44 protein-coding genes and 1 tRNA gene (2 of these 45 running past the window's edge) are annotated in these 57,156 nt (G+C 70.5%); 21 read left to right on the top strand and 24 right to left on the bottom strand.

The features are described 5' to 3' along the window. The 3 genes from rplI to EV684_RS04445 all read left to right on the top strand — a co-directional run. Positions 1-359, top strand: the 3' portion of a protein-coding gene (gene rplI, locus EV684_RS04455) for a 50S ribosomal protein L9 (protein ID WP_132645005.1). Its footprint begins 94 nt before the window's first position; the window shows 359 of its 453 coding nt (coding positions 95-453); its start codon lies beyond the left edge, outside the window; it ends in the stop codon at positions 357-359. 134 nt (positions 360-493) lie between these two features. After that, a complete protein-coding gene (gene dnaB / locus EV684_RS04450) occupies positions 494-1,897 on the top strand; it encodes a replicative DNA helicase (RefSeq protein ID WP_132645004.1) in 1,404 nt (467 codons plus the stop codon). 37 nt (positions 1,898-1,934) lie between these two features. After that, on the top strand, positions 1,935-3,068 hold the full coding sequence (locus EV684_RS04445; RefSeq protein WP_132645003.1) for a PA0069 family radical SAM protein: 1,134 nt from the start codon (positions 1,935-1,937) through the stop codon (positions 3,066-3,068). A 10-nt stretch (positions 3,069-3,078) separates the two neighbouring features. Here the strand turns inward: EV684_RS04445 and EV684_RS04440 are convergent, their stop codons facing one another. The 15 genes from EV684_RS04440 to argA all read right to left on the bottom strand — a co-directional run bounded on the left by EV684_RS04440 (position 3,079) and on the right by argA (position 22,578). Next, on the bottom strand, positions 3,079-4,758 hold the full coding sequence (locus EV684_RS04440; protein ID WP_132645002.1) for a response regulator: 1,680 nt from the start codon (positions 4,756-4,758) through the stop codon (positions 3,079-3,081). 147 nt (positions 4,759-4,905) lie between these two features. Then, on the bottom strand, positions 4,906-6,045 hold the full coding sequence (gene dnaJ, locus EV684_RS04435) for a molecular chaperone DnaJ (RefSeq protein ID WP_132645001.1): 1,140 nt from the start codon (positions 6,043-6,045) through the stop codon (positions 4,906-4,908). Between the two features lie 122 nt (positions 6,046-6,167). Continuing rightward, complete coding sequence (dnaK, locus tag EV684_RS04430; protein ID WP_132645000.1) at positions 6,168-8,108, bottom strand: molecular chaperone DnaK; 1,941 nt, start codon at positions 8,106-8,108, stop codon at positions 6,168-6,170. Positions 8,109-8,193: 85 nt separating this feature from the next. Beyond that, the gene (gene grpE / locus EV684_RS04425) at positions 8,194-8,733 is read right to left on the bottom strand and encodes a nucleotide exchange factor GrpE (protein ID WP_132644999.1); all 540 of its coding nucleotides are present in this window, start codon (positions 8,731-8,733) and stop codon (positions 8,194-8,196) included. Positions 8,734-8,782: 49 nt separating this feature from the next. Further along, positions 8,783-9,196: an RNA-binding S4 domain-containing protein gene (locus EV684_RS04420; RefSeq protein ID WP_132644998.1), complete on the bottom strand. Its 414-nt coding sequence runs from the start codon at positions 9,194-9,196 to the stop codon at positions 8,783-8,785. 55 nt (positions 9,197-9,251) lie between these two features. Next, positions 9,252-10,343 (bottom strand): ferrochelatase, encoded by a 1,092-nt coding sequence (hemH, locus tag EV684_RS04415; RefSeq protein ID WP_132644997.1) that lies wholly within the window; start codon positions 10,341-10,343, stop codon positions 9,252-9,254. After that, positions 10,340-10,714: a response regulator gene (locus EV684_RS04410; RefSeq protein WP_132644996.1), complete on the bottom strand. Its 375-nt coding sequence runs from the start codon at positions 10,712-10,714 to the stop codon at positions 10,340-10,342. The genes hemH and EV684_RS04410 overlap by 4 nt, the downstream gene beginning before the upstream one ends. A gap of 17 nt (positions 10,715-10,731) precedes the next feature. After that, a complete protein-coding gene (locus EV684_RS04405) occupies positions 10,732-11,688 on the bottom strand; it encodes an adenylate/guanylate cyclase domain-containing protein (protein WP_132644995.1) in 957 nt (318 codons plus the stop codon). Between the two features lie 254 nt (positions 11,689-11,942). Then, the gene (gene rpoD, locus EV684_RS04400) at positions 11,943-14,129 is read right to left on the bottom strand and encodes an RNA polymerase sigma factor RpoD (RefSeq protein WP_132644994.1); all 2,187 of its coding nucleotides are present in this window, start codon (positions 14,127-14,129) and stop codon (positions 11,943-11,945) included. Between the two features lie 304 nt (positions 14,130-14,433). Continuing rightward, entirely contained in the window at positions 14,434-16,197 is a 1,764-nt protein-coding gene (gene dnaG / locus EV684_RS04395) for a DNA primase (protein WP_132644993.1), read from the bottom strand. Next, positions 16,194-19,196, bottom strand: a complete 3,003-nt coding sequence (locus EV684_RS04390) for a GGDEF domain-containing phosphodiesterase (RefSeq protein WP_242478599.1) — start codon at positions 19,194-19,196, stop codon at positions 16,194-16,196. Before EV684_RS04390 ends, dnaG begins: the two co-directional genes overlap by 4 nt. A gap of 138 nt (positions 19,197-19,334) precedes the next feature. After that, on the bottom strand, positions 19,335-19,643 hold the full coding sequence (locus tag EV684_RS04385; protein WP_132644991.1) for an H-NS histone family protein: 309 nt from the start codon (positions 19,641-19,643) through the stop codon (positions 19,335-19,337). Between the two features lie 87 nt (positions 19,644-19,730). After that, positions 19,731-20,774 (bottom strand): extracellular solute-binding protein, encoded by a 1,044-nt coding sequence (locus tag EV684_RS04380; protein WP_132644990.1) that lies wholly within the window; start codon positions 20,772-20,774, stop codon positions 19,731-19,733. 174 nt (positions 20,775-20,948) lie between these two features. Then, on the bottom strand, positions 20,949-21,221 hold the full coding sequence (locus tag EV684_RS04375; protein WP_132644989.1) for an oxidative damage protection protein: 273 nt from the start codon (positions 21,219-21,221) through the stop codon (positions 20,949-20,951). Between the two features lie 16 nt (positions 21,222-21,237). Further along, the gene (argA, locus tag EV684_RS04370; RefSeq protein ID WP_132644988.1) at positions 21,238-22,578 is read right to left on the bottom strand and encodes an amino-acid N-acetyltransferase; all 1,341 of its coding nucleotides are present in this window, start codon (positions 22,576-22,578) and stop codon (positions 21,238-21,240) included. A 54-nt stretch (positions 22,579-22,632) separates the two neighbouring features. Between argA and EV684_RS04365 the strand changes: the two genes are divergently transcribed. After that, complete coding sequence (locus EV684_RS04365) at positions 22,633-23,025, top strand: VOC family protein (RefSeq protein WP_132644987.1); 393 nt, start codon at positions 22,633-22,635, stop codon at positions 23,023-23,025. 30 nt (positions 23,026-23,055) lie between these two features. Beyond that, entirely contained in the window at positions 23,056-27,072 is a 4,017-nt protein-coding gene (gene hrpA / locus EV684_RS04360) for an ATP-dependent RNA helicase HrpA (RefSeq protein ID WP_132644986.1), read from the top strand. A gap of 19 nt (positions 27,073-27,091) precedes the next feature. Here the strand turns inward: hrpA and EV684_RS04355 are convergent, their stop codons facing one another. From EV684_RS04355 to mfd, 3 genes are all read right to left on the bottom strand, one after another. Further along, positions 27,092-28,450: a TrpB-like pyridoxal phosphate-dependent enzyme gene (locus tag EV684_RS04355; RefSeq protein ID WP_132644985.1), complete on the bottom strand. Its 1,359-nt coding sequence runs from the start codon at positions 28,448-28,450 to the stop codon at positions 27,092-27,094. 95 nt (positions 28,451-28,545) lie between these two features. Next, positions 28,546-29,259, bottom strand: a complete 714-nt coding sequence (serB, locus tag EV684_RS04350) for a phosphoserine phosphatase SerB (RefSeq protein ID WP_132644984.1) — start codon at positions 29,257-29,259, stop codon at positions 28,546-28,548. Positions 29,260-29,274: 15 nt separating this feature from the next. Continuing rightward, the gene (gene mfd / locus EV684_RS04345) at positions 29,275-32,712 is read right to left on the bottom strand and encodes a transcription-repair coupling factor (RefSeq protein ID WP_132644983.1); all 3,438 of its coding nucleotides are present in this window, start codon (positions 32,710-32,712) and stop codon (positions 29,275-29,277) included. 26 nt (positions 32,713-32,738) lie between these two features. On the opposite strand from mfd, the gene ispD reads away from it, so the two are divergent. After that, positions 32,739-33,428, top strand: coding sequence for a 2-C-methyl-D-erythritol 4-phosphate cytidylyltransferase (gene ispD, locus EV684_RS04340; RefSeq protein WP_132644982.1), 690 nt, complete (start codon positions 32,739-32,741; stop codon positions 33,426-33,428). Then, positions 33,425-33,916, top strand: coding sequence for a 2-C-methyl-D-erythritol 2,4-cyclodiphosphate synthase (ispF, locus tag EV684_RS04335; RefSeq protein ID WP_132644981.1), 492 nt, complete (start codon positions 33,425-33,427; stop codon positions 33,914-33,916). Before ispD ends, ispF begins: the two co-directional genes overlap by 4 nt. Positions 33,917-33,928: 12 nt before the next feature. Here the strand turns inward: ispF and EV684_RS04330 are convergent, their stop codons facing one another. Together EV684_RS04330 and ompR are read right to left on the bottom strand one after the other, a co-directional pair. Beyond that, positions 33,929-35,257, bottom strand: a complete 1,329-nt coding sequence (locus tag EV684_RS04330) for a sensor histidine kinase (RefSeq protein WP_132644980.1) — start codon at positions 35,255-35,257, stop codon at positions 33,929-33,931. 101 nt (positions 35,258-35,358) lie between these two features. Beyond that, positions 35,359-36,093, bottom strand: a complete 735-nt coding sequence (ompR, locus tag EV684_RS04325) for an osmolarity response regulator transcription factor OmpR (protein ID WP_132644979.1) — start codon at positions 36,091-36,093, stop codon at positions 35,359-35,361. Positions 36,094-36,268: 175 nt separating this feature from the next. On the opposite strand from ompR, the gene EV684_RS04320 reads away from it, so the two are divergent. Further along, a complete protein-coding gene (locus EV684_RS04320; RefSeq protein WP_132644978.1) occupies positions 36,269-36,970 on the top strand; it encodes an SIMPL domain-containing protein in 702 nt (233 codons plus the stop codon). A 24-nt stretch (positions 36,971-36,994) separates the two neighbouring features. Here the strand turns inward: EV684_RS04320 and EV684_RS04315 are convergent, their stop codons facing one another. After that, the gene (locus EV684_RS04315) at positions 36,995-37,768 is read right to left on the bottom strand and encodes a 3-hydroxybutyrate dehydrogenase (RefSeq protein ID WP_132644977.1); all 774 of its coding nucleotides are present in this window, start codon (positions 37,766-37,768) and stop codon (positions 36,995-36,997) included. Between the two features lie 78 nt (positions 37,769-37,846). Here EV684_RS04315 and EV684_RS04310 point away from each other — a divergent pair, with 78 nt between their 5' ends. The 3 genes from EV684_RS04310 to EV684_RS04300 all read left to right on the top strand — a co-directional run bounded on the left by EV684_RS04310 (position 37,847) and on the right by EV684_RS04300 (position 41,105). Then, positions 37,847-38,707 (top strand): alpha/beta fold hydrolase, encoded by an 861-nt coding sequence (locus tag EV684_RS04310; RefSeq protein ID WP_132644976.1) that lies wholly within the window; start codon positions 37,847-37,849, stop codon positions 38,705-38,707. Next, a complete protein-coding gene (locus EV684_RS04305) occupies positions 38,707-40,941 on the top strand; it encodes a RelA/SpoT family protein (protein ID WP_132644975.1) in 2,235 nt (744 codons plus the stop codon). Before EV684_RS04310 ends, EV684_RS04305 begins: the two co-directional genes overlap by 1 nt. A gap of 87 nt (positions 40,942-41,028) precedes the next feature. Continuing rightward, positions 41,029-41,105: transfer RNA gene (locus EV684_RS04300), tRNA-Val, on the top strand. 136 nt (positions 41,106-41,241) lie between these two features. Here EV684_RS04300 and EV684_RS04295 read toward each other — a convergent pair. Continuing rightward, positions 41,242-44,013, bottom strand: coding sequence for a TonB-dependent receptor (locus tag EV684_RS04295; protein WP_132644974.1), 2,772 nt, complete (start codon positions 44,011-44,013; stop codon positions 41,242-41,244). Between the two features lie 192 nt (positions 44,014-44,205). Here EV684_RS04295 and dgcN point away from each other — a divergent pair, with 192 nt between their 5' ends. From dgcN to EV684_RS04265, 6 genes are all read left to right on the top strand, one after another. Next, a complete protein-coding gene (gene dgcN / locus EV684_RS04290; protein ID WP_132644973.1) occupies positions 44,206-45,228 on the top strand; it encodes an N-acetyltransferase DgcN in 1,023 nt (340 codons plus the stop codon). Beyond that, a complete protein-coding gene (dgcA, locus tag EV684_RS04285) occupies positions 45,221-46,207 on the top strand; it encodes an N-acetyl-D-Glu racemase DgcA (protein ID WP_132644972.1) in 987 nt (328 codons plus the stop codon). Before dgcN ends, dgcA begins: the two co-directional genes overlap by 8 nt. Positions 46,208-46,361: 154 nt before the next feature. Beyond that, positions 46,362-46,907, top strand: a complete 546-nt coding sequence (locus tag EV684_RS04280; RefSeq protein ID WP_132644971.1) for a VOC family protein — start codon at positions 46,362-46,364, stop codon at positions 46,905-46,907. Next, positions 46,904-48,226, top strand: a complete 1,323-nt coding sequence (gene fahA / locus EV684_RS04275; protein WP_132644970.1) for a fumarylacetoacetase — start codon at positions 46,904-46,906, stop codon at positions 48,224-48,226. The genes EV684_RS04280 and fahA overlap by 4 nt, the downstream gene beginning before the upstream one ends. Positions 48,227-48,314: 88 nt before the next feature. Continuing rightward, the gene (locus EV684_RS04270) at positions 48,315-49,358 is read left to right on the top strand and encodes a transglycosylase SLT domain-containing protein (protein WP_132644969.1); all 1,044 of its coding nucleotides are present in this window, start codon (positions 48,315-48,317) and stop codon (positions 49,356-49,358) included. Between the two features lie 132 nt (positions 49,359-49,490). Beyond that, positions 49,491-50,996 (top strand): alkaline phosphatase, encoded by a 1,506-nt coding sequence (locus tag EV684_RS04265; RefSeq protein WP_132644968.1) that lies wholly within the window; start codon positions 49,491-49,493, stop codon positions 50,994-50,996. A gap of 60 nt (positions 50,997-51,056) precedes the next feature. On the opposite strand, the gene EV684_RS04260 is transcribed toward EV684_RS04265, so the two are convergent. Together EV684_RS04260 and EV684_RS04255 are read right to left on the bottom strand one after the other, a co-directional pair. Then, complete coding sequence (locus tag EV684_RS04260) at positions 51,057-51,440, bottom strand: VOC family protein (RefSeq protein ID WP_132644967.1); 384 nt, start codon at positions 51,438-51,440, stop codon at positions 51,057-51,059. Positions 51,441-51,460: 20 nt separating this feature from the next. Beyond that, positions 51,461-52,231, bottom strand: a complete 771-nt coding sequence (locus tag EV684_RS04255; protein ID WP_132644966.1) for a DeoR/GlpR family DNA-binding transcription regulator — start codon at positions 52,229-52,231, stop codon at positions 51,461-51,463. Positions 52,232-52,343: 112 nt separating this feature from the next. On the opposite strand from EV684_RS04255, the gene EV684_RS04250 reads away from it, so the two are divergent. The 4 genes from EV684_RS04250 to hxsC all read left to right on the top strand — a co-directional run. Next, complete coding sequence (locus EV684_RS04250; RefSeq protein WP_132644965.1) at positions 52,344-53,180, top strand: PaaX family transcriptional regulator C-terminal domain-containing protein; 837 nt, start codon at positions 52,344-52,346, stop codon at positions 53,178-53,180. Then, entirely contained in the window at positions 53,177-54,829 is a 1,653-nt protein-coding gene (locus tag EV684_RS04245; protein WP_132644964.1) for an isovaleryl-CoA dehydrogenase, read from the top strand. Before EV684_RS04250 ends, EV684_RS04245 begins: the two co-directional genes overlap by 4 nt. Positions 54,830-55,001: 172 nt before the next feature. Next, positions 55,002-56,465 carry a His-Xaa-Ser system radical SAM maturase HxsB gene (hxsB, locus tag EV684_RS04240; RefSeq protein WP_132644963.1) on the top strand — a complete coding sequence of 488 codons (1,464 nt, stop codon included), beginning with the start codon at positions 55,002-55,004 and terminating at the stop codon, positions 56,463-56,465. After that, positions 56,453-57,156, top strand: partial view of a His-Xaa-Ser system radical SAM maturase HxsC gene (gene hxsC / locus EV684_RS04235; protein WP_132644962.1) — the 5' portion only. Its footprint extends 253 nt past the window's final position; 704 of the gene's 957 nt are visible here — the first part of the coding sequence; it begins with the start codon at positions 56,453-56,455; its stop codon lies off the right edge, out of view. The genes hxsB and hxsC overlap by 13 nt, the downstream gene beginning before the upstream one ends.

Raw genomic sequence — 57,156 nt, 5'->3', positions numbered from 1 at the left:
CGACCAAGCTCGCGCGCCGCGCGACCGACGCCGCGATCAAGGAGTTCGCCGAGCGCCGCGCCGAACTCGAGAAGGTCGCCGCCGCCAAGCTCGCCGCCGCCCAGACCCTGGGCGAGCAGCTCGCCGGCTCCACCGTGCGCATCGTGCAGAAGGCCGGCGTCGACGGCCGTCTGTTCGGCTCGGTGACCAACGCCGACATCGCCGACGCGCTGACGCAAGCCGGCAAGGCGGTGCAGAAGTCGCAGGTGCGCCTGCCCAACGGTCCGCTGAAGACCGTCGGCGAGCACCCGGTGGCCGTCGCCCCGCACGGCGACGTCGTCGTCGAGCTCACCGTGCAAGTGGTTGCACAGGCGGACTGAAGCGCCTACGCTTCGTCCACCCTTCTGAAGAAGGCCGGCGTTTCGCCGGCCTTCTTCGTTTTGGGCTTCACCAGTTGTCCCCCGGCCGTCCCCCGGCGGCTCCCAGGCTGTCCACAGACTTGCCCACAGATCCCATGTCCGCGCTGTTCGAATCCCGTAGTTCCGCTCCCGACGACGAGGTCGCCCGGCTGCGCGTGCCGCCTCACTCGAACGAAGCCGAGCAGAGCGTGCTCGGCGGCCTGCTGATCGACAACCTGTCCTGGGACCGCGCCGCCGACCTGCTCACCGACAGCGACTTCTACCGTTACGAACACAAGCTGATCTTCGCCGCCATCGCCGGCCTGGTGAACCAGAGCAAGCCGGCCGACGTGATCACCGTCTTCGAGCAGCTGCAGAGCCTGGGCAAGGCCGAGGACTGCGGCGGCCTGGCCTACCTGAACGCGCTGGCGCAGAGCGTGCCCAGCGCGGCGAACATGCGTCGCTACGCGGAGATCGTGCGCGAGCGCGCGGTGCTGCGAAAGCTGATCGCCGCGGCCGACGAGATCGCGACCAACGCCTTCAACCCGCAGGGCCGGGCGGTGACGGCGATCCTGGACGAGGCCGAAGGCAACATCTTCAAGATCGGCGAAGAAGGTTCGCGCCAGAAACAGGGTTTCCAGGGCATCGACAAGCTGGTCGTCGAACTGATCGACCGCGTGCAGGAGCTGCACGACAACGGCGCCGAGGAAGTGACCGGCGTGCGCACCGGCTTCTACGACATGGACCGCATGACCGCGGGCCTGCAGAAGGGCGATCTGATCATCCTCGCGGCACGCCCGTCGATGGGCAAGACCGCGTTCGCGCTGAACATCGCCGAGAACGTCGCCGTCGCCGAAGGGCTGCCGGTGCTCGTGTATTCCATGGAAATGGGCGCCTCGCAGCTGGCGCTGCGTCTGGTCGGCTCGCTGGGCCGCATCGACCAGCAGAACCTGCGCACCGGCCGCCTGCGCACCGAGGAGTGGGAGCGGCTGACCGAGGCCGTCGACAAGCTCGGTCAGGTGCAGCTGTTCATCGACGAGACGCCGGCGCTGACCGCGCCTGAACTGCGTGCCCGGGCGCGGCGCATGGCGCGCCAGTACGGCCAGCTCGGGCTGATCGTCATCGACTACCTGCAGCTGATGAGCGGCTCGTCGTCCAGCAACGGCGAGAACCGCGCCACCGAGATCGGCGAGATCTCGCGTGGCCTGAAGGCGCTGGCCAAGGAGCTGCAGTGCCCGGTGATCGCGCTGTCGCAGCTCAACCGCTCGGTCGAGACGCGCACCGACAAGCGGCCGATGATGAGCGACCTGCGCGAATCGGGCGCCATCGAGCAGGACGCGGACATCATCATGTTCATCTACCGCGACGAGTACTACAACAAGGACAGCAAGGACCCCGGCGTCGCGGAAGTCATCATCGGCAAGCAGCGTAACGGCCCGGTCGGCACCGTGCGCCTGGCCTTCCTGAAGCCGCTGACCAAGTTCGAGAACCTCGCCCCCGACGCGATGTCGGATTACTAGACCGGGGCGGGTGCGGCATGCTGTATAAAACAACAGCATGTCACCGCCCCGCAACCTCCGTCCGCCCGTCCCGCCGCCGGCCACGCCGGCGAACGCCCCGCTGAAGGGTCGCGGCACGACCTGGGCCATCGCCCACCGCTTCGAGCGCGACGAGCGGGAGGTCTTCGACGACGGCTGGGGTGCGCTGGACGCCGCGGCCGGCGAGCTGCCGAGCCCGCTGCCGACCCAGGTCCTCGAGGAGCACGCTGGCCGCATCCTGTCCGAGAACGACTCGCCCGACATCGGCTTCGAGGTCTCCCTCAACCCCTACCGCGGCTGCGAGCACGGCTGCATCTATTGCTACGCGCGGCCGTCGCACGCCTATCTCGGCTGGTCGCCGGGGCTGGACTTCGAGACCCGGCTGGTGGCCAAGGTCAACGCCGCCGAACGCCTTCGCGCCGCGCTCGGTGCACGCGGCTACCGGCCGCGGCCGATCGCCATCGGTACCGTCACCGACGCCTATCAGCCGATCGAACGCCGCCTGGGCATCACGCGCGCGGTGCTGGAGGTGCTGCACGAGGCGCGGCACCCGTTCTCGCTGATCACCAAGTCGGCGCTGGTCGAGCGCGACCTGGACCTGATCGCGCCGATGGCGGCCGCCGGTCGTGCCTGCGTGGACATCACGCTGACGACGCTGGACGCGGCGTTGGCGCGCCGGCTGGAGCCGCGTGCCGCGGCGCCCGAACGCCGGCTGCGCACGATCCGCGCGCTGTCCAGCGCCGGCGTGCCGGTGGGTGTCAGCGTCTCGCCGCTGATTCCTTTCGTCAATGAGCCCGAGCTCGAGCGTGTGCTCGAGGCGGCGCACCAGGCCGGCGCGGTGCGCGCCTTCGCCATCGTGCTGCGCCTGCCGTCGGAGGTCTCGCCGCTGTTTCGCCACTGGCTGGAGCAGCATTTCCCCGACCGGGCCGCGCGCGTCATGGCCCGTGTGCAGGAGATGCGTGGCGGCCGTGACAACGAACCCCGTTTCGGCAGCCGCATGCGCGGCGAGGGCGTCTGGGCCGAACTGCTGCGCCAGCGCCTGCGCAAGGCCTGCGAGCGCCTGGGCCTGCAGCACCGTCACCAGCGGCTGGACGGGTCGGCGTTCGTGCCGCCGTCGGCCCCGGCCGCCGACGCCCAGCAGCGCCTGTTCTGATGCCGCGCGCTCAGGCCGCGGCTGCGACCGGCGGCTCGGGCTCGGCGCCCAGCGCGCTGGCGACAGCGCCACGCAGCGCCAGGCCACCGGCCTTTCGCCCCGGAGCGTCGCCGATCGGCAGCCTGCCCGACTGCGTGAAGTACCGCAGGCGCAGGTCTTCGATCGTCGCCTTCAGATCGTCGGCGCCTTCGATCTTGTCGTGGTGGCGCTGCAGCACGAGGCGTGCGGTGTCGATCAGCTTGCTGTTGAGCGAGGCGCGGCCGTTGTCCAGCAGCGTGCGCACCGCGGAGCCAGGGTCCCCGGCGACGCTGAAGGCCATGGCCGCCTCCGATACCTCGAGCACCCGGTGGTGGCAGGTGCGGATGCGTTCGACGAACGGCGCATGCGGCCCGGCGGCGCGGGCCAGCAACTCGGTCAGGGCGCGCGCGGTGCAGTGGCGCAGCCCGATCGCGTCCACCCATTCGTCGGCCTGCTCGATCGTGTAGCCGGCGTCGGCCAGGCGCGCCAGCAGCGTGAGCAGGTTGCCGGCGGCTTCCAGGTCGAAGGAGGCTTCGCGGACCTCGAGTGCCAGGTCGGCCAGGGCCTGCAGGGCGTCGTGGTGCTGCAGGCGCAGCGCCAGTTCCAGTACGCGTACCACGGCGCCGAAGCGCAGCAGTCGCTGGCTGTCCGGGGTGCGCGAAATGATGTGCTCCAGGTTCTCGGCGCAGCGCTGCAGGCCTTTGGTGTCGGACTGGCGCCAGCGCAGGAAGGCCAGCAGCACCAGCGTCTGCGGATCGAACATCTTCGAGGTGATGCCGATGCTGACGGCGCGTTCGAGCGAGCGCAGCGCGTCGTCGTAGCGCTCGAGATAGAACGACAGGATGCCGAGCTTCTGCAGCCGGCCGACCGAGTCCGGTGTCAGCGACGCGGCACGCAGCAGCACCGCCGCCGCCTCCTCCAGATTGCCCTGGTCGAGGTGGATGCGGCCCATCACGTCGTACGCATCGACGAAGCTGGGCTGGTCCTCGACCAGGCTCTCCAGCGTCGACAGCGCGTTGTTCGGTTCGTTGCTCTCGACCTGGGCCCGCGCCACGCCGAGCCGGGCCCAGGGCAGGGCCTGGGCCTTGATGACGGCTTCGTACAGGTCCCAGGCCTCGCGGTGGCGGCCGCTGGACAGCAGCAGCTCGGCGCCGATGCGTGCGGCGAACAACCAGAACTCGCCGCGCTCCTCGAAGCGTTTGACGCACAGCTGCGCGGCTTCGTCGAAGCGGCCCTCGTCGACGGCTTCGAAGATCTGCTTGAGCACGCGCTTGCGCCGCCGCGCGTGCAGCAGCCGGTCGCCGAGCGCGGACGCGGTGTGCGGCTTGATCAGGAAGCTGTCCAGCGCCGACTCGGCGGCCTCGGCCACCTTGTTGTAGGTGGCCTCGCCGCTGATCATGATGAACACCGTCGACAGCGGCAGCAGCTGGTGGCGCCTCAGGTCGTCCAGCAGTTGCTGCCCGGCGGCGTCGTTGCCGGCGAAGTTGTTCTCGCACAGCACGATGTCGAAGGGCTTGGCCTCCAGCTGGCTGCGGGCGTCGGCAACCCGGCCGCATTGCGCGACGGTGCCGATGCCGAAGTCGCGCAACTGGGACACGAGGATGCTGCGCGAGGTCGGATTCGAGTCGATGACCAGCGCCCTGCTCAGGTGGATGTCGCGGTCGAGCATCATCGCTGCACCTCACCGGGCGAAAGTGCGCCGCCCACGGAACGCGAGGGCTGCGGGCGACGGGCGAAGGCGAGGGCGACCATTTCTGATCCTTGTCGGTCGTCGCGCCTCCGCGCTTGAGGAAGAAATCCCCGGTTCGCGGGAATACCCTTACTTGAACAGGTCTTTCACCCGATCCGTCCAGCTCTTGGCGTTGGGCGAGTGGCGGTCGCCGCCTTTGCGAAAGGACTCGTCGAGCTCACGCAGCAGCTTGCGCTGATGTTCCGTCAGCTTCACCGGCGTTTCCACCGTGACGTGCGCGTAGAGATCGCCCGGGTAGCTGGAGCGGATGCCCTTGATGCCCTTGCCGCGCAGGCGGAAGGTCTTGCCGTGCTGGGTGCCCTCGGGCAGCTCGATCTCGGCCTTGGATCCCAGCGTCGGCACCTCGATCGTGCCGCCGAGCGCCGCGGTCGTCATGCCGACCGGCACGGTGCAGTGCAGGTCGTCGCCGTCGCGCTCGAAGATCTCGTGCTGCTTGATGCGGATCTCGATGTAGAGATCGCCCGGCGGCCCGCCGTTGGTGCCCGGCTCGCCGTTGCCGGCCGAGCGGATGCGCATGCCTTCGTTGATGCCGGCGGGGATCTTCACCTCCAGCGTCTTCTGGCGCTTGATCTTGCCGGCGCCGCCGCAGCTGGGGCAGGGCTCGGGAATGATCTTGCCGCTGCCGTGGCAGTGCGGGCAGGTCTGCTGGATGCTGAAGAAACCCTGTCGCAGGTGCACCGTGCCCGAACCCGAGCAGGTCGGGCAGGTCTTGGGGCTGGTGCCGGGCTTGGCGCCGCTGCCGTGGCAGGTCTCGCAGCCCTCCCAGCTCGGGATGCGGATCTGCGACTCCTTGCCGGCGGCGGCTTCCTCCAGCGTGATCTCCATCGCGTAGCTGAGGTCGCTGCCGCGGTAGACCTGCTGGCCGCCGCCGCGACGGCTGCCGCCGGCGCCACCGAAGATGTCGCCGAAGATGTCACCGAAGGCCTCGGCGAAGCCGCCGAAGCCCTCGGGGCCGGCGCCGCGGCCGCCCATGTTCGGGTCGACGCCGGCGTGGCCGTACTGGTCGTAGGCGGCGCGCTTTTGCGCATCGGAGAGCATCTCGTAGGCCTCCTTGACCTCCTTGAACTTCTCTTCCGCCTTCTTCGCCTCGTCACCCTGGTTGCGGTCAGGGTGATACTTCATGGCCAGTTTGCGATAGGCCTTCTTGATGTCGTCGTCCGAGGCGTTCTTCGCCACGCCGAGGATTTCGTAGTAGTCGCGCTTTGCCATGGGGTTGCCGTGAACAGCCAGTCGTCAAGCGTAAACGCCGCGCAGGGGTGCCGGGACGGGCCGGCACGCCTGGACGCGGCGGGAAATCACGGCCGGACGCGCTGCGCCCGGCCGCAGGAAGATCACTTCTTGACTTCCTTGAACTCGGCGTCGACGACGTTGTCGTCGGCCGGCCTGGAGGACGAGGGCTGCGGTGCCTCGTCGGCACCGGCGGCAGCGCCGGCCGCGGCCTGCGCCGCCTGGGCGTCGGCGTAGACCTTCTCGCCGAGCTTCTGGCTGGCACTCATCAGGGCCTCGGTCTTGGCCTCGATGGCGGCCTTGTCCTCGCCCTTGAGCGCTTCTTCCAGATCCTTCAGCGCCGCCTCGATCTTTTCCTTCTCGCCGGCGTCGAGCTTGTCGCCGTGCTCGCCCAGCGTCTTGCGCACCGAGTGCAGCATCGCGTCGCCCTGGTTGCGGGCCTGGACGATCTCGAGCTTCTTCTTGTCCTCGGCGGCGTTGGCCTCGGCGTCCTTCACCATCTTCTCGATCTCGGCCTCGGACAGGCCCGAGTTCGCCTTGATGGTGATCTTGTTCTCCTTGCCGGTGCCCTTGTCCTTGGCGCTGACGTGCAGGATGCCGTTGGCGTCGATGTCGAAGGTGACCTCGATCTGCGGCAGGCCGCGCGGCGCCGGCGGGATGCCCTCGAGGTTGAACTCGCCCAGGCTCTTGTTGCCCGAGGCCAGCTCACGCTCGCCCTGGAAGACCTTGATCGTCACCGCCGGCTGGTTGTCGTCGGCGGTCGAGAACACCTGCGAGAACTTGGTCGGGATCGTGGTGTTCTTCTTGATCATCTTGGTCATCACGCCGCCCAGGGTCTCGATGCCCAGCGACAGCGGCGTGACGTCCAGCAGCAGCACGTCCTTGCGCTCGCCGCCCAGGACCTGGCCCTGGATCGCGGCGCCGACGGCCACCGCCTCGTCGGGGTTGACGTCGCGGCGCGGCTCCTTGCCGAAGAACTCCTTGACCTTGTCCTGCACCTTGGGCATGCGGCTCATGCCGCCGACCAGGATCACGTCGTCGATCTCGCCGACCTTGACGCCGGCATCCTTGATGGCGATGCGGCAGGGCTCGATCGTGCGCTCGATCAGCTCGTCGACCAGGGCTTCGAGCTTGGCGCGCGTGAGCTTGATGTTCAGGTGCTTCGGGCCCGACGCGTCGGCCGTGATGTACGGCAGGTTGATGTCGGTCTGCGAGCTGTTGGACAGCTCGATCTTGGCCTTCTCGGCGGCTTCCTTCAGGCGCTGCAGGGCGAGCACGTCCTTGGTCAGGTCGACGCCCTGTTCCTTCTTGAACTCGCCGATGATGTAGTCGATGACGCGCTGGTCGAAGTCCTCGCCGCCGAGGAAGGTGTCGCCGTTGGTCGACAGCACCTCGAACTGCTTCTCGCCGTCGACGTCGGCGATCTCGATGATCGAGATGTCGAAGGTGCCGCCGCCCAGGTCGTAGACGGCGATCTTGCGGTCGCCCTTGCCGGCCTTGTCCAGGCCGAAGGCGAGCGCCGCGGCCGTCGGCTCGTTGATGATGCGCTTGACCTCGAGGCCGGCGATGCGGCCGGCGTCCTTGGTCGCCTGGCGCTGGCTGTCGTTGAAGTAGGCCGGCACCGTGATCACGGCCTCGGTCACTTCCTCGCCGAGGTAGTCCTCGGCGGTCTTCTTCATCTTGCGCAGCACCTCGGCGCTGACCTGCGGCGGCGCGAGCTTCTTGCCGCGCACCTCGACCCAGGCGTCACCGTTGTCGGCCGCCGAGATCGTGTAGGGCATCAGGTCGATGTCCTTCTGAACTTCCTTCTCGGTGAACTTGCGGCCGATCAGGCGCTTCACCGCGTACAGCGTGTTGCGCGGGTTCGTGACCGCCTGGCGCTTGGCCGAGGCGCCGACGAGGATCTCGCCATCGTCCTGGTAGGCGATGATCGACGGCGTCGTGCGCGCGCCTTCACTGTTCTCGATGACCTTGGTCGTGTTGCCTTCCATCACGGCCACGCACGAGTTCGTGGTGCCCAGGTCGATGCCGATGATCTTTCCCATGGTGTTCTCCTGATGTCTGGATCCGGTTGTCTTGGAGTTGTGGCTGCCGGGCGGCGTTTTCAAGCCCGGCGCCCGCGAGCGGTGGTCAGGACTTCGGTGCGGCGACCGTGACGAGCGCCGGGCGCAGCACGCGGTCGGCGATCAGGTAGCCCTTCTGCAGCACGGCGACGACGGTGTTCGCCTCCTGGTCGGCCGGCACCACGCTGATCGCCTGATGCTGGTGCGGGTCGAACTTCGTGCCCGCCGGTGGCGCGATCTGCACGACCTTGTTGCGCTCCAGCGCCTGCGTCAGCTGGCGCAGCGTCGCGTGCGTGCCTTCGAGCAGCTGCTCGGGCGTCGCGTTCTGGATCGCGATCGCGGCCTCGAGGCTGTCCTTCACCGGCAGCATGCTCTCGGCGAAAGCCTCGACGGCGAACTTGCGCGCCTTGGACAGTTCCTCTTCGGCGCGGCGGCGGATGTTCTCGGTCTCGGCCTTGGCACGCAGGTAGGCGTCGGCGACCTCGGCGTGTTTGGCCTCGAGTTCGGCCAGGCGCGCCTCGGCGCTCGGCGCGGCCTCGGCCGCGGCGGCAGCCGCCTCGGCGGCCTCGGGGGACGGGGTGTCGGGGGTATACGGATTCGCGTTCATGGGCGGTTCTGGCAAAACTCGGACGCAGTTGGGGCCTTGCGGCGGGCTTTCAAGAGTTCGTGTCGTCGAGGCTCGCGCTCCAGCGGTTCCAGTCGGCCAGCTTGCGCCGGTCGCGTTTGGTCGGACGGCCCTGTTCGATCGTGGCGGCGGGTTCGGGCTGCAGGCGGCGGGCCTCGGCGGCGCGTTCGCGCGCGGCGATGCTGTCGGCAGTCTCGCGGTACAGCGTCTGCGCGACCGGCGCCGGGCCGCGCACGGTCCCCAGCAGCAGCACGTCGACGACACGTTCGATGCCGCCCTGGCGCAGCGTGACGCGGTCGCCCAGGTGCAGTTCCCGCGCCGGCTTGGCCACCAGGCCGTTGACGCTCACGCGGCCGCGGTCGGCTTCGTCGGCGGCGATGGCTCGCGTCTTGTAGAAGCGGGCGGCCCACAACCACTTGTCCAGCCGCACCCGGGTGTCGTTCATCGGATCTCCTGGCCGGATGGCGGCCGATCGGGGTGCATGCCCCCTCGTGCCGCCTTCAGATCGTCGCGCCCAGCGCGATGGCGCGCTCGCGCGACTCGCTTGCCTGCGCCGGATCGGCTCCGGCGCGCGTGTCCCAGCCTGCCATGTGACGCTCCGCGACCGTCGCCAGCGCTTCGATCCACGCCGGCTGGTCGTTGAGGCAGGGGATGTACTCGAACCGTTCTCCGCCGCAGGCGAGGAAGGCCTCGCGAGCCTCCTCGTTGATCTCCTCGAGCGTCTCCAGGCAGTCGGAAACGAAGCCCGGGCACATCACGTCGACGCGGCGCAGGCCCTCGGCGGCCAGCCGCCGCAGCGTCGGCTCGGTATAGGGCTCCAGCCACTTGGCGTTGCCGAAGCGGCTCTGGAAGGTGACGACGACACGCTCGGGCGGCAGCTCCAGGCATTCGCGCAGCAGGCGCGCGGTCTTGTGGCACTGGCAGTGGTAGGGGTCGCCGAGCACCAGCGTGCGGTGCGGCACGCCGTGGAAGCTCAGCAGGAGTCGCTCGCCCTGGCCGTGCTCGCGCCAGTGCGCACGCACGCGTGCGGCCAGCGCCTCGACGTAGCCGGAGTCGTCGTGGTACTCGTTGATGAAGCGGAACTCCGGGATGCGGCGCGCGCCGACGCTCCAGGCCATCACGGCGTCGGCGACGCTGCCGGTGGTCGCGCTGGCGTACTGCGGGTACAGCGGCAGCACCAGCACGCGTGTGGCACCCTCGGCGCGCAGCGCGTCCAGGCCGCGCGCCACCGAAGGTTCGCCGTAGCGCATCGCCACGCGCACCTGCACACGATGCCCGCGCGCCCGCAGCGCCTGCGACAGCCCGACGGCCTGGCGGTCGCTCCAGACGGCCAGCGGCGAGCCCTCGGGCGTCCAGATCGTCGCGTACTTGGCCGCCGACTTGGCCGGGCGTGTGCTCAGCACGATGCCGTAGAGGATCGGCAGCCACAGGATGCGCGGGATCTCGACCACCCGCGGATCCGACAGGAACTCGGCGAGATAGCGGCGCAGTGCCGCCGGAGTGGGCTCCGACGGCGTGCCCAGGTTGACCAGCAGCACGCCGACGCGTTCGACGTCGCCGTGGCGGTGAGGAGGCTCGGGCCGCAGCGTCATGCCGCCGGGCCGCGCTCGCCGCGCTGCAGTTCGGCGAGCATCGCCTCGACGGTCACCGGCTTGGTCCAGCAACCGTCGAACCCGGCCGCGGCGGCCCGTTCGGCGACCTGCGCCGGTTCGTCCGCGGTGCACAGGAAGGCCGGCAGACGGCGTCCACCCAGTGCCTGGCGCAGTGCCGGCAGGAGTTCGAAGCCATTGGTGTCGGGCAGGTGGAGGTCGATGACCAGGGCCTCGGCGGCAAACACGGCCGCCAGTTCCAGCGCTTCGGCACCGGTGCCGGCGCAGGCGACCTCGAAGTCGCCCGCGCAGCGGCAGGTTTCCTCGAAGAGCAGGGTGTTGATCCGATCGTCGTCGACGTACAGCACGCGCATGTCGTGGGCCGTGGATGCTAGAGCAGGTCCGCTGCGAGCAGCGGCTGGGTGTCGCCGAAACGGAGGACGTCGAACAGCACGCAGGTCGCAGCCGGGTCGCCGGGCGAGCCACCCAGGCCGATCTCGCCGCTGCCGTGCAGCGTGCAACTGCCGCGGCGAAGGCTGACGATCTCGCCATCGGCAAAGCGCACGTAGGTGCCGTTGTAGCTGAGGTCGGTGAGCTGGAAGGCGCCACCGTGCCAGTCGACGCGCGCGTGCGAGCGCGAGACACGCGAGTCGTCGACGCGGAACTCGGACTGCGGGCCGCGCCCGAGCACCACCGGCATCTGCCGGCTGGCGAAGATGTCGTGGTGGTCGACCCATTCCAGCCGCAGTCCGTCGGGCTCGGACACGGGCGCGGAGTCGCCGGCGAACTGCGTCGGCGGCAGGTCGGTGCCGGGGCGGCCGCCGAGCACGAACACCTGCACCGGTTCGACTCGGCCGCGCAGCACCATGCGGTCCAGGCAGCGAAAGCGCGAGCGTGTCTGCTCGGGCAGGCCCTGCAGGACCTCGGCGGTGACGAGCGTCTCGTTGTCGCCCGCGTGGTCGAGCAGCCGGGCGGCGACGTTGACGGCGTCGCCGTAGCAGTCGCCGGCCATCTCCACGACTTCGCCGCGGGCCATCGCGATCTGCAGCTTCAGGTCGCGCAAGCCGGTGGACGCGCCGTGCTGGTGGCCCCGGCTGGTGATGGCGTCGAGAACCTCGTGTATCACCGCCGCGGCCTGCAGCGCGCTCGTCGGCCTCGGGAAGACGGCCATCAGGCCGTCACCCAGCGTCTTGACGACATGGCCGCCGAAATCGGACACCGGACGCGTCAGCGAACCGACGCAATGCGTCACCACCGACGTGGCCTCGGCATTGCCGAGCGTCTCGTACAGCGCGGTGCTGCCCCGAAGATCGGCGAACAGCACGGTGAGGTCGGAGATCTGCGTCATTCAGCGCGCAATTTTATCGCTTTCCCCTTCCGACGCAGGGGGTGGGGATGCCGCTTCTGGGGTCGTGCCCAAGCACGCGCGCGATGCGGCGGAGCGCCGCCGCATCCCGAGGACCCCAGACAGCGGCCGCCTGCGGCGGCGACCTGCCTGGCCAATCAAAGATTGTCCAGATACGTCCGCAGCTTGTGGCTGCGCCGCCCGCTGCGCGCTCGCCGTCGCGAGCGGCCGCCTGCGGCGGCTTGGTATCTGGCCAATCAAAGATTGTCCAGATACGTCCGCAGCTTGTCCGAGCGGCTCGGGTGCTTGAGCTTGCGGATCGCCTTGGCCTCGATCTGGCGGATGCGTTCACGCGTGACGTCGAACTGCTTGCCGACTTCCTCCAGCGTGTGGTCGGTGCTCATCTCGATGCCGAAACGCATGCGCAGCACCTTGGCTTCGCGCGGCGTCAGGCTGTCGAGGATGTCCTTGACCACTTCGCGCAGGCCGGCCTGCATCGCGGCGTCCACCGGGGCCACGTTGTTCGTGTCCTCGATGAAGTCGCCCAGGTGGCTGTCGTCGTCGTCGCCGATCGGCGTCTCCATGGAGATCGGCTCCTTGGCGATCTTCATGATCTTGCGGATCTTGTCCTCGGGGATCTCCATCTTCTCGGCCAGCGTCGGCGCGTCGGGTTCGAAGCCGAACTCCTGCAGGTGCTGGCGCGAGATGCGGTTCATCTTGTTGATCGTCTCGATCATGTGAACCGGGATGCGGATCGTGCGCGCCTGGTCGGCGATCGAGCGCGTGATCGCCTGGCGGATCCACCAGGTGGCGTAGGTCGAGAACTTGTAGCCGCGGCGGTATTCGAACTTGTCGACCGCCTTCATCAGGCCGATGTTGCCTTCCTGGATCAGGTCCAGGAACTGCAGGCCGCGGTTGGTGTACTTCTTCGCGATCGAGATCACCAGGCGCAGGTTGGCCTCGATCATCTCCTTCTTCGCGTCGCGGCTGGCCTTCTCGCCGGCGTTCATGTGCTTGTTGATCTGCTTCAGGTCGTCGAGCGGGACGACCGCGCGCGCCTGCAGGTCGATCAGCTTCTGCTGCAGTTCCTGCACCGCCGGCAGGTTGCGGCCGAGCACCGCCGAGTACGGCTTGCCCGCCGCAGCTTCCTTTTCCGCCCACTTCAGGTTCAGCACGTTGGGCGGGAAGGTCTTGATGAACTGTTCCTGCGGCATGCCGCACTTGTCGACGACGATCTTGCGGATCTCGCGCTCGTAGCGGCGCACGTCGTCGACCTGGGCGCGCAGGATCTGGCACAGCTTCTCGATCGTCTTGACCGTGAAGCGGATCGTCATCAGGTCCTGGCTGATCGCTTCCTGGGCCTTGTTGTAGGACGACGACTTGTAGCCTTCCTTCTCGTAGGCCTTGCGCATGCGGTCGAAGTGCGAGCGCAGCGCGTCGAACTTCTCCAGCGCCTGCTTCTTCAGCTCCTCGAGCTTCTTCGTCAGCGCCTTGCTGCCACCGGCGCCGTCGTCGTCGTCGTCCTCGTCGAACTCGTCGAAGTCTTCCTCGGCGACGTAGTCGTCGGCCTCGTCGTCGCTGACGAAACCATCCACCACCTCGGAGATCTGCATCTCGCCGGCGGCGATCTTGTCGGCCATCGCCAGGATCTCGGCGATCGTCGTCGGGCTGGCGCTGATGGCCAGCATCATCGCCTGCAGGCCGCCTTCGATGCGCTTGGCGATCTCGATCTCGCCTTCACGCGTGAGCAGCTCGACCGAACCCATCTCGCGCATGTACATGCGCACCGGGTCGGTGGTGCGGCCGAACTCGCTGTCGACGGTCGACAGCGCGGCTTCGGCGGCCTCCTCGGCTTCCTCGTCGGTGGCGGTGGCGGTGTTGCTGCCGCTGATGAGCAGCGTCGCGGCATCGGGCGCCTGCTCGTAGACCGCGATGCCCATGTCGTTGAGCATCGAGACGATGGCCTCGAGGATCTCGTTGTCGACCAGCTTCTCGGGCAGGTGGTCGTTGATCTCCTGGTGGGTCAGGAAACCACGCGTCTTGCCCATCTTGATGAGGGTCTTCAGCTCCTGGCGGCGCTTGGCGACTTCCTCTTCGGTGAGCATGGTCTCGTCGAGACCGAACTCGCGCATCAGCGCGCGCTCCTTGGCGCGGCTGACCTTCATGCGCAGCGGCTTGGCCTTGGCTTCCTTGCCCTCGACCGCGTCGACCTCGGCTTCGACCTCGACTTCCGGCTCGACCTCGAGCTCGGCCTCGATCTCGACCTCGAGATCCTCCTCTTCCGTCGCCTTCTTGGCTTCCTTCTTGCCGGCTTTGGCCTTCGGGTCGGCCTTGGCGGTCTTCTTCGCCGGCTTGACGGTTTCGACGGCGGCAGCCTTGGCCTTGGCGGTCTTGGCCTCGGTGGCGTCGGCAGGGGCAGCGGATGCGGGCTTCTTGGCGGTCATGCGGTTCCTCGGGAAGGTTTCCACGGCCACGCCCCGCCTTGCGTTCGCCGCAAGGCGTAGGGAGTCACGCCGCGACGTGCGGCGTCCTGGGGTGGCGCGTCCAGACGGGCAAGCTCGCGTGAACTCATCGGAATGCGCAGCCCTTGCGGGTGAAGTTGGCCTTTAAAACCCGTGTCGTGGGTGGCCGGGGCCCGGAGGTGCTGCTGCTCACTCTTGCCGCTGCAACAAACCCGCCATTATCGGCGACGATCTCTGGTTCGTCAAAAATTTGCGAGCATCGGGGCAAGCGGCAGGCCCGAGTGCGTCACCGCCGACCCAGAACCGCCATCGCCTGGCGCAGCGCCTGGGCGCGCACGGTCTGGGCGACCGCGGTGCGCAGGTCCTCCAGCAGCGGCTCGATCGGCACCTCGGCGGCATCGACCAGTTCGACGGCCTGCTCGCCCCAGGGCTCGCTGGCGATCTGCTCGCGAAGCGTGGGCCAGGGTGTGTCGCCGTGCTCGGCCAGCCAGCGCTCGATCCAGCGGAAACACTCCGCGTGCCAGTCGGGCACGCCGGTCAGCGCCTCGTGGTCGGCGTCGGTCAGCTCCAGCCACCAGCCGGCGCGCAGCAACAGCAGGCGCACCGCCTGGTCCTGTGGCTGGCGCACCGACACGCGCGCTCCGCCGCGCCGGGGCGCTGGCGACCCCCGGCGAGCGCCGTAGGCGGGGCGCTCCGGTGGCGTCTCGGGGGCGACACGAGGGGCCTCGCCGGCACGCAGGCCCCAGCGCCGCGCCAGGTCCTCGCGGGGCAGCCGGGCGCGTTCGGCGATCTCGCCGAGCAGCTGGTCCTTCAGGCTGCCCTCGGGCAGCGCCGACCACAGGGGCCGCGCTTGTGCCGCCAGCCTGGCACGGCCTTCGGCGGTGTCGAGGTCGGCGTCCTCGGCGGCCAGTTCGACGAGCTGGCGCGACAGTGGCACCGCGGCAGCCAGCGCCTGTTCGAAGGCCTCGACGCCCAGTTCACGCACGTAGCTGTCGGGGTCGTGTTCGGGCGGCAGGAAGAGGAACTTGACGCTTCGCAGGTCGCTCGCGTGCGGCAGCGCGGCCTCGAGTGCACGCGCGGCCGCGCGCCGGCCGGCGGCGTCGCCGTCGAACGAGAAGACGATCGCGTCGGTGAAGCGGAACAGCTTCTGCACGTGTTCGGCGGTGCAGGCCGTGCCCAGCGTCGCGACGGCGTTGCTGACGCCGTGCTGGGCCAGCGCGACGACGTCCATGTAGCCCTCGACGACGATCGCGCAGCCGCGTTCGCGCAGCGCCTGGCGGGCCTCGAACAGGCCGTAGAGCTCGCGGCCCTTGCTGAACAGCGGCGTCTCGGGCGAGTTGATGTACTTGGGCTTGCTGTCGTCGAGCACGCGGCCGCCGAAGCCGATGACCTCGCCGGCGACGTTGCGGATCGGGAACATCACCCGGTCGCGGAACCAGTCGTAGCGGCCACGCTCGCTGTCCTCGGCCTCGCCGTCGGCGGCCTCGCGGTGGCGCACCAGACCGGCTTCCTCGAGCAGCGGGTCGTCGTAGCGCGGGAACACGCCGGCCAGCGTGCGCCAGCCCGGCGGCGCGTAGCCCAGGCCGAAACGCGCGGCGACGACGCCGGTCAGGCCGCGCGCCTTCAGGTAGCCGACCGCCCGCGGGCTGGCCTTGAGCTGGGCACGGTAGAAGTCGTTGGCGCGCACCAGCACCTCGCCCATCGACAGCCGGCGCTCGCGCAGCTTGTCGCGGCGCACCAGTTCCTCGGCGCTCAGCTGCTCCTCGGGGACCTGCATGCCCACGCGCTGCGCCAGATCGCGCACCGCCTCGACGAAGCTCAGGCCCAGGTGTTCGGTGAGGAAGCGGATCGCGTCGCCCGAGGCGCCGCAGCCGAAGCAGTAGTAGAACTGCTTGCTCGGGCTGACCGAGAAGCTCGGCGACTTCTCGGCGTGGAACGGGCACAGGCCCATCAGGTTGGCGCCGCCGCGCTTGAGCTCGACGTGCTGACCGACCACGTCGACGATGTCGACGCGGGACAGCAGATCCTGGAGAAAACCGGCGGGAATCACCCGCCGAGTCTAGCCAAGCCGTCGGCGGCGCCCGCCGGCGCGATGACAAAAACGCCGCGGAAGTCGCGCACCCACTGCGCCACCTGGCCGGCGCGCAGCGGCGAGGCGATGCCGGTGCCCTGGCCGATGTCGCAGCCCAGGTCCAGCAGCATGCGTGCCTGTGCGGGCGTCTCCACGCCCTCGGCGACGACGCTGCAGCCGAAGGTGCGCGCCAGGCTGATGATGCCCTCGACGATGCCGCGGTCCTGGGCGTCGTCGAGCATGTTGTGCACGAACCCGCGGTCGATCTTCAGCGTGTCCGCGGGCAGGTCCTTCAGGTAGCGCAAGGGCGAGTAGCCGGTGCCGAAGTCGTCGAGCGCGAAACGCACGCCGAGCTCGCGGCACTGCTTCATCTGCGCCGAGGTCGTCGGGCTGTCCTCGGCGGCGATCGCGGCGGTCTCGACGACCTCGAGTTCCAGGTAGGGGGCGAGGTCGTGGCCGTGGCGCGCGATGAGCGCCGCGAGCTGGGCGGCGAAGTCGGCGCGGCGCAGGTGGCGCGACGAGACGTTGACGCCGACGGCGAAATCGAGCCCGTCGCGGCGCCACTGCGCCAGATGCTCCAGCGCCTGCGACAGCACCCAGTCGCCGACGCGCACCAGCAGCCCGTCGTCTTCGATGCAGGGCAGGAAGGCGTGCGGCGCGAGTTCGCCCTTGATCGGGTGTTCCCAGCGCAGCAGGGCCTCGAAGCCGACGACCCGGCCGCTGCGCATGTCGACCTTGGGCTGGTAGCGCAGCATCAGCTCGCCGCGGTCGAGCCCCTGCTCGATCTCGCTCTGAGCCATCGCCAGCGCTTCGCGTTCCTGGCGGCTGGCGGGGTCGAACAGCACGTAGCCGTTGCGGCCGGACTGCTTGGCCTCGTACATCGCGTGGTCGGCATGGCGCAGCAGGGTCTCGGGATCCTGGCGGTCCAGCGGATACAGCGTGGCGCCCAGGCTGGTCGTGATCGGCACCGGGTCGGACGCCGGATCGACGAGATAGGGCTGCGACAGCACGCGCAGCACGCGCACGATGGCACGCCGCGCCTCGTCGATCGAGCCGGCACGCAGCAGCAGCACGAACTCGTCGCCGTGCAGGCGGGCGGCCACGTCGGCCCAGCGCTCGCGCCGGCGCAGCGTGTTGCGCAGCCGGCTGGCGAGCTCGACCAGGAGGCGGTCGCCTGCGGCGTGCCCGTAACGGTCGTTGACCGGCTTGAAATGGTCCAGGTCCAGGTAGCAGACGGCGATGAGGAAGCCGTCGCGGTCGGCCACCGTCATCGCCTCGGCGAGCAGCGTCGACAGCTGGGCTCGGTTGGGCAGGCGCGTCAGTTCGTCGTAGAGCGCCTGACGTTCGAGCAGCTCGCGCTGGCGGCGCTGCTCGGTGATGTCGGAGATGACGAGCACATGGTGGCGGGTGCGCCGTTCGGCGCCGGGCACCGTCGAGATCGTCGCCTGCAGCGTGCGCAGCTGGCCGTCGGCGCGGCGCTCGTCGAGTTCGCCGCGCCAGCTGCCGCGCTCGCGCAGCGCGCCCCACATCTCGGCACGCTGCTGGCGCGCACGCGCGTCATCGGGGGCCGGGCTGAGCAGCGAAGGCACGGTGCCGATCAGGCGCTCGCGCGGCACGCCGAGGATCTCGCTGTAGGCCGGGTTGGCCTCCAGCACGTGGAGTTCGGCGTCGGTGACGAGCAGGCCTTCGTGCAGGTGCTGGAACAGGCTGGCCGACAGGCGCTGGCGCTCCAGTGCCTCGTGGCGTTCCTCGACATCGGCCAGCGTGGCGAGGATGCGGGCCGGGCGGCTGTCGGGTGCGCGTTCGATGACCAGCAGCGTCGCCTGGCGCCAGCGCCAGGTCTCGTCGTGGCGCATGCGCAGTTCCAGCTGCTGGCGGCCGGACTGGCCCGAGTCGATCAGCGCGATCGCGGCCTCCAGGCCGGCCCGGTCTTCGGCATGCACCTGTCCCAGCCAGGCCGCGGGCGTCCAGCCCGGTTCCTGGCCGGGCGCCAGCGCGCGCCAGGCGGTGGAGGCGAAGCCTTCGCCGCGGTGCACGTGCCAGTCGGCGACACCGATCCGCGAGCCGTCCAGTGCCCACTCCCAGCGCTGCTCGCGCCAGCGAGCCTCGACCGCGCCGGCGTGCAGCAGCAGCAGCATCGCCGCCTGCGTTGCCAGCCAGGCGCCGGTGGCCAGCGGGGCGGGCTGGATCGCTGCGGCCCACCAGGGCGGGCCCGACGCGGTGACGAGCGCTGCGGCAGTCGTGCACAGCAGCAGCGCGGCTGCGGCGAGCGGCGCGCCGTGGCGCACGGCGAGCGCGACCAGCAGCAAAGGCGTCACGTAGGGAAGCAGGGTGCCGAGCCCGCCGATGCGGTTGGACGGTGCACACAGCAGCAGCGTCGCGACGACTGCGGCACCGATCAGCAGCAGCGCGCCCGCCAGCCGCGTCGGTCGTTCGAGCACCACCGCGACGCGCCGGTCCAGTGCCAGCAGCGGGAACGCCGTGAGGAGCGCTCCGATGCCCACCGTCGCCCAGGCGGCGACCAGCGGCCCGGCGCGGTCGACGGGCGGCGACAGCAGGGTCCAGCGCAAGGCGCCGGCGGCGACGACTGCGGTCACCGGAGCGAACACGGCGACCGTCGCGACGGCAAGCCAGCCGACGTCGCGTGCACGCTCGAGCCGGCGTTCGAAGCCGACCTGGCGCAGCAGGCGCCATGCGAGGGTCAGCCCGCAGGCGAGGGCGACGAGCGCGGCGGCGATGTCCAGGGGCGGCAACGGCTGTGCCAGCAATGCCAGCGCCGCACCGAGCGCGGCGCCTGCGCCGGCGCCCGGGCCCCAGCGAAGGCTGCAGGCGAGCACGACGCCGGCCGCCGGGCCCATCGTGCTCCACGGCATCTCGCTCAGGGAGAACCCGCCGAGCAGCCCGGCGAGCAGGCAGCCCAGTGCCGCGGCAAAAGCGCCGACGGCACGTGCGGGGCCGGTGGTCAGCCCGTCCGCCAACAGGCGAGGCAGCAGTCGGCGGCTATCGGAAGGGGTCACGCGTCAAGAGATGTCGGCGGCGGCGGAAGGGTTCCGCAGCATGCTACCGCCGACCTCGGGTCCTGGCCCGGGCGCGACCCCGAATTGGGGTGGCCCTCTTCAGACGGAGAAATCGGACAGCGACCGGCCGTTGGCCAGTGCCGCCTTCAGCCACTTGGGCTGCAGGCCGCGGCCGGACCAGGTGTCGCCAGTGTCCGGATCACGGTATTTCGCCGGAACCTTGCCGGTGCTGCCGCGGCGGGGCGTCGCGGCTCCGCCCTTGGCGCTCAGGTCGGCCAGCGTCAGCCCGTACTGCGACATCAGCGACTTCACCTGCGCGATCGCCGCGGCGCGTTCCTCGCGCTGCGTTTCGATGATCTGCTTCTCGAGTGCAGCCTTCTGTGCGAGCAATTCGGACAACGTAGCCATCAAGGTATCTCCTGTCGAATCCTACGGGTGCCGCGGAATATACCACCGCGGCACCCGGGGAGACGCAGAAAAATCTCGGAGGCGAAATCAGCGGTAACCGACGCGGTCCAGCATCTGTTGCACCTGCACTTGATTGCGGCCGATCGCCGATACCGGCACGGATTCCGCCTTGAAGCTGCCGAAGCTCTCCAGGGCGGGATTGCCCGGCTTCACCCCGGGGACCGCCGGCCATTCGTTGTTGCCGTTGGCAAAATACGACTGTGCTTCGGCGCTGGCAAGGTATTCGAGGAATCGCACGGCGGCTTCGCGGTTCTTCGCGTGGCGCGCCACGGCGCCGCCCGCGATATTGACGTGGGTGCCTGTCGTGGCCTGGTTCGGGAAGACCACGGCGATGCGCTCGACGACCTGCTGGTCAGCCGGGTTCTGCGAGCGCATCAGGCGCGCCAGGTAGTAGCTGTTGGTCAGCGCCACCGCGCATTCGCCGCTGGCGACGGCCTTGATCTGGTCGGTGTCGCCACCCTTGGGCGGGCGAGCCATGTTGTCGACGATGCCGCGCAGCCAGACCTCGGTCTTCTGCGGACCGAGGTGTTCGAGCATCGCGCCGAAGAGCGACAGGTTGTAGGGGTGCGAGCCCGAGCGGGTGCAGACGCGGCCCTTGTTCACCGGATCCGCGAGTTTCTCGTAGGTGTCGACGTCGGTGCGCTGCACGCGGGTCTTGTCATAGACCACGACGCGCGCCCGGGTGGAGAAACCGAACCATTGCGAGCCCTGGCCGGCGTCGTCGCTGCGCAAGGTGGCGGGAATGCGCTCGTCGAGCACGCGGCTCTTCACCGGCTGGAACAGCCCCTGGTTTTCGGCACGCCACAGACGGGCGGCATCGACGAGCAGCACGACGTCGGCCGGGCTGTTTTGGCCTTCGCTCTGCAGGCGCGTCACGACACCGGCGTCGTCGGCGTCGACGCGGTTGATCCGGATCCCGGTGGCCTTCGTGAAATTGTCGTAAAGGGCTTCGTCGGTCTGATAGTGACGGGCCGAGTAGAGATTCAGCACGGGAGCCTGCGCCTGCGCTGCCGTCGCGAACACGGCGGCAAGGGCGATCGCGGCAAAGCGGACGAACGACGGACGCTGCATTGGAGGAACTCCGGGGTAAAAGGAGCCCGGAGTCTAGCCCGCAATGCGAATCATTTGCGTTTTCTGGACTTGCGTCAGGTTATACGCCGGCGCCCGCGGCACCGTTGGTGTGCACCTCACCTGCGCTGCGCGCAGATGAGTTGCACCCCGCAGTTCTTCATGCCCGAGCTTCGCTCAGGCCGCCGGCGGGACGTAGCCCGCCGGCGCGTCGGCTCCGCCGCCGAAGAAGAACTGCTCCATCTGGCGGGCGAGGTATTGGCGGGCGCGGGCGTCGGCCAGGTTCAGGCGGTTCTCGTTGACGAGCATCGTCTGGTGGCGCTTCCAGTGCTCGAAGGCCTCCTTCGAGACGTTGTCGTAGATGCGCTTGCCGAGCTCGCCGGGGTAGGGCGCGAAGGACAGGCCTTCGGCTTCCTTCTTCAGGTAGACGCAGTTCACCATGCGGGCCATCGGGGTCTCCAGTTGTTCAGAACAGTCGTTTGACCAGCACTTGCGAGCGCCGGTCCCAGTTGTACTTGCGCTTGCGCGCCTCGGGCAGCCAGTCGGGGTCGACCTGGGCGAACCCGCGCTTGATGAACCAGTGCATCGTGCGCGTGGTCAGCACGAACACGCTCTCCAGCCCCATCGCCTTGGCGCGGTGCTCGATGTGCTTGAGGATGCGCTCGCCGTCGCCCTGGCCCTGGGCCAGCGGCGAGACGGTCAGCGCCGCCATCTCGGCGGTGCGCGCCTCGGGATAGGGGTAGAGCGCCGCGCAGCCGAAGATGATGCCGTCGTGCTCGATGACGGTGTAGGCCGAGACATCGCGTTCGATCTCGGTGCGTTCGCGGCGCACCAGCGTGCCGTCGCGTTCGAAGGGTTCGATCAGCTGCAAGATGCCGCCGACGTCGTCGGGCGTCGCTTCGCGCAGGCTCTCGAGCTTCTCGTCGACGACCATCGTGCCGATGCCGTCGTGGGTGAAGACTTCCAGCAGCAGCGAGCCGTCGGCGGCGAAGGGCAGGATGTGCGAGCGTTCGACTCCGTGCTCGCAGGCCTTCACGCAGTACTGCAGGTAGAAGGCCGGGTCGGTGGGTTTGGCCGGGGCGGGCCAGGAAGCGAGCAGACGGCGTGCGTCGGCCAGCGCCAGCTCGGTGTCGATCGGACTGTCCGCGTCGTCGGGGTTCTCGCGGATGCCCGGCACCTCGGTCATGAAGACGAGCTTGTCGGCCTGCAGCGCGATCGCGGTGGACGTCGCCACGTCCTCCATCGACAGGTTGAAGGCTTCGCCGGTGGGCGAGAAGCCGAACGGCGACAGCAGCACCAGCGCGCCGATGTCGATGGCGCGCCGGATCGCGCCGTGGTCGACGCGCCGCACCAGGCCGCTGGACTGGAAGTCGACGCCGTCGACGATGCCGACCGGGCGCGCGGTGAGGAAGTTGCCCGAGACCACGCGCACCGTGGCGTTGGCCATCGGCGTGTTCGGCAGGCCTTGCGAGAACGCGGCCTCGATCTCGAAGCGCAGCTGGCCGGCGGCTTCCTGCGCCGCGTCCAGCGCCACCGGATCGGTGATGCGGCGGCCGTGGCTGAAGCGCGAGACGTGGCCCTTGGCGGCGAGCTGCTCGTTGACCTGCGGCCGGAAGCCGTGCACGAGCACGATCTTCAGCCCCATCGCGTGCAGGATCGACAGATCCTGCACGAAGGCATTGAGCTTGCCGGCGGCGATCATCTCCCCGGTCACCGCAACGACGAAGGTCTTGCCCCGGTAGGCATGCAGGTAGGGGGCGACCGCCCGGAACCAGGGGACGAAGGTGTGCGGGAAGACGACGCTCATGGCGCGGGCGATTGTGCCGCAGCATCATCGGCGCTCCACGAAACAGGAGATCGCATGGACGTCTTCAAGACTCACGGCGCGTTCAGCTGGAACGAACTGCTGACTGCCGATCCCGAGCGCGCCGCCGCGTTCTACGGCGAGCTGTTCGGCTGGAGCTTCGACCAGCAGGAGTACGACGGGGTCGGCACCTACCGCGTCGCCAAGACGCCGGACGGCACCGCGGTCGGCGGCATCATGGCCTTCCCGCCCGACACGCCCAAGGAAGTGCCGCCGCACTGGGCCGGCTACGTCACGGTCGACTCGGTGGACGACACGATCGCCAAGGCGGTCGAACTCGGCGGCAGCGTGCTGGTGCCGGCGATGGACGTGCCCGGCGTCGGCCGCATGGCCGTGCTGCGCGACCCGACCGGCGCGGCGATCAACGTCATCCGCTACGAAGCGATGTGATCACGCGGGCGCGGCCATAATCCGCGCCCCGTGTCCGACACTTGCCCCGGGCGGCCGGCCAACCCGGTTCCGCCGATCACCTATCCCGAATCGCTGCCCGTCTCGGCGCGCCGAGACGAGATCGCGCGTGCGCTTTCCGAGCACCAGGTCATCATCGTCTGCGGCGAGACCGGCTCGGGCAAGACGACGCAGCTGCCGAAGATCGCGCTGGAGCTGGGCCGTGGCCTGGGCGCCGGCGGCCGCGGCCTGATCGGCCACACGCAGCCGCGGCGCATCGCCGCCTCCAGCGTCGCCAAGCGCATCGCCGAGGAGCTGAACTCGCCGCTGGGCGAGGTCGTCGGCTACAAGGTGCGCTTCCAGGACCGGCTGCAGCCGGGCGCTTCGGTCAAGCTGATGACCGACGGCATCCTGCTGGCCGAGACGCAGACCGACCCGCTGCTCAAGGCCTACGACACGCTGATCATCGACGAGGCGCACGAGCGCAGCCTCAACATCGATTTCCTGCTCGGCTACCTGCGCCAGCTGCTGCCGCGCCGGCCCGACCTGAAGATCGTCGTCACCTCGGCGACGATCGACGCCGACCGCTTCGCCAGGCACTTCGAGTCCGCGGCCGGCCCGGCGCCGGTGATCATGGTCTCGGGCCGGCTGTACCCGGTCGAGCAGCGCTGGCGCCCGTTCGAGGAGAAGAAGGACTGGGACCTGGGCGACGCGATCGCCGACGCCGTCGACGAGCTCTGGCGCGGCGGCTCCGGCGACATCCTCGTCTTCCTGCCCGGCGAACGCGAGATCCGCGAGACCGCCGACCATCTGCGCAAGCACCTGGCCAGCACCGCACGCGGTGGGCCGCAGCCGGAGATCCTGCCGCTGTTCGCGCGCCTGTCGCAGGCCGAGCAGGACCGTGTCTTCGAAGCCGGCAACGGCCGGCGCATCGTGCTCGCGACCAACGTCGCCGAGACCTCGCTGACGGTGCCGGGCATCCGCTACGTCGTCGACTCGGGGCTGGCGCGGGTCAAGCGCTACAGCTACCGCAACAAGGTCGAGCAGTTGCAGGTCGAGCCAGTCAGCCAGGCCGCGGCCAACCAGCGTGCCGGCCGCTGCGGCCGTGTCGCCAACGGCGTCTGCATCCGCCTCTACGACGAGGCCGATTTCAACCAGCGCGCGCGTTTCACCGACCCCGAGATCCTGCGTTCGTCGCTGGCCGGCGTCATCCTGCGCATGAAGGCGCTGCGCCTGGGCACGGTCGAGGACTTCCCGTTCCTGGAGCCGCCGCCGAAGAAGGCCATCGCCGACGGCTATGCGCTGCTCGACGAACTCGACGCGATCGACGAGCAGGGCGATCTGACCAAGATCGGCCGCGAACTCGCCAAGCTGCCGCTGGACCCGCGCGTCGGCCGCATGATCATCGAGGCGCGCGACCGCCACGCGCTGTCGGAGGTGCTGGTCATCGCCTCGGCGCTGTCGGTGCAGGACGTGCGCGACCGGCCGCTGGAACAGCAGCAGGCCGCCGACGAGAAACACCGCAAGTTCGACGACGAGAAGAGCGAGTTCGTCGGCTACCTGAAGCTGTGGAACTGGATCGAGGAGGGGCGCGGGCACGGGCACGCCGGAGGACTCCCTCTCCCCGCGAGCGGGGAGAGGGTGGGGGTGAGGGGCCGTGCCGCGCCACTACCCTCACCCCCACCCTCTCCCGCAGGCGGGAGAGGGAGCGAAGCGACCCACAAACTCAGCAACCGCCAGCAGGAGCAGCGCCTGCGCGAGAGCTTCGTCAACCCGCGGCGCGTGCGCGAGTGGCGCGACATCCACTCGCAGCTGCTGACCGTCGTCGCCGAACACGGCTGGCGGCTGAACACCGCGCCCGCGACCTACGAGCAGCTGCACCTGTCGATGCTCGCCGGCCTGCTGGGCAACATCGGCTGCAAGTCCGACGACGACGACTGGTACCTGGGCGCACGCGGCATCAAGTTCTGGCGTCACCCGGGCGCGCACCTGAGCAAGAAGCCGGGGCGCTGGATCGTCGTCGCCGAGCTGGTGGAAACGACGCGGCTCTTCGGCCGCGGCATCGCCGCCATCGAGCCGGGCTGGATCCCGGCGGTGGCCGGCCATCTGCTGAAGACCCAGCTGCTCGAGCCGCACTGGGAGAAGAAGGCCGCCGAGGTCATCGCGCTGGAGCGCGCGACGCTGTACGGGCTGGTCGTCTACAACAACCGCCGCGTCAACTACGGCCGTGTCGACGCCAAGGCGGCGCGCGAGATCTTCATTCGCGAGGCGCTGGTCAACGGCGACTGGGAGTCGCGGCTGCCGTTCCTGGCGCACAACCGCAAGCTCGTCGCCCAGGTCGAGGAGCTGGAGCACAAGTCGCGCCGCCAGGACGTGCTGGTCGACGACGAGCTGATCTTCGCCTTCTACGACCAGCAGCTGCCGCCCGAGGTCTGCTCGGGCGCGACGCTGGAGAAGTGGTTCCGAGAGGAGGTCAAGAAGAGCCCCAAGCTGCTGCAGCTGACGCGCGACGAGCTGATGCGCCACGAGGCCGCCGGCATCACGACCGACGCCTTCCCGAAGACCGTGCGCCTGGGCGGCATCGACTGCGCCGCCAGCTACCTGCACGAGCCCGGCGACGCGAAGGACGGCATCACCGTCACGCTGCCGATCTACGCGCTCAACCAGGCCAGCGAGGAACGCTGCCAGTGGCTGGTGCCCGGCATGCTGCGCGACAAGGTGCAGGCGCTGTGCAAGAGCCTGCACCAGCGCCCGCGCTCGCGCCTGGTGCCGCTGCCCGAGTTCGCCGCCGAGTTCTGCGCCACCGCGCCCTTCGCCCAGGGCGAGCTGGTCGACGCGCTGTTGAAGGCGGTGCGCGAGCGCACCCAGCTCGCGGTGCAGCGCAATGACTTCAAGCTCGAACAGCTGCCGCCGCACCTGTTCATGAACTTCCGCGTCGTCGACGAGCACGGCCGCCAGCTCGCGATGGGGCGCGACCTCGCCGGGCTGAAGGCCGAGCTCGGCGGCCAGGCGCGCAGCGCGTTCCAGGCGCTGGCGGCGCTGAAGATTCAGGCTCCCTCGCCCGCGCAGCGGGAGAGGGCGGGGGGTGAGGGCAGATCCACGCCACCACCCTCACCCCATCCCTCTCCCGCGGGGCGGGAGAGGGGGCAGGGCCGCGGTGTCGTCGCCGAGGTTGCCGCAGCGCCGCCGCCGGCCGTTCCACAGCGCCACACCGCCTGGACCTTCGGCGAGCTGCCCGAGCTGATGGAGATCCGCAAGGGCGCGCAGACGCTGATCGGCTTCCCGGCGCTGGTCGACGGCGGCACGCACGTCGAGATCGAGGTCTTCGACGAGCCCGAGGTGGCCGCCGCCAAACACCGCGTCGGCCTGCGCCGGCTGGTCGCGCTGCAGATCCGCGAGCCGCTGAAGTACCTCGAGAAGAACATCCCCGACCTGCAGAAGATGGGCGTGGCCTTCATGGCGATGGGCGGCACCGTCGAGGAGCTGCGCCAGCAGATCGTCGACGTCGCCGTCGACCGCGCCTTCCTGGCCGAGCCGCTGCCGAGCGACGAACGCAGCTTCAAGGCCCGTGTCGACGAAGGACGCACGAGGCTGAACCTGATCGCCCAGGAGGTGGCGCGGCTGGCCGGCGTCGTGCTGGCCGAGTACGCGGTCGCGGCGCGCAAGCTCAAGGACAGCCGCCCGCCCAAGGACGTCGCCGACGACGTCGCGCAGCAGCTGCAGCGCCTGGTGCCCAAACGTTTCCTGGCGAACACCGACTGGGCGGCGCTGGCCCACTTCCCGCGTTATCTGAAAGCCGTGACGCTGCGCCTGGACAAGCTGCGCGCCGACCCGGCGCGCGACGCCACGCGCCTGGCCGAGCTGCGCCCGCTGGAGCAGCGCTACTGGCGCCGTGTCGCCGAGCTGAAGGGCGCGCAGCACGCGCGGATGGACGAGTACCGCTGGCTGCTGGAGGAACTGCGCGTCAGCCTGTTCGCCCAGGAGCTGCGCACGCCGCAGCCGGTCAGCGTCAAGCGCCTGGACAAAGCTTGGGCTCAGCTCTCTGGCTGAGCCCAGGCACTCGGCTTCGTCAGGCCGGAATCGACGGCAGCCCCGACAGCGCCATCGCCAGCTCGGCCTCGTCGTAGCTGGCGTCGACCAGCTTGCCGCCGAGGTAGTTGGTGTAGGCGGCCATGTCGAAGTGGCCGTGGCCGCTCAGGCCGAAGAGGATGGTCTCGGCCTTGCCTTCGGCCTTGCAGCGCAGCGCCTCGGCGACCGCGCCCTGGATCGCGTGGCTGGCTTCGGGCGCCGGCACGATGCCTTCGCAGCGCGCGAACAGCACCGCCGCGGCGAAGCAGTCGTTCTGGGTGTGCGCCTGGGCCTCGATCAGGCCGAGCTCCAGCAGGTGGCTGACCAGCGGTGCCATGCCGTGGTAGCGCAGGCCGCCGGCGTGGAACCCCGGCGGCGTGAAGCTGCTGCCCAGCGTGTGCATCTTGGTCAGCGGCGTCAGGTGCGCGGTGTCGCCGTAGTCGTAGGCGAACCTGCCGCGCGTCAGGCTCGGGCAGGCGACCGGTTCGATGGCGACGATGCGGCGCTTGCGGCCGCCGCGCAGCGTCTGGCCGACGTAGGGGAAGGCGAGGCCGGCGAAGTTGCTGCCGCCGCCGGTGCAGGCGATGACGATGTCCGGGTCGGCATCGGCCATCTCCATCTGCAGCATCGCCTCCTGACCGATGATGGTCTGGTGCAGCAGCACGTGGTTGAGCACCGAGCCGAGCGCGTACTTGGTGTCGTCGTTCGTCGCCGCCACCTCGACGGCTTCGCTGATCGCCAGGCCCAGCGAGCCGCGGTGCTCCGGGTGCTCGGCGAGCACCGCGCGGCCGGCGGCGGTCTCGGGCGAGGGCGAGGGGATGCAGGTCGCGCCGTAGGTCTCCATCAGCGCGCGGCGGTACGGCTTCTGGTCGTAGGACACGCGCACCTGGAAGACCTTGACCTCCAGCCCGAACAAGGAGCCTGCGAAGGCCAGCGACGAACCCCACTGGCCGGCGCCGGTCTCGGTGCTCAGCTTGCGGATGCCGGCCTGGGCGTTGTACCAGGCCTGCGGCACGGCGCTGTTGGGCTTGTGGCTGCCCGCCGGCGAAACGCCTTCGTACTTGAAGAAGATCTTGGCCGGCGTCTGCAGCGCCTGCTCCAGGCGGCGGGCGCGGATCAGCGGCGCCGGGCGCCAGAGGCGGAAGACTTCGCGGATCGGCTCGGGGATCTCGATCTCGCGTTCGGTCGCCATCTCCTGCTCGATCAGAGAGCGCGTGAACAGCGGCTCCAGGTCGGCCGGCGCGACGGGCTGCTTGGTGACCGGGTGCAGCGGCGGCGCCGGCGGCACCGGCAGGTCGGCCACGATGTTGTACCAGTGCCGCGGCATGCGGCTTTCTTCGAGCAGGAACTTCGTCGTCATCGCATCTCCTGGGGGACGCGGAATTCTGTCATCGGGGCGGCGGTCCGCCGCGACCGGCCGGCCGAGTCTTGACGTCGGTCAGTCGCCTCGCGGGATCAGGCCTGCAGCACCTCGAGCGCGCGGTCCAGGCCGCCAGAGGTGATCGCGATCATCGCCTCGGCGGCGACGGCGGGTTTCGGGTGGTAGGCGATCGACAGGCCGGCGGCGGCCATCATCGGCAGGTCGTTGGCGCCGTCGCCGACGGCGATGGCCTGCGAGGGTTCGATGCCCATCAGCTCGGCCACCTCGAGCAGTACGCGGCGCTTCTCGGCGCCGTCGACGATGTCGCCCCAGGGCCGCTGCAGCAGCGTGCCGGTGAGCTTGCCGTGCGCGATGCCCAGCGTGTTGGCGCGTGCGAAGTCCAGCTTCAGGCGCCGGCGCACGCGTTCGCTGAAGAAGCTGAAGCCGCCGGAGACGAGCATCGTCTTCAGCCCGGCGGCCTGGCAGGCGGCGACGAAGGCCTCGACGCCGGGGTTGAGCTGCAGCCGCTGCTCGGCGACCTGGTGCAGCGCCGCCTCGGGCACGCCGGCCAGCAGCGCCATGCGCCGGCGCAGGCTCTCCTTGTAGTCGCTGATCTCGCCGCGCATCGCCGCCTCGGTGATCGCCGCGACCTCGTCGTAGCGCCCGGCGGCCCGTGCGATCTCGTCGACGCACTCGATGTTGATCAGCGTCGAGTCCATGTCGAAAGCCACCAGCCGGAAGTCGGAGAGCCGCAGCGGCGGCTGGAAGCCGCGGATGTGCAGGCCGGGGGCGTGTTCGATGGCGTCCATGGGGATCTTCGGGTCTCAGGCGGGGCGCGGCTGGCCGAGCGCGCGCAGCACGTCGCGCACGTACTGGGCGCGGTCCTTCACGTCGGCGATCTCGCGGTCGATGCGCAGCTTGTCGTTGCCGGCGAGCTTGATCGCGCGGTTCTTCTGCACCAGCTCGATGATGCGCAGCGGCTCGATCGGCGGGTTGGGGCGGAAGACGATGTTCATCAGCTTCGGCCCGGCGTCGATCTTCTGCACGCCGTAGGGCCGCGCCAGCACGCGCAGGCGGTGGGTGTCGAACAGCGTCTGGCCCTGCGCCGGCAGCTTGCCGAAGCGGTCGGTGATCTCTTCGAGCAGGGTGTCGATCTGCTCGGCCTTCTCGGCGGTGGCCAGGCGCTTGTAGAGATTCAGCCGGGTCTGCACGTCACCGCAGTAGGCGTCGGGCAGCAGTGCCGGGGCGTGCAAATTGATCTCGGTGGTCGCGGCCAGCGGCGACAGCAGGTCGGGCTCGCGGCCGGCCTTCAGCGAGCGCACGGCTTCGGACAGCATGTCGTTGTAGAGCTGGAAGCCGACTTCCATCATGTTGCCGCTCTGGTTCTCGCCCAGCACCTCGCCGGCGCCGCGGATCTCCAGGTCGTGCATCGCGAGATAGAAGCCGCTGCCCAGTTCCTCCATCTGCTGGATGGCTTCCAGCCGCTGCGCCGCCTGCTTGGTCAGCGCCTCGACGTCGGGCACCAGCAGGTAGGCGTAGGCCTGGTGGTGGCTGCGGCCGACACGCCCGCGCAGCTGGTGCAGCTGCGCCAGGCCGAACTTGTCGGCACGGCTCATCACGATGGTGTTGGCCGTCGGCACGTCGATGCCGGTCTCGATGATCGTCGAGCACAGCAGGATGTTGTGGCGCTGGGCGACGAAGTCGCGCATCACGTGCTCCAGCTCGCGCTCGGGCATCTGGCCGTGGGCGACGCCGATGCGCGCCTCGGGCAGCAGCTCCTCGAGCTTCTGGCGCCGCGCCTGGATCGACTCGACGTCGTTGTGCAGGAAGTAGACCTGGCCGCCGCGTTTCAGCTCGCGCAGCACGGCCTCGCGGATCGTCGAGTTGTTCTCGCTGCGCACGAAGGTCTTGATCGCCAACCGGCGCTGCGGCGCGGTGGCGATGACCGACAGGTCGCGCAGGCCTTCGAGCGCCATGCCCAAGGTGCGCGGGATCGGCGTGGCGGTCAGCGTCAGCACGTCGACCTCGGCGCGCATCGCCTTGATCGCCTCCTTGTGGCGCACGCCGAAGCGGTGCTCCTCGTCGATGATCAACAGGCCCAGGCGCTTGTACTTGACGTCCTGGCTGAGCAGCTTGTGGGTGCCGACGACGATGTCCACCGTGCCGTCGGCCAGGCCTTCGAGCGCGGTCTTCACTTCCTTGGCCGAACGGAAGCGCGACAGTTCGGCGATCTTCACCGGCCACTTGCCGAAACGGTCGACGAGCGTCTGGTAGTGCTGCTCGGCCAGCAGCGTCGTCGGCGCCAGCAGCGCGACCTGCTTGCCGCCGATCACCGAGACGAAGGCCGCACGCAAGGCGACCTCGGTCTTGCCGAAGCCGACGTCGCCGCAGACCAGGCGGTCCATCGGCCGCGGGCTGACGAGATCCTGGATGACGGCGTGGATCGCGGCGCGCTGGTCGGGCGTCTCCTCGAAGCCGAAGCTGGCGGCGAACGCCTCGTAGTCGGACGGGCTGTAGCGGTGGGCGTAGCCCTCGCGCGCGGCGCGGCGGGCGTAGAGGTTCAGCAGCTCGGCGGCGGTGTCGCGCACCTGCTCGGCGGCCTTGCGCCGGGCCTTGTCCCACTGGCCCGAGCCCAGCTTGTGCAGCGGCGCCTCGTCGGCGCTGACGCCGGTGTAGCGGCTGATCAGGTGCAGCTGCGCCACCGGCACGTACAGCGTCGCCTTGTCGGCGTACTCCAGGTGCAGGAACTCGCTGGGGCCTTCGCCGGTGTCGATGTTGACCAGGCCGCGGTAGCGGCCGATGCCGTGGTTCATGTGCACCACGGGGTCGCCGAGCTTGAGCTCCGACAGGTCCTTGATCAGCGCGTCGACGTTGCTCGTCTGCTCCTGCTTGCGCCGGCGGCGGGCCTGCGGCGCGGTGGCGAAGAGCTCGGTCTCGGTGACGAACTGCACCGACACCCCGTCATCCGGCTCGTGCCAGTGGAAGCCCTGGGCCAGCGGCGCAGCGACGATCGCGAAACGCTCCTCGCCGGCCAGGAACCCGGCCAGGTCGGCGACCGAGGGCAGGGCGATGCGGTGGTCGCGCAGCAGCTCCAGCAGGCTTTCGCGCCGGCCTTCGCTCTCGGCGGCCAGCAGCACGCGGTGCGCGGTCGTCTGGAGGTGGCGTTCCAGCCCGGCCAGCGGCTCGGTCGCGCCGCGGTCGACGGCCAGGTCCGGCAGCGGGCGGGCCCAGTCCACGGGCTCGTTGCCGCGCAGCGCCAGCGTCGCGTGCGGCTGGGTGCGGGCGAAGAACTCGTCGGGGCGCAGGAAGATCGCTTCGGGCGGCAGCAGCGGCCGCTCGGGGTCGTGCTGCAGGAAACGGTGGCGCTCGCGCGTGTCGGTCCAGAAACGCTCCAGCGCCTGGTCGACCTCGCCGTGCAGCGCGACGGCGGCGGTCTCGCCGAGGTACTCGAAGATGCTGGCGATCTCGTCGAAGAACAGCGGCAGGTAGTACTCGATGCCGCCGGTGGCGATGCCTTGCGCGATGTCCTTGTAGATGCGCGAGCGTGTCGGGTCGCCGTCGAGCTTCTCGCGCCAGCGCGCGCGGAAGGCCGTGCGCGCCGCCTCGTCCATCGGGAACTCGCGCCCGGGCAGCAGCCGCACCTCGGGCACCGGGTACAGGCTCCTCTGGCTGTCGGGGTCGAAGGTGCGGATCGAATCGACCTCGTCGCCGAACAGGTCGACGCGGTAGGGCACTGGCGAGCCCATCGGGTACAGGTCGATCAGGCCGCCGCGCACCGCGTACTCGCCGGGCGACACGACCTGGCTGACGTGCTGGTAGCCGGCCAGCGTCAGCTGCGACTTCAGCTTCGCCTCGTCCAGCCGCGCCTTCTGCTTGAAGTGGAAGGTGTAGCCGGCCATGAAGGACGGCGGTGCCAGCCGCACCAGCGCGGTGGTGGCCGGCATCAGCACGACGTCGACCTCACCCTGCTGCACGCGCCACAGCGTCGCCAGACGCTCGGAGATCAGGTCCTGGTGCGGGCTGAAGGTGTCGTAGGGCAGCGTCTCCCAGTCCGGGAAGACGGCGATGCGCAGGCCGGGCTCGAAGAACTTCAGCTCTTCGGCGAGGCGGGTGGTGTCGGCGGGGTCGGCCGTGACGACGGCCAGCAGGCGCTGCTCGGCCTTGCGTGCCGCGCCCAGCCGGGCGAGCAGCAGCGCGTCGGCCGAACCTACCGGGCGCGGCAGCGTGAAGCGCTTGCCCGGGGCGATGTTCGGGATCTGCATGGGAGGCGCGATTCTAGAATCGCTGGATGACTGTGCCGCCGACCCGCTGTTTTGCCCTGGTTCCGTGCGCCGGTGTCGGCCTGAGGGCCGGCGCCGGCGGCCCCAAACAATATGCGCCGCTGGCCGGCCGGCCGGTGGTCGCGCACACGCTGGCGGCGCTGGCCGCGGTGCCGCGGCTGGCGGGCACGCTGGTCGTGCTGTCGCCCGAGGACACGCAGTTCGAAGCCGCCGTGCCCGGCTGGCAGGGCTGGCTGGCGCGCTGCGGCGGCGCCACGCGCGCCGAGAGCGTCGCCCACGGCCTGCCGGTGCTGCGTGAACTGGGCGCCCGCGACGACGACTGGGTGCTGGTGCACGACGCCGCCCGCTGCCTGCTGCGCCCCGAGTGGGTCGACCGCCTGATCGATGCCTGCCTGGCCGACCCCGTCGGCGGGCTGCTCGCGCTGCCGCTGGCCGACACGCTGAAGGCCGAGGAGGCCGGGCGGGTCGCCGACACCGTGCCGCGCACGGCCAAGTGGGCCGCGCAGACGCCGCAGATGTTCCGCATCGGCCTGCTGGCGCGGGCGCTGGCCGAAGCCGGTGACCAGGTCACCGACGAATCCAGCGCCGTCGAGGCGCTGGGCCTGGCGCCGCGCCTCGTGCCCGGCGATCTCGAAAACCTCAAGGTGACCTGGCCGGCGGATTTCGCGCTGGCCGCGCGCCTGCTGCAGACCCGATGAACCCTCTTGACCTCCGCATCGGCGAGGGCTGGGACACCCACCAGCTCGTCGCCGGCCGCCCGCTGATCCTCGGCGGCATCACGATCCCGCACAGCCACGGCCTGCTCGGCCACAGCGACGCCGACGCGCTGCTGCACGCCATCACCGACGCGCTGTTCGGCGCCGCGGCGCTGGGCGACATCGGCCGCCACTTCCCCGACACCGCGGCCGAGTTCAAGGGCGCCGACTCGGCCGTGCTGCTGGCCGAATGCGCGCGCCGCGTGCGTGCTGCCGGCTGGCAGATCGTCAACGTCGACTCGACCATCGTCGCCCAGGCGCCGAAGATGGCGCCGCACATCGACACGATGCGCGCGCGCATCGCCGAGCTGCTGGGCGTCGACCTCGAGCGCGTCAACGTCAAGGCCAAGACCGCCGAGAAGCTGGGGCCGGTCGGCGAGGGGCGTTCGATCGAGACGCGCGCGGCCTGCCTGCTGTACCGGGCCGGCTGACCGGCCTGGGCGCTACGGCGCGCGGCGCAGCCGGATGTGCGCCATCAGGCCGCCGTCCGGCGCGTTGGCCAGCTCCAGGCTGCCGCCCATGCGCTGCATCGCCTTGTCGACGATCGCCAGGCCCAGGCCGGCGCCGGTGGCGGCGGTGCGTGCGGCGTCGCCGCGGAAGAACGGCGTGGTGAGCTGCGACAGCTTCTCGGGCGGCACGCCCGGGCCGGTGTCGCGCACCGTGAGGATGACCCAGGGCCCGGTGCGGGCGTAGGAGATCGTCACGTCGGCGATGCCGGTGTCGGTGCCGCGGCCGTAGCGGCGTGCGTTCTCGAACAGGTTGGAGAACACGCGGCCGAGCTCGGTCTCGTCGGCCAGCACCTTCAGGTCGATCGCCACGCGCGAGTGGATGCGGATCTGCGTCGGGTCGCGGAAGCCCGCGGCCTCGCGGTCGATCAGCTGCGAGACGTGCACCGGGCGCATCTCGGTGTCGCCCGGCCGCGCGTAGTCCATGAACTTGTCGATGATCGCGTCGAGCTGGTCGATGTCCAGCGCCATGTTGCGCTTGGCCTCGTCGTCGGAGACGCTCATCTCGGTCTCCAGCCGCAGCCGCGCCAGCGGCGTGCGCAGGTCGTGGCTGATGCCGGCCAGCATCACCGCACGGTCCTCCTCGACGCGCGCGAGTTCGCGCGCCATGCGGTTGAAGCCGCGGTTGACCTCGCGGATCTCGCTGGTCAGCGTGTTCTCGTCCAGGCGCGAGTCGAGGTCGCCCTCGCGGATGCGGCTGGCGGCAAACGACAGCTGCTTGAGCGGCCGGTTGATCAGCCGCGCGATCGCCACCGAGCCGACCAGCGTCGCCAGCAGCGCGATGCCGATCCAGACGAACCAGGTGTTGCTGGTCAGCGGGCTGGTGTGGCTGTCGTCGATCTGCAGCCAGTAGGCGTCGCCGTCGATCGAGAAGCCGACCCACAGCCCGGGCTTGGCGTTGACGCTGCTCGCGACGATCGCGTCCTCGCCCAGCGTGGCGCGCAGCTCGCGTGCGACGCGGCGCGTGAAACGGTCGTGTTCATAGCCCTCCCAGCGGTCGCCGGGTTCGCGCGGCGTGACGCGCACCGCACCGTTCTGGCCCAGCGACTTCACCAGCGCGACGCGGTTGATGCCGTCGGCCTGCTGCAGCGCCGCGCGCGACAGGTTCACCAGGCCGGCGACCTGCTGCGCGGACTCGACCGCGCGCGGCTCGAACTCGAGCGCGCGCAGCGTCTGCACCCAGGCGAAGACACCCCCTGCCAGCAGGATGGCCAGCAGGCAGAAGGTGCGCCAGAAAAGGCTCAGGGCGATCGTCTTTCGGGCCATGGGCCGCGATGATGCCGTCGGCGTCGCGGGCCGGTGGCGGAAAGAGGGGGCGCGCCGGGGCCGGCGCGCGTGGAGTTGTCGCGTGGGCGCGTCAGCGCCCGTCAGCTCGCGCCGTCCGGCACGAAGACGTAGCCCACGCCCCAGACGGTCTGGATGTAGCGCGGCTGCGCCGGGTCGGGCTCGAGCATCTTGCGCAGGCGGGAGATCTGCACGTCCAGGCTGCGGTCGAAGGGTTCGAACTCGCGGCCACGCGCCAGCTGCGCCAGCTTGTCGCGCGACAGCGGCTGGCGCGGGTGGCGCACCAGCGCCTTGAGCATCGAGAACTCGCCGGTGGTCAGCGCGATCTGCTCGCCGTTCTTGGACAGGCGCCGCAGCGAGAGATCGAACTCGAACGGCCCGAAGTTGACGACCTGGGGCTCCTTGGACGGCGCGCCCGGCGCTTCGGGTGCCGGACGGCGGCGCAGCACCGCGTGGATTCGCGCCAGCAGCTCGCGCGGATTGAAGGGTTTGGGCAGGTAGTCGTCGGCGCCGACCTCCAGGCCCACGATGCGGTCGACGTCCTCGACCTTGGCGGTGAGCATGATGATCGGCGTCAGGTCGTTGGCCGCACGCAGGCGGCGGCAGATCGACAGGCCGTCCTCCCCGGGAAGCATCAGGTCGAGCACGATCAGATCGACCGTGTCGCGCGTCAGCACGCGGTTCAGCGCCTTGGCGTCCTCGGCCAGCAGGACCTCGAAACCTTCCTGGGACAGGTAGCGACGCAGCAGGTCGCGGATGCGGGCATCATCGTCGACGACCACGATGCGGTCGGGACGGGTATTGGCGGGGGTGTTCATCACCGACTCCAAACTTGTAACAGCGGCATTGTGCGGGCCGTTTTTCGACCGACCCGGCGTTTGCTGACCTGTTGTTACAAGTCTTGCGGCGTGTCCGCGACGCAATCGTGTCCGCCGGTGACTCTCACCTGGGAAAACACGTGAGCAACCCTTGCCTCTGAAAGGAAACGTTGACATGCCCTTCGCCCGAAAGGCCTTCGCCCTGGCCGCTTTCGCGGTCGCTTGCGCGGCCCAGGCGCAGACCCTGCCGCCGCCGCAGAACGTCGTCAGCCTGTCGGCCAGCGCGACGGCCGAGGTCGCGCGCGACATGCTGTCGGTGAGCTTCTCGACCTCGCGCGAGGGCCCCGACGCGCAGACCGTGCAGACCCAGCTGAAGCAGGCGCTGGACGCGGCGCTGGCCGAGGCGCGCAAGGTCGCCCGGCCAGGACAGATCGAGCTGCACACCGGCGGCTTCTCGCTGTACCCGCGTTATTCGAACAAGGGCGTGGCCAACGGCTGGCAGGGCAGCGCCGAGCTGGTGGCCGAAGGCCGCGATGTCGCCGGCATCGCCCAGCTCACCGGCCGCGTGCAGACCATGACGATCGCACGCGTGGGCTACTCGCTGTCGCGCGAGGCGCGCGAGAAGGCCGAGGCCGAGCTGTCGGCCGAGGCGATCACGCGCTTTCGCGCCAAGGCGGACACGATCAGCCGCCAGTTCGGCTTCGGCGGCTGGGGCATCCGCGAGGTCTCGGTGTCGGCGAGCGAGCCGCCCTCGGGCGTGTTCCCGATGGCGATGAAGGCGCGTGCCGCGATGGCCGACGAGGCGCTGCCGGTCGAAGCCGGCAAGGCCAGCGTCACGGTCAGCGTCTCGGGAAGCGTGCAGATGTCGGCCAAATAGCCGACGGGGCCCGGCGGGCGGCGCTCACTGCGCCGTCCAGCCGCCGTCCATGTTCCAGGCGACGCCGAGCACGTTGTCGCCGGCCGGCGAACAGAGGAAGAGCGCCAGCGCCGCGAGCTGCTCCGGCGTCGTGAAGCGCAGCGACGGCTCCTTCTCGGCCAGCAGCTGGCGCTCGGCCTCCTCGTTGGACAGCCCGTGTTCGGCGGCGCGCGCGTCGATCTGCTTTTGCACCAGCGGCGTCAGCACCCAGCCGGGGCAGATCGCGTTGACGGTGACGCCGCTGCGCGCGCATTCCAGCGCCGCGGCGCGCGTCAGCCCGACGATGCCGTGTTTGGCCGCGACGTAGGCGCTCTTGCCGGCCGAGGCCACGAGCCCGTGCACCGAGGCGACGTTGATGACGCGCCCCCAGCCGCGGTGTTTCATGCCCGGCAGCGCCACGCGCATCGTGTGGAAGGCCGAGCTGAGGTTGATCGCGATGATCGCGTCCCAGCGTTCGACCGGGAAGTCCTCGACCAGCGCGACGTGCTGGATGCCGGCGTTGTTGACGACGATGTCCGGGCCGCCGAACAGGCGTTCGCACTGGCGTACCAGATCCTCGATCTCGTCGGGCCGGCGCATGTCCGCGCCGTGGTAGGCCACCTCGCCCGAGCCGGCGTCGCGCACCGTCTGCAGCGCGGCGTCGACGTCGCCGAAGCCATTGAGCATCAGCTTCGCACCCTGCTGCGCGAGCGCCACCGCCATGCCAAGGCCGATGCCGCTCGTCGAGCCCGTCACCAGCACCGTCTTTCCTTGGAGCATGTGCCGTCCCCTTGCCGGTTGCTACGATCGGACGATTATCGGGACCGATTCCCGCGCCAACCATCCTCGTCGCCCCCCATGAACCCCCGCCTGAACGATGTGTCCTGCCTCGATGCCCGGGGCCTGCACCGCATGGCGTACTGGGATTGGGGCGACGCGTCGGCGCGCCATGCGGTGGTCTGCGTGCACGGCCTGTCGCGCCAGGGGCGCGACTTCGACACGCTGGCGCTGGACCTGGCGCCGCACGTGCGTGTGGTCTGCCCGGACATCGTCGGCCGCGGCCGCAGCGCGCGCCTGGCCGACCCGGCGGGCTACACGGTGCCGCAGTACGTCGCCGACATCGTCACGCTGCTGGCGCGGCTGGACGTCGACACGGTCGACTGGGTCGGCACCTCGATGGGCGGGCTGATCGGCCTGGGCGTGGCCAGCCTGGTGGGCTCGCCGGTGCGCCGCCTGGTGCTCAACGACGTCGGCCCGGCGATCGAGCCGGTGGCGCTGGAGCGCATCAAGGGCTACCTCGGCCAGCCGGTGCGCTGGGCGAGCGTCGAGGACGCTGCCGAGGCGATCCGCCAGGTCTCGCTGGGTTTCGGCCCGCACACGCCCGAACAATGGCTGGCACTGACCCGGCCGCAGCTCGTCGCCGACGGCGACGGCTGGATCCCGCACTACGACCCGGCGATCGCGGTCCCGTTCCGGGCGATGACGCCCGAGATCGCCGCCGCCGGCGAAGCCGCGCTGTGGGCCGCCTGGGACAGCCTGCGCTGCCCGACGCTGCTGCTGCGCGGCGCCGAATCCGATCTGTTGTCGCGCGCCACCGCCGAGGCGATGACGCGCCGCGGGCCGCGTGCGCGCTTGCACGAGTTCGCCGGGGTCGGCCATGCGCCGATGCTGGTCCAGCCGGAGCAGCGCGCGGTCGTCCGCGATTTCCTCTTGTCCTGATGAGAACCGCCGAAGCTTCCGAAGCGGCCGTCGACGCGGCCGCGATCGTTGAACTGGCGGCGCGGGAAACCGGTGTCGCCGAAGACGGCGCCGTCGCGCTCGAACGCGCCCGCGCCTTTGCCGAGCCGCTGCTGGCCGGCCACCTGCTCGACACCGGCGAGCCCGCGCTGGTGCACGCCGACGGCGTCGCCGCGATCCTGCAGGCCATCGGCGCGGCGCCGTCGATGCGTGCCGCCGCCTACCTCGTCTACGCCGGCGACTACCTCCAGCACCCCGAGGAGATGGTCGCCAAGGCCTTCGGCCAGTCCTATGCCAGCCTGGTCACGCACACCCGGCGACTGGTGCAGATCCAGCGCGCCACGCGTGCGGCCAACGTGCTGGAGGCCCAGCGCCAGCAGCAGGCCGAGCAGGTGCGCAAGATGCTGCTGGCCTTCTCGCACGACCTGCGCGTGGTGCTGCTGCGCCTGGCCTCGCGGCTGCAGACGCTGCGCTGGTACGCCGCCGAACGCGTGCCCTGCCCGCAGGTGCTGGCCGAGGAGACGCAGCAGATCTTCGCGCCGCTGGCCAACCGCCTGGGCATCTGGCAGATCAAGTGGGAGCTGGAGGACCTGGCGTTCCGCTTCCTGCAGCCCGACGAGTACAAGCGCATCGCGCGGCTGCTCGACGAAAAACGCGTGGAGCGCGAGCAGCGCATCGAGGGCGCACGCCGCCGGCTGCGCGAGCGCCTGGCCGAGGCCGGCATCCGCGCCGAGGTCCAGGGGCGCCCCAAGCACCTGCACAGCATCTGGAAGAAGATGCGCGGCAAGGGGCTGCCGATCGAACGCGTCTTCGACCTGAGCGCGCTGCGCGTCATCGTCGACGACGTCGCCGGCTGCTACGCCGCGCTGTCGCGGGTGCACGAGTGCTTCCGCCCGGTCGACGGCGAGTACGACGACTACATCGCGCGGCCCAAGCCCAACGGCTACCAGTCGCTGCACACCGTCGTGCTCGACGACGACGGCCGGCCGCTGGAAGTGCAGATCCGCACGCGCGCGATGCACGAACACGCCGAGCACGGCGTCGCCGCGCACTGGATGTACAAGGAAGCCGGCGTGCGCGGCTACGCCGGCGTCAGCGCCTCCGGCGACTTCAACGAACGCCTGGCCGAGGCGCGCAAGGCCGTGCTGCGCGAACTGCTGGCCTGGGAGCGCGACTTCGCGACGACCCGGGACGCCGCCGCCTCGGCCGTCTTCGACGATCGCATCTACGTCTTCACGCCGCAGGTCAGCATCATCGACCTGCCGGTCGGCGGCACGCCGGTGGACTTCGCCTATGCGTTGCACACCGACCTGGGCCATCGCTGCCGCGGCGCGCGCGTGGACGGCGCCATGGTGCCGCTGAACACGGCGCTGGTCTCGGGGCAGACGATCGAGATCGTCGCCGCCAAGGAGGGCGGGCCGTCGATGGACTGGCTCAACCCCGAGCTGGGCTACCTGAAGAGCCCGCGCGCCAAGGCCAAGGTGCGCGCCTGGTTCAACGCCCAGGCCCAGGGGCTGACGGTGGCACGCGGGCGCGAGCTGGTCGAACGCCTGCTGCAGCGCGAAGGCAAGACCGCGGTCAAGCTCGAGACGCTGGCCGAGCAGCTCGGCTTCAAGACCGCCGACGCGTTGTTCGAGGTCGTCGGCAAGGACGAGTTCTCGCTGCGCAACATCGAGCAGATCCTGCGCCCGGCCGCGCCGGCGCCGGCCGAGGAGGACGAGGGCATCGCGCTGCGCCGCCCGCGCCACGACGGCGGCAAGGGCAAGGGCGGGGTGCTGGTGGTCGGCGTCGACTCGCTGCTGACGACGCTGGCGCGCTGCTGCCGGCCGGCGCCGCCGGATGCGATCGGCGGCTTCGTCACGCGTGCCAAGGGCGTGGCCATCCACCGCCGCGACTGCAGCAACTTCCGCCACATGGCGCAGAAGGACCCGGGGCGTGTCATCGAGGTCGAGTGGGGGCGCGAACGCGACGGCGTCTACCCGCTGGACGTGATCATCGAGGCCAGCGACCGGCAGGGCCTGCTGCGCGACATCTCCGAGGTCTTCGCCAAGGAGAAGATGAACGTCATCGGCGTGCACACGCAAAGCGTCAAGGACGCACGCGGCGGCACCGCGTGGATGACCTTCACGGTCGAGGTCTGCGACACCGCGCGGCTGACGCAGGTGCTCAAGCAGCTCGCAGGCATCGGCGGCGTGCGCCACGCGCGGCGCCGCTGAACGCCCGGATCCGGGTTCGGTTTTGATCCGGTAATTCACTCGGGTATTTGCAAAAATCCGGATCCCGTATATAGTCATAGGCTCTTCAGGCGCGTAGCTCAGCTGGTTAGAGCACCACCTTGACATGGTGGGGGTCGTTGGTTCGAGTCCAATCGCGCCTACCAAACGGACAGCCCGGTAGATCGGTGATCTACCGGGCTTTTTCGCTTTTGGCGGCCTGGAGTCGACCGTCGACCGGCGCGAGCCGCTCGTGAAACGGGCCGGCATGGCCGGCCCGTCGTCATCCCGGTGCGGCCCGGTTCAGCGGATCTGGTAACGCGCCGAGAGGTAGAAGAAGCGCCCGCGCGGGTCGGTGTAGCTCGGGTCGTAGCCCGAGATGAAGTAGTAGGCCTGGTTGGAGAACGGCGGCGGCGTGTCGAACACGTTCTGCACGCCGGCGCGCAGCGTGAAGTCCTTCGAGAACTCGTAGGCGCCCGACAGGTCCCACAGCGAATAGGCCTTGACCCGGTTCTTCGCGACCACGCTGCCGTCGTCGGTGTTGATCGCCGAGTTCTGGTCGTCGTAGCTTGAGTAGTAGGTGTTGCCCAGGCTGAGGCTCCAGGCGCCGCGCTCCCAGTCGAAGGTGAGGCGGTGGCGCCAGCGCTGCACCACGCTGTCGGTGACGAAGCGCCCCAGGTTGCTGATGTACGGCGCGGCCGCGTCGGTCTGCTGCTTGGACTCGAGCATCCAGGTGCCCGACAGGCGGGCGCCGAACAGGCCCACCGGGGTCTGCAGGCCCTTCATCTCGACGACCACGTCCAGCCCGGAGGCCTTCTGCCGGCCGCGGTTCTCCTTGCGCAGCTCGATGTAGCAGATCGTCGCGTCGTCCGGGTCGTAGTCGCAGCCCTCGATGCCCTCGTCCTCGTTGTAGCGGTGCACGAGGGGCTCGTAGCGGTCGAGGTTGGCGAGGATCACGTCGTCGCCGATCTCGCTGATGACGTCGCGCTTGTGGATGTTCCAGTAGTCCAGGCTCACGCTCCACAGCGGGTGCGGGTTGAACACCGTGCCGAACGAGAACTGGCGCGAGCGCTCGGGCTCGAGGTCGGGGTTGCTGTAGCGGCGCGTGTCCCAGTTCCAGGCGCAGTCGGCGTAGTCGTTGTCGACCAGCGCGCAGTAGGTCGGGTCCGGCAGCGTCGAGGTGCTGCCGTACTGCGTCGGGCGATGCAGGTCGGTCATCGACGGCGCGCGGAAACCGGTGCCAAAGGAGCCTCGCAGCAGCATGCGCGGGCTCACCAGGTAGCGTGCGCCGAGTTTCGGGTTCAGCGTGTTGCCGACGTCCTCGTAGTGGTCGAAACGCGCCGCCAGCTGCAGCTCCAGCTTCTTGGTGACCGGCAGCTGCATCTCGCCGTAGAAGGCGGCGACGCGGCGCTGGTCGCTGGTGGCCTCGCCGCCTTCCGGGGCGAAGTCGTTGTTGATGTTGTCGCTCATCAGCAGCGCCGACGGCGTGAACGTGCTCTTCTCGCGCCGGAACTCGCCGCCCACGGCCAGCCCCACCGGGCCGCCGGCGAGCTTGCCGAAGCTGCGCGTGGCGCTGAAGTCCACCGCGTCCATGGTCCCGCGTGCGCGGCGCACGACGTTGTCGACCTGGATGCTGTCGATCAGCGCCAGCCCGGCGGCCGACGACGGGCCGAACGGGTTGACGATGCCGTCGGCGATGCCCTGCATCAGCTCGTCGTAGAGCACGTAGCCGTGGGTGTCGCGGTCGGCGACGTCGTTGACGCTGTGGTTCAGGCCCCACTCGTAGTCCCAGTCGCCGACGCTGCCGCTCATGCCGACGACGTAGCGCTGCGAGGTGCTCGTCAGCTCGCTGGTGCGCCGGCCGGCTTCCTCCAGCCGCATGCGCAGCATGATCTCCGGGTCGATGTCCTCCAGCCCGGTGTAGCCGGCCAGTTGGGGCACCATCGAGTAGTCGATGTAGCCGGTCACGCGCGCCGCCGAGCCGACATACCAGGTCTTGGCGCGCGCCAGCGCGACCTCGGCGAAGAGCTCGTGCCCGCCGGCGATCTCGGTGACCCCGCGGCCCAGGAAGCTCAGCTTCTCGGACTTCGGGTACAGCTCGGTGTCGCGCATGTAGTCGTAGGTGCAGGCCTGCGAGCCGCCGGTGCCGTCGGGCAGGTACAGGTTGGCCGGCGGGTTGCAGCCGTCACCGTAGGCGAAGTTGATCGTCTGGCTGTCGATCAGCTCGCCGCCGATCATCAGGCCCTGCGAACGCAGGTACTCGAGCTGGTCGGCGCCGAGCCGGATGTTGGCCGGGCTGGTGTAACCCGACAGCAGGTGCGGCAGGCGCTCGGGGATCTTCAGGTCCTTGATGAAGCCGCGCTGCGAGGTGCTCAGCGCGTCGGTGCGCTGGACGTCGAAGACGCCGAAGACGTTGAAGCCGTTGTCGGCCAGCGTGCCGTAGCCGGCGGTGATCGTCGCGGTGCGTTTGCCGGCGCCGCCTTCCTGGCTGTCGCCGACGTAGACGTCGACCTGGGCGCCGGTGAAGTCCTTGCGGGTGATGAAATTGATGACGCCGGAGACCGCGTCGGTGCCGTAGATCGCCGAGGCGCCGTCGAGCAGCACCTCGATGCGCTCGATCGCCGCCGCCGGGATGCTGTTCAAGTCGACGCCGGCGTCATCGCCGGGCGAGGCGAAGTTGGCCATGCGCCGGCCGTTGAGCAGCACCAGCGTCGAGGAGGTTCCGATGCCGCGCAGGTTGGCCGAGTTGAAGCCCTTCTGGTCGTAGCCGCCGGTGTTGATGCTGCCGCCGTCGCTCAGCCCGCCGCTGTTGGCGCTGAGGTTGCGCATCACCTCGGCGGCCGTGGTCGCGCCGGACTTGGCGATCTCCTCGCGCGAGATCACCTGCACCGGCAGCGCGCCCTCGTCCTCGGTGCGCTTGATGCGCGAGCCGGTGACTTCGATGCGCTCGACCGGCTGCGCCGTCGTCACGGCGGCGTACTGGGCCGTTGCGGCCAGGGGGAAGGCGCCGAGCGCCAGCAGGGCCGCGCAGGCGGCGGCAATGGGGGTGATGCGGCGCATCGGGTCGCGGCTCATCGGTGTTCCTCGTGGCTGGCGGGCGGGCCTCGGCCCAAAACCCTCAATTTTGTGGTGCGAATTCACAAACGGGAAACACGGCTCCGCGGATGACACGCGGCGCCGCTTTGCCTTGATCCGAGGGGGGGTGACGCTCGCACAATGGGCGAGGCCGCGCGGAGCACGCGCGGCGCCGACCCCCCTGGAGCCCCGATGGACATTGCGCACCCGTACCTGATGTTCCTCGGCGACGTGCACGACCAGCTCGCCGCCAAGACCGCCCACGGCATCGTCGACTGGCGTCGCGAGTGGTGCCTGGGCCAGACCCGATTGCCCGGCTGCCAGGCCGACCTCGGCCTGCCCGAGATGACGATCGCCGAAGGCGTGGCCGCCGGCGCGAAGACGCTGATCGTCGGCGTCGCCAACGCCGGCGGCGTGCTGCCGGCGCACTGGGTGGCGACGATCGTCCAGGCCATCGAGGCCGGGCTCGACGTCGCCAGCGGGCTGCACGTGCGCCTGGGGCAGATCCCCGAGATCCGCGAGGCCGCGGCGCACAACGGCGTGCAGCTCTTCGACGTGCGCCACAGCGACCAGACCTTCGCCACCGGCAAGGGCACGAAACGCCCCGGGCTGCGCCTGCTGACCGTCGGCACCGACTGCTCGTCCGGCAAGAAGTACACCGCGCTGGCGCTGGAACGCGCGATGCGCGCCCGCGGGCTGGACGCCGACTTCCGCGCCACCGGCCAGACCGGCGTCTTCATCTCCGGCCACGGCGTCGCCGTCGACGCCGTCGTCGCCGACTTCATCTCCGGCGCCGTCGAATGGCTGGCGCCGGCCGCCGCACCCGGCCACTGGGACCTGATCGAAGGGCAGGGCTCGCTGTTCCATCCGTCGTTTGCCGGCGTCTCGCTGGGCCTGCTGCACGGCGCCCAGCCCGACGCCTTCGTCGTCTGCCACGAGCCGACGCGGCGCACGATGCGCGGCGTGAAACACGCGCTGCCGACGATCGCCGAGGTCATCGAGCTCACCGTGCGCTGCGGCCGGCTGACGAACCCGGCGATCCGCCCCGTCGGCATCGCGATCAACACCCAGGCGCTGGGCGAGGCCGAGGCGCGTGCGCTGCTGGCCGAGCTGGCGCACGAACACGGCCTGCCGGCCACCGACCCGGTGCGCTACGGCGTCGACGGGCTCGTCGAGCGCCTGCTCGCCGAGTTCCCGGAGAGCGCCCGTGTCTGAGCCCCGGCTCGACGTCGCCGTCGAACGCTGGCCGATCGCCGGCGGCTTCACGATCTCGCGCGGCACCAAGACCGAGGCCGTCGTCGTCGTCGCCAGCGTCACGCAGGACGGCGTGACCGGGCAGGGCGAATGCGTGCCCTACGCGCGCTACGGCGAGACGGTCGAGGGCGTTGCCGAACTCGTGCGTGCGCAGGCCGCCTGGCTCGCCGCCGGCGGCCGGCGTGCCGATCTGGCCGCCGCGATGCCGGCCGGCGCGGCGCGCAACGCGCTCGACGCGGCGCTCTGGGCGCTGGAGGCACGCACGGCCGGCCGTCCGGTCTGGGCGCTGGCCGGCCTGCCCGAGCCGCGGCCTGCCGTCACCGCCTACACGCTGAGCCTGGGCGACCCCGGCACGATGGCCGCCGCCGCGGCGCGTGCGGCCTCGCGTCCGCTGCTGAAGGTCAAGCTCGGCGGCGACGGCGACGAGGAGCGCATCCGCGCCGTGCGCGCCGCGGCGCTGGGTGCGACGCTGATCGTCGACGCCAACGAAGCCTGGACCGAGGCGAATCTGGACCGCCATCTCGCCGCCTGCGCCCAGGCCGGCGTCGCGCTGATCGAGCAGCCGCTGCCGGCGGCCGCCGACGCCGTGCTCGAAGGTTTCGCGTCGCCGGTGCCGCTGTGCGCCGACGAGAGCTTCCACGGCCGCGAGAGCCTGGACACCGTCGCGCGGCGCTACGCCTTCGTCAACCTCAAGCTCGACAAGACCGGTGGGCTGACGGAGGCGATCGAGTTGGCCAAAGCAGCGCGAGAACACGAGCTCGGGCTGATGGTCGGCTGCATGCTGGGCACTTCGCTCGGCATGGCGCCGGCCTTCCTGCTCGCGCCCTGGGCGGGTTTCGTCGACCTCGACGGCCCGCTGCTGCTGGCGCGCGACCGCGTGCCGGGTTTCGCCTTCGACGGCAGCCTGATGCAGCCGGCGCCTGCCGGGCTCTGGGACTGAGGTGACAGCCGCCGCGCGGCGCTAGGGAAAACTCCGGCGCGGGCGGCGCCGGGCCGCGCCACAGTCGCAGGCCGCGGCGCGCAGCTTGCCGTCATCGGGACGCAGGCGTGCGGCGCACGCGGGCCACGAGCCTGCGCCCGACTGGAGACCTCCCATGCTGGTCCGCAAGATCCACCACGTCGCCTACCGCTGCCGCGACGCGCGCGAAACCGTCGAGTGGTACGAACGCCATCTCGGCATGCGCTTCATGCTCGCGATCGCCGAGGACGAGGTGCCGTCGACCAAGGCGCCCGACCCCTACATGCACGTCTTCCTCGACGCCGGCGGTGGCAACGTGCTCGCCTTCTTCGAGCTGCCCACGCAGCCGGCGATGGACCGCGACCGCAACACGCCGGCCTGGGTGCAGCACCTGGCGCTGCAGGTCGACTCGCTCGACACGCTGCTGGCGACCAAGGCCCGGCTCGAAGCCGCCGGCATCGAGGTCGTCGGCCCGACCGACCACACGATCTTCCGCAGCATCTATTTCTTCGACCCCAACGGCCACCGCCTGGAACTGGCCGCCGACTGCGCGACGCCCGGGATGCTGTCGCGGCTGGACGCCGTCAAGCGCGAGATGCTCGACGAATGGAGCCGCACGAAGAAGGCGCCCAAACACGCCGCCTGGATGCACGACGGCAGCCTCGCGAAGGAGGACGCATGAGGCCGGGCGTCGACGAGACCCACGACCCGGCGCTCACGAGCTGGGTCGAGTCGGCCAACGCCGACGGCACCGACTTCCCGCTGCAGAACCTGCCGTTCGCCGTCTTCCGCCGTGCCGGCAGCCGCCAGGCCTGGCGCGGCGGCGTCGCCATCGGCGAGCAGGTGCTGGACCTGGCCGCGCTGCAGGCCGCCGGTGTCGCCGACGGGCGCGCCGCCGAGGCGCTGGCGCTGGCCGCCGGCGAGACGCTGAACCCGCTGATGGCCGCCGGCCGCGGCCACTGGCAGGCGCTGCGCCAATCGCTGTCGCGCCTGTTGCGCGCCGGTGCCGTCGAACGCCCGCGCATCGAGGCCGCGCTGGTGCCGCAGGCGGCGGCCGAGTTCACGCTGCCGGCCAGCATCGGCGACTACACCGACTTCTACACCTCGATCCACCACGCGACCAACGTCGGCAAGCTCTTCCGCCCCGACCACCCGCTGCTGCCCAACTACAAGTGGGTACCGATCGGCTACCACGGCCGCGCCTCGAGCATCGTCGTTTCCGGCACCGGCATCCGCCGTCCCTGCGGCCAGCTGATGCGCCCCGACGCCGAGTACCCCGAGCTGGCGCCGACGCGCCGGATGGACTTCGAGCTCGAGCTCGGCCTCTTCGTCGGCCCGGGCAATGCACTCGGCGAGCCGGTGCCCATCGGCGCCGCCGAAGACCGGATCTTCGGTGTCTGCCTGCTCGACGACTGGTCGGCGCGTGACCTGCAGGCCTGGGAGTACCAGCCGCTGGGGCCTTTCCTGGCGAAGAACTTCGCGACGACGATCTCGCCCTGGGTCGTGACGCTGGAGGCGCTGGCGCCGTTCCGTGTCGGCGCCGCGCGCCGGCCGGCCGGCGACCCGCGGCCGCTGCCTTACCTCGATTCGCCGGCGGCAGCCGAAGTCGGCGCCGTCGACCTGCAGCTCTCGGTCGAGCTGCAGACCGCGGCGATGCGCGCGCGCGGCGAGGCCGGCGCGACGATCAGCCGCACCAGCTGGCGCCATGCCTACTGGACGATGGCCCAGCTCGTCGCCCACCACAGCGTCAACGGCTGCAACCTGCGCCCCGGCGACCTGCTGGGCACCGGCACCTTGTCGGGGCCGACGCCGGCCGAGGCCGGCGCGCTGATCGAGCTGACGGTCGGCGGCAAACGCCCGCTGACACTGCCCGGCGGCGAGCAGCGTGCTTTCCTCGAAGACGGCGACAGCGTCGTGCTGCGCGGCTGGTGCGAAGCGCCCGGCCGGCGCCGCATCGGCCTGGGCGAATGCCGCGGCACGGTGCTGCCGGCGGCGCGCTGAGCGCGACTTCGTTCACGCCGCGGGCCGGCCGACCCGCCGAGCTCGGGGAGGGTGCCGCAGACGGGCGAGGCCTAGACTCGGTGCGCCGATGAAGCCGCGCCGCCACCTCCCCGGAGCGCGCGCCGCCCGCCGCGGCGCCGCCGTCCTCGCCGCCAGCCTGGTCTGGCTGGCCGCCGCGCACGCGCAGGTGGTGCCCGACCTGTCCACGCTGCCACGCCCGGAGACGCCGCCGCCCGAGCGTGGCCCCGTCGTGCCGGCGCAGGTGGAGCGCTGGCGCGCCGAAGCCCAGGCCTACGAGTACGGCGACGGCGTGCCGCGTGACGCGCTGCAGGCCGCCCAGCTGTACTGCCGAGCTGCACGCTACGGCGACGCCGAATCGCAGTTCAACCTGGCCTGGATGCTGACCAATGCGCGCGGCATCGAACGCGACGAAGCCCAGGCCGCGCATCTGTTCGCTGCCGCCGCCGAACAAGGCCTGCCGCAGGCGGTCAACATGGCCGCCAGCCTGGGCACGCCGCTGGGCCCGCCGCCGCCGTGCCTGCGCCCGCCCGAGCAGGACCCGGTGACCGCCGCGGCCAGACCGGCGCCCGCGCCGCGCGCCCGGCCCGGCCTGCGCACGCCGGCCTCGGCGTTTGCCGCCTTGCCGCCGCCGCCGAATGCGCCTCAGCCCATCGTGCGTTTCGTCGACCTGGTGGCGCCCGAATACAAGCTCGCGCCGCAGCTCGTGCTGGCGGTGATGGCCACCGAGAGCGGTTTCGACCCCGGCGCGCTGTCGCCGAAGAACGCCCAGGGCCTGATGCAGCTGATGCCCGACACCGCGGCGCGTTTCAAGGTGCGCAAGCTGTCCGACCCGGTGCAAAACATCCGCGGCGGCATGGCCTATCTGCGCTGGCTGCTGGCCTATTACCAGGGCGACCTGCTGTTTGCGCTGGCCGCCTACAACGCCGGCGAAGGCGCGGTCGACCGCTACCGCGGCGTGCCGCCGTACGCCGAGACACGCGCCTACGTGCGCCGCATCCTGGCTTCGCTGGGCGGGCAGCGCTGGCACCCGTACGACGCCGGCGTCACGGCGCCGTCGCCGATGCTGGCGACGCTGTCGGCCGCCGCGGCGTCGCCGAGCCGCGTGCGCTGAGTCCGGACGCGGGCCGCAATCCCGCGCCCGCGGGTCGTGGGGGCTTGCGGTGTCAAGAGTGGGTCGCGGCGCCTGCCTAGGCTGGCTGCAGCCGGTCGGGAGGGCCGACCGGCCCACTCCAGCCTCCTACCGATGAACACTCGACGCTTCCTTCCCATCGCTGCGGCCGTCGCGGCCATGTTCTGCGCCGGCGCCGTCCAGGCGGATTCGACGCAGCGTTTCGTGTCGCGCACCCCCGTGGCCAAGCACATCATCGTGCTCGTCGGCGACGGCATGAACATCGAGCACGAGATCGCCGCCAGCCGCTACCTGAGCGGGCGTGCACTCGACCTGTCCTTCCACAAGCTGCCCTACCGGGGCTTCCAGGCGCACTGGGACGTCAGCGCCTACAAGAAGCGCGGCGGCAGCTACGACCCGCAGGCCATCGACGCGCTGATCGGCTACGACCCGGCGCAGGGCGGTGCCAAGCCTTATCCGCTCGGCCCCGAACTCGACGGCGCCATGGACTACCACCTGCTCGCCGCCACCGACTCGGCGTCGGCCTCGACCGCCTGGTCCACCGGCTACAAGACCGACGACGGCAACCTGGCCTGGCTGCCGGGCGACCCGGACGCCGGCGGCAACCGCAGCGGCGACGGCTCGCTGAAGTCGATCACCGAGCACCTGCGCGAAGCCAAGGGCTACGCGATCGGCGTCGTCAGCACGGTGCCGTTCACGCATGCGACGCCGGCCGGCTTCGTGTCGCACAACAAGAGCCGCAACAACTACGGCGCCATCGGCACCGAGATCCTGCGGGTCAGCAAGCCCGAGGTCGTCATCGGCGGCGGCCATCCCGGCACCGACGGCAGCCCGACCTACAACTACATCGCCGAGAGCGACTACCTCGACCTGAAGAACGGCGCTCATGCCGGCGACTACGTCTTCGTCGAACGTGCCGCCGGTGTCGACGGCAGCCAGTCGCTGCTGGCCGCCGCTCAGCAGGCCGTGGCCGAGGGCAAGAAGCTCTTCGGCCTGTACGGCAAGGAGAAGGACGGCAATTTCGAGTCGCTGGAGCCGCAGGACCTGCCGGACACGCCGCTGGTCAAGCGCGCGACGACCGAGAACCCGACCTACGCCGAAGCCACCGTCGCCGCGCTGCAGGTGCTGGCGCAGGACCAGGACGGCTTCTTCCTGATGGCCGAGCAGGGCGACATCGACTGGGCCAACCATGCCAACGACTACAAGCGCATGGTCGGCACGATCACCGACCTGCACGAAGGCGTGAAGGCCGTCGTCGACTTCATCGACCGTCCGGGCGACCGCATCACCTGGGACAACACGCTGCTGATCGTCACATCCGACCACAGCAACAACTACATGCGGCTGCAAAAGCGCATGCGCGCCGGCGACCTGCCGACCCAGACCGCCAACTGCACCGGCAGCGCCTGCTATCCCGGCGGGGAGGTGAGCTTCGGCTCCACGGGGCACACCAACGAGCTGACCCGCATCTACGCCCGCGGCCGCGGCACCGAGCTGCTGCGCAAGGCCGAGGGCCGCTGGTACCCGGGCACGCGCATCGTCGACAACACCCAGCTCTTTCACGTGATGATGGAAGCTGCCGGCGTGCCGGTGGAGCCGGCGCTGAAGCTGGCCGAGTGATGCCCGGCTGAGCGCGGCTGTTGCGCCGCAGGAGCCCCGCCGCGTGCGGGGCTCGTCGTTTCAGGCCGTGACTTCGACGCGTGTGCCGTCCGGCGTCTCGATCACCGCTTCGTAGAAGCCGTCGCCGGTCCTGCGCGGCGCCGAGAGCAGGCAGCCTTCGGACGCACACAGCGTCGCCAGCGCATCGACGGCCGCCGCGTCGCCGAGCGAGATCGCGACGTGGTCCCAGCCGACGGCGTCGCCGGCGGGCGCGTCGGCCAGCCAGGGCGCGCTCATCAGCTCCAGCCGCAGCGCATCGCCGGGCAGCGTCGCGAAGACCGAGACGAAACCCGGCCGGCGTTCGCTGCGGTAGGGCGGGGCGATCGAAGCGCCGAACAGGCGTTGCCAGAAGGCGGCCGAAGCGTCGAGGTCGCGGGTCCAGAGGGCGACGTGGGCGAGGGGCATCGGGAGTCTCCGGTGAGAGCTCACACGGGTGCGTCGGCGCGCTGGACCGTGGCGCCGGCGGCGGCCAGCGCGGTGGTGTCGGCGTCGTGCTCGACGACCACCGTGCCCAGCGCCTGCAGCGTGCCGAAACGGTGCGGGGCGCGGCTGCCGAGCTTGTCGTTCGTCACCAGCACCAGGCGTTCGCGGCTGGCGGCGAGCAGGGCGCGTTTGAACTCGGCGTCGGCCGCGTCGTGCGCGCAGGCGCCGGTCTCGGCCGAGATCGCGCAGGCGCCGACGAAGGCGCGGGCGATGTCCAGGCGCTGCAGCGCCAGCAGCGCGGTGGCGTCGACGCAACCCCCGACCGTCGGATCGACGACGCCGCCGATCAGCAGCAGACGCAGGTCCGCGCGGCGCAGCAGCGCCGCGGCGATGTCGACCGAGTTCGTCGCCACGGTGAGTTCGTGGTCCTCGGGCAGCAGTTCGGCGAGCGCGAGGTTGGTGCTGCCGTTGTCGAGGAACAGCAGCTCGCCGCGGCGCACGGTGGCGGCCGCCGCGCGTGCCAGTGCACGTTTGCGCACGATGTCGACGCTGCTGCGGGCGGCCATCGGCAGGCCGCCCGGGGCGGGCGGCAAGGCGCCGCCGTAGACGCGTCGGCAGCGGCCCTCGGCCGCCAGCGCCCGCAGGTCGCGGCGGATGGCGTCTTCGGAGACGGAGAATTCGGCGGCCAGCGCCGCGGCGGCGACACCCTGGCCGGCGGCCAGGCGGGCGGCGATGAGGTCGCGGCGGGCAAGGGGGACGTCGTTGGCTTTCATGTGTTGAGCATAATCGTGCACAAACAAGAATACAAACGTGCATGAGCGTGATGTACTGATGGCCGGGATTACGTCGATAGGCGATATCTGTCGTCACGCGTAATGTCGTGCCATGCCCGCCGATCCCCGATCGCTGATCCTCAGCCTGCTGCTCGGCGCCGAACGCGGCGGCGACAACGCGCTGGCGGTGCCTGAACTGCTGGCCGCCGCCGCGCTGTTCGGCCTGCCGGAGAACGCCGTGCGGGTCGCGCTGACACGCGCTGCCGCGGCCGGCCTGCTGGTGTCGCCGGCACGCGGGCACTACGCGCTGGGGCCGGTGGCCCGGCCGCTGGCCGACGCGGTGCTGGCCTGGCAACGGCTGCCCGAACGCCTCGTCGACTGGCAGGGCGAGTGGCTCGCGGTGCACGTCGGCGCCGCCGGCCGCAGCGACCGGCCGGCGCTGCGCGCGCGGGAGCGCGCTTTCGGCCTGCTCGGCCTGGCCGAGTTCGAACGCGGCCTGCACCTGCGGCCCGCCAACCTGGTTGGCGGCGTCGAGACCCTGCGCGAGCGCCTGGCGGCGCTGCTGCCCGACGGCGCCGCCGCCGGCACGGTGTTCGTGATCGGCGGGCTGTCGGCCGCCGACAGCGCGCGCGCCTGCTCGCTCTGGGACACCGCGGCGCTGGACGCCGGCTACCGCGACGGCACGGCGCGGCTCGCCGCCTGGCTGGACGCCGCGCCCGGCCTGGCGCTCGAGCAGGCGGCGCGTGAATCCTTCGAACTCGGCGGCGAGGCGATCCGCCGCCTGGTCTTCGACCCGCTGCTGCCGGCGCCGCTGGTCGACGCCGAGGCCCGGGCGCGCTACGTGCGCACCGTCGAACGTTTCGATGCCGCCGGCCAGGCCCTCTGGCAGGGCTTCCTGGCCCGATCACGCGCCGCCCGCGCTGCCGAACCCGAGGAGATCCGCCGATGAACACGAACCACAGCGCACTGGCCGAGACCCACGAGGTCTTCAACGTCGGCGCCGAGCTGCCCGACCACGACGCCTACCGCAGCGACGCGGCGCTGGTCGAAGCCGTCGTGCGCGAAGGCGCGGCCTGGGCCGACGACGAGCTGAGTGACTTCGGCCGCCTGACCGGCGCCGCCGCCTACCGCGAACTGGGCGCCGAGGCCAACCGCCACCCGCCCGAGCTCGACACCCACGACCGTTTCGGCCGCCGTGTCGACCTCGTGCGTTTCCACCCCGCGTACCACGAGCTGATGCGCACGGCGATCGAACACGGGCTGCATTCGGCGCCGCACACCGCGCCGCGCGCGGGCGCCAACGTCGCCCGCGCGGCCCAGTTCTATCTACAGAGCCAGGTCGAGGCCGGCCACGGCTGCCCGGTGACGATGACTTTCGCCTCGGTGCCGACGCTGCGCACGACGCCGGCGCTGGCCGAGGCCTGGCTGCCGCGCATCACCGCACGCGTCTACGACCCGCGCAACGTGCCCGACGCCCAGAAGGCCGGCGTCACCATCGGCATGGCGATGACCGAGAAGCAGGGCGGCTCGGACGTGCGCGCGAACACCACCCAGGCACGGCCGGCCGGCGCCGGCGGCGTCTACGAACTCGTCGGCCACAAGTACTTCGTCTCGGCGCCGATGTGCGACGCCTTCCTCGTGCTGGCCCAGGCACCGGGCGGGCTGAGCTGTTTCCTGCTGCCGCGCTGGCGGCCCGACGGCACGAAGAACCCGCTGCAGCTGGTGCGGCTGAAACGCAAGATGGGCAATGTCGCCAACGCCAGCAGCGAGACCGAGCTGCGCGGCGCGCTCGCCTGGCGCGTCGGCGACGAAGGCCGCGGCGTGCGCACGATCATCGAGATGGTCGCCTGCACGCGTTTCGACTGCATGGTCGGCTCCAGCGCCGGCCAGCGCGCTGCCACGGTGCTGGCGCTGCATCACACGACGCTGCGCTCGGCTTTCGGCCGTCGCCTGGCCGAGCAGCCGCTGATGAAGAACGTGCTTGCCGACCTGGCGCTGGAGAGCGAAGCCTCGCTGGCGCTGACGATGCGCCTGGCGCGTGCGATGGACGCCCCCGGCGACGCCCACGAGCAGGCGCTGCTGCGCCTGGGCACGGCGATCGGCAAGTACTGGGTCTGCAAGCGCACGGCGGCCCACGCGGCCGAGGCGATGGAATGCATCGGCGGCAGCGGCGTGATGGAAGACAGCCCCTTCCCGCGGCTGTACCGCGAGGCGCCGGTCAACGCGATCTGGGAAGGCAGCGGCAACGTGCAGTGCCTGGACATGCTGCGCGCCGCCCAGAAGGCGCCGGCGGCGCTGCACGCCTTCTTCGCCGAGCTGGCGCGCTCGCGTGGCGCCGACCGCCGGCTCGACCGCTGGGTGGCGGCGCTGCAGGACGAGTTCACCGACCTCTCCGACCTGGAGTTCCGCGCCCGCGGCCTCGTCGACCGCATGGCGCTGGCGCTGCAGGCCTCGCTGCTGCTGCGCCACGCCCCGGCGGCGGTGGCCGACGCCTTCTGCGCGTCACGCTTGGACGGCGGCGGTGCGCGCCAGTACGGCACGCTGCCGCGTGGGGCCGATGCGGCGGCGATCGTCGCGCGGGCGATGCCGGTGTTGTAGCCGCTGACGATCGATGCTGCCCCCCAGGTCGGGGCTCGGAGGCGCGGTCCGTTTACCGTTGGTGACATCATGTCGCCATGAACGGAAGGGTCTATATCGCGGCTGCTGCATTCGCCGGTGATCGGCCCTGGACACCATCACCGTGGCATCCCGGCATTGCCGGCTCGGCGTCGTGAACGCCGAGTCCTACTATGCCTCGGTGTTTGCACCGGTCGCGGTGCGGGAACTGGGTGACGATCGTTTCGTCGCCGTCTCGCGTACCGGCGACCACCAACTGCTGAGTTCCGCGCAGTGGCAGGCCGCAGAAGGTGATGCGTCGTCGCTGCCGTTGCCGCTGCAGGCCTCGCTGAAGTCGCGTTTCCTGCTGCTCGCCAAAGCGCCTTCGCCCGGCATGCGACGCTTGGCGCGTTCGCTGCAGGCGGCCAAACGCGAGACGGTGCTGGCCGGCCCGTCGCTGCACATCCTGGTGACGACGCTGCAGTGCGGGCACAGCTGCGGCTACTGCCAGGTGAGCCGCTCGCGCGAGGGGGCGGGTTTCACGATCGAAGAACGCGATCTCGATGCGGCCTGCGACACGGTGTTCGAGAGCACGAGCCCGACGTTGACGATCGAGTTCCAGGGCGGCGACCCCTTGCTGCGGCCCGACCTCGTCGAACGCGCGGTGCGTCGCATCCACGATCGCAACCGCGGCGAAGGGCGCCATCTGCGTTTCGTCGTCGCCAGCACGCTCCATCAGCTCGATGCCGGGCTCTGCGACTTCCTGTGTGATTACGGCGTCTTCCTGTCGACGAGCATCGACGGGCCGTCCTGGCTGCACGACAGAAACCGGCCGACACCGGGGCGCGATTCGTACCGACGCACCGTGGCCGGCATTCGACTGGCGCGTGAGCGCATTCATCCCGACTGCGTCTCGGCCTTGATGACGACGACGCCGCACTCGCTGTCGCACCCCGAAGCGATCGTCGATGAGTACGCCGAGCTCGGGCTGCACGACGTTTTCCTGCGGCCCTTGAGTTCCTACGGCTTCGCTAAACGCAACCAGGCGCGCCTCGGTTATTCGCTCGAACGTTTCGAGGCGTTCTACCAGCGCGGCCTGGACCGCGTCATTGAATGGAACCGCCGCGGCGTGCCGATGCGCGAGGTCTACGCCGGCATCCTGCTCAACAAGATCCTGTCGCCGTTCGACAGCGGCTTCGTCGACCTGCAGAGCCCCTGCGGCGCCGGCTCCAGCGTGCTCGTCTACAACCACGACGGCTACGTCTACCCCAGCGACGAAGCGCGCATGCTGGCGGCCACCGGCGACCCGTCGCTGCGCTTGGGCCGCATCGGCGAACGCTTGAGCGACTTGCTGTCTTCGGGCGTCCAGCGTGCCTTGCACGCCGCCAGCCTGACCGCCGAGCATCCCGACTGCCAGCGCTGCGCCTACCAGCTGTTCTGCGCGCCCAATCCGGTCGAAGCCTGGGCCGCGCACGGCCGACCCGACGTGGCTCCGGCGACGACGGAGCACTGCCAGCGCCACCAGCGGCTGTTCGACTCGATGTTCCGTCGGCTGGACGCCGCCGACCCCGACTTGATCGACCTGTTCCACCGCTGGGCGCATCCACAGCACGAGGAGGCGAGCCGATGCGGCGCCTGAACGCCGGCGAGGCCCCGTGCGAAGGCGACGTCGTCCGCCGTGACGCGCGGTCCTCCCGCGTCGAGGTGCTGTACCGCGAGAGTGACCGTCATCACGCGTTGCTGCTGACCAACCGCTGCAACAACCACTGCCTGATGTGTTCGCAGCCGCCGACGTCGCAGGACGACGGTTGGCTGGTCGACCAGGCCTTCGAGGTGCTGAGCCAGATCCGCTCGGCCCCTGCCAGCCTGGGGCTGACCGGCGGCGAACCGTTGCTGCTGGGCCTGCCGCTGCGGGCGCTGCTGCAGGCGATCGGCGAACGTTTCCCGTCGACCTCGATCGAGGTCCTGAGCAACGGCCGCGCGTTGTGCGACGCCGCGTTCGCGTCGGCGCTGCTCGATGGCCTGCCGTCGCGTGTCAGCTGGCTGGTGCCGCTCTACGGCCCGGCCGACTTCGTGCACGACTTCGTCGTCCAGGCGCCCGGGGCCTTCGACGAGACGGTCGCCGGCCTGTTGGCGTTGCGCGCGCATCGCCAGCCGGTGCAACTGCGCATCGTGTTGATCCGGCCGGTGCTCGACGTGCTCGTCGAACTCTGCCGCTTCATCGGCCGCAACCTGCCGTTCGTGCGCGAAGTGGCGCTGATGGCCTGCGAGCCGATCGGTTTCGCGCTGGCCAACCGCGCTCTCTGCGAACTGGATCTCGCCGCCGAACA

Origin of the sequence: Rubrivivax gelatinosus, from assembly GCF_004340905.1 — a bacterium.
GTDB classification, from domain to species: domain Bacteria; phylum Pseudomonadota; class Gammaproteobacteria; order Burkholderiales; family Burkholderiaceae_C; genus Rubrivivax; species Rubrivivax gelatinosus.
Note: the sequence above shows the minus strand (reverse complement) of the source record. Positions and strands in the feature narration are given on the sequence as shown.

Excerpts from the sequence above, each read along its gene's own strand:
- ispD (WP_132644982.1), top strand. The coding sequence starts at position 32,739 with ATGACTGTGCCGCCGACCCGCTGTTTTGCCCTGGTTCCGTGCGCCGGT.
- rpoD (WP_132644994.1), bottom strand. The coding sequence starts at position 14,129 with ATGACCGCCAAGAAGCCCGCATCCGCTGCCCCTGCCGACGCCACCGAG.
- dnaB (WP_132645004.1), top strand. The coding sequence starts at position 494 with ATGTCCGCGCTGTTCGAATCCCGTAGTTCCGCTCCCGACGACGAGGTC.
- EV684_RS04245 (WP_132644964.1), top strand. The coding sequence starts at position 53,177 with ATGAACACGAACCACAGCGCACTGGCCGAGACCCACGAGGTCTTCAAC.
- EV684_RS04295 (WP_132644974.1), bottom strand. The coding sequence starts at position 44,013 with ATGAGCCGCGACCCGATGCGCCGCATCACCCCCATTGCCGCCGCCTGC.
- EV684_RS04320 (WP_132644978.1), top strand. The coding sequence starts at position 36,269 with ATGCCCTTCGCCCGAAAGGCCTTCGCCCTGGCCGCTTTCGCGGTCGCT.
- hemH (WP_132644997.1), bottom strand. The coding sequence starts at position 10,343 with ATGACGCTGCGGCCCGAGCCTCCTCACCGCCACGGCGACGTCGAACGC.
- serB (WP_132644984.1), bottom strand. The coding sequence starts at position 29,259 with ATGGACGCCATCGAACACGCCCCCGGCCTGCACATCCGCGGCTTCCAG.
- EV684_RS04315 (WP_132644977.1), bottom strand. The coding sequence starts at position 37,768 with ATGCTCCAAGGAAAGACGGTGCTGGTGACGGGCTCGACGAGCGGCATC.
- ompR (WP_132644979.1), bottom strand. The coding sequence starts at position 36,093 with ATGAACACCCCCGCCAATACCCGTCCCGACCGCATCGTGGTCGTCGAC.
- argA (WP_132644988.1), bottom strand. The coding sequence starts at position 22,578 with ATGAGCGTCGTCTTCCCGCACACCTTCGTCCCCTGGTTCCGGGCGGTC.
- EV684_RS04310 (WP_132644976.1), top strand. The coding sequence starts at position 37,847 with ATGAACCCCCGCCTGAACGATGTGTCCTGCCTCGATGCCCGGGGCCTG.
- dnaK (WP_132645000.1), bottom strand. The coding sequence starts at position 8,108 with ATGGGAAAGATCATCGGCATCGACCTGGGCACCACGAACTCGTGCGTG.
- EV684_RS04410 (WP_132644996.1), bottom strand. The coding sequence starts at position 10,714 with ATGCGCGTGCTGTACGTCGACGACGATCGGATCAACACCCTGCTCTTC.
- ispF (WP_132644981.1), top strand. The coding sequence starts at position 33,425 with ATGAACCCTCTTGACCTCCGCATCGGCGAGGGCTGGGACACCCACCAG.
- EV684_RS04420 (WP_132644998.1), bottom strand. The coding sequence starts at position 9,196 with ATGAACGACACCCGGGTGCGGCTGGACAAGTGGTTGTGGGCCGCCCGC.
- dgcN (WP_132644973.1), top strand. The coding sequence starts at position 44,206 with ATGGACATTGCGCACCCGTACCTGATGTTCCTCGGCGACGTGCACGAC.
- fahA (WP_132644970.1), top strand. The coding sequence starts at position 46,904 with ATGAGGCCGGGCGTCGACGAGACCCACGACCCGGCGCTCACGAGCTGG.
- EV684_RS04405 (WP_132644995.1), bottom strand. The coding sequence starts at position 11,688 with ATGACGCAGATCTCCGACCTCACCGTGCTGTTCGCCGATCTTCGGGGC.
- EV684_RS04440 (WP_132645002.1), bottom strand. The coding sequence starts at position 4,758 with ATGATGCTCGACCGCGACATCCACCTGAGCAGGGCGCTGGTCATCGAC.
- EV684_RS04385 (WP_132644991.1), bottom strand. The coding sequence starts at position 19,643 with ATGGCTACGTTGTCCGAATTGCTCGCACAGAAGGCTGCACTCGAGAAG.
- dnaJ (WP_132645001.1), bottom strand. The coding sequence starts at position 6,045 with ATGGCAAAGCGCGACTACTACGAAATCCTCGGCGTGGCGAAGAACGCC.
- EV684_RS04330 (WP_132644980.1), bottom strand. The coding sequence starts at position 35,257 with ATGGCCCGAAAGACGATCGCCCTGAGCCTTTTCTGGCGCACCTTCTGC.
- EV684_RS04250 (WP_132644965.1), top strand. The coding sequence starts at position 52,344 with ATGCCCGCCGATCCCCGATCGCTGATCCTCAGCCTGCTGCTCGGCGCC.
- mfd (WP_132644983.1), bottom strand. The coding sequence starts at position 32,712 with ATGCAGATCCCGAACATCGCCCCGGGCAAGCGCTTCACGCTGCCGCGC.
- EV684_RS04305 (WP_132644975.1), top strand. The coding sequence starts at position 38,707 with ATGAGAACCGCCGAAGCTTCCGAAGCGGCCGTCGACGCGGCCGCGATC.
- EV684_RS04365 (WP_132644987.1), top strand. The coding sequence starts at position 22,633 with ATGGACGTCTTCAAGACTCACGGCGCGTTCAGCTGGAACGAACTGCTG.
- EV684_RS04375 (WP_132644989.1), bottom strand. The coding sequence starts at position 21,221 with ATGGCCCGCATGGTGAACTGCGTCTACCTGAAGAAGGAAGCCGAAGGC.
- EV684_RS04445 (WP_132645003.1), top strand. The coding sequence starts at position 1,935 with ATGTCACCGCCCCGCAACCTCCGTCCGCCCGTCCCGCCGCCGGCCACG.
- EV684_RS04280 (WP_132644971.1), top strand. The coding sequence starts at position 46,362 with ATGCTGGTCCGCAAGATCCACCACGTCGCCTACCGCTGCCGCGACGCG.
- EV684_RS04260 (WP_132644967.1), bottom strand. The coding sequence starts at position 51,440 with ATGCCCCTCGCCCACGTCGCCCTCTGGACCCGCGACCTCGACGCTTCG.
- EV684_RS04380 (WP_132644990.1), bottom strand. The coding sequence starts at position 20,774 with ATGCAGCGTCCGTCGTTCGTCCGCTTTGCCGCGATCGCCCTTGCCGCC.
- EV684_RS04265 (WP_132644968.1), top strand. The coding sequence starts at position 49,491 with ATGAACACTCGACGCTTCCTTCCCATCGCTGCGGCCGTCGCGGCCATG.
- grpE (WP_132644999.1), bottom strand. The coding sequence starts at position 8,733 with ATGAACGCGAATCCGTATACCCCCGACACCCCGTCCCCCGAGGCCGCC.
- EV684_RS04355 (WP_132644985.1), bottom strand. The coding sequence starts at position 28,450 with ATGACGACGAAGTTCCTGCTCGAAGAAAGCCGCATGCCGCGGCACTGG.
- EV684_RS04270 (WP_132644969.1), top strand. The coding sequence starts at position 48,315 with ATGAAGCCGCGCCGCCACCTCCCCGGAGCGCGCGCCGCCCGCCGCGGC.
- EV684_RS04255 (WP_132644966.1), bottom strand. The coding sequence starts at position 52,231 with ATGAAAGCCAACGACGTCCCCCTTGCCCGCCGCGACCTCATCGCCGCC.